Here is a 57,671-nt window from a genome sequence, read left to right on the forward strand (position 1 = left end):
ATCCAATAAAAATAAAATCTAGAGTATTTAAAGAAATTATAAATTTAGAGTTTGATGGTATTGAAGCTATATATTTTAAAAATACTAAAGAGGAAACAGAGAGTTTTAAAAATTTAGCTAAAGAAAGAAATATAATATATACAGCAGGATCAGATTTTCATACTAATAATAAAATAGACAGAAGGCATGGAAATATAGGTGATGTTTTTTTAAATAAAAATGAAATAGAAATATTTTTAAATAAGATAAATAGCAAATAATAAATAAAAAATCTAGCTAAAAAGTAGATAAAAAATCTATTTTTAAGTTAGATTTTTTTTGTAAATTAAGAGGTATAAAAAATAAGTAAAAATTAAGAAAAATTTTAAAAAATCTATTTATTAAACAAGATTAAAGTAGTATTATATTATAAGTAGTTATATGAATTATAATTCAAAATGAAAAGGGGATGAGTAAATGGCAAAAGGAACTACAAATTTAGGAAAAGATTCAGTAGGGAAATTATTATTTAAATTAGCTTTGCCAGCTATTATAGCTCAACTTGTTAATGTATTATACAACATAGTTGATAGAATATTTATAGGAAGAATACCAAATGGGGATTTAGCTATGGCTGGTGTTGGAGTAGCATTCCCAATAATAATGATAATATCAGCAGTTAGTGCACTTGTAGGAATGGGAGGAGCTCCTTTAGCAGCCATAAAAATGGGTGAAGATGATAATGATGGAGCAGAAAAAATAATTAGTAATAGTTTTACTATGTTAATAGTTCTTGGAGCTTTATTAACAGTAGGATTTTTGATATTCAAAGAGCCTATACTTTGGGCTTTTGGAGCAAGTGAAGCAACTATTGGTTTTTCTAATAATTATTTAACGTTATATTTAATAGGAACAGTATTTGTTCAAATAGCATTAGGGATGAATCCATTTATTAATACACAAGGTTTTGCAAAAACAGGTATGATAACTGTAATGATAGGTGCAGTTATAAATATAATATTAGATCCTATTCTTATATTTGGTTTTGATATGGGGGTTAAAGGTGCAGCTTTAGCAACAATATTAGCTCAAATAATTTCTGCAATATGGGTGTTATTCTTCCTATTTGGTAAGAAGAGTACAATTAAGATAAGAAAGAAATATTTAATACCAGATGTAAAAATAGTAGGTTCAATTGTAGCTTTAGGTATTTCACCATTTATAATGCAAGCTACTGAAAGTTTGGTGTTAATAACATTAAATAATAAGTTATTTATGTATGGAAGTGATTTAGCAGTTGGAGCTATGACTATAATGAGTAGTATTATGCAAATAGTAATTCTCCCATTAATGGGATTATCTCAGGGAGCACAACCTATTATAAGTTATAATTATGGTGCAAAGAATCATGATAGAGTAAAAAAGATATTTAAAATGTTACTTATTAGTTGTTTAATATACACAGGTGTAATGTGGGCTTTATTAATGATATTCCCACAAGTATTTGTAGGAATATTTAATAATAAACCAGAACTTGTAGAAATTACTTCATGGAGTATAAGAATTTACTTTGCAGGTATCTTTATGTTTGGGGCTCAAATAGCTTGTCAACAAACTTTCCTTGCACTAGGGCAAGCAAAAATATCTTTAATGTTAGCATTACTTAGAAAGGTAATACTTTTAATTCCATTTATCTTTATATTACCAGTATTCTTTAGTAATAAATTAATGGGAGTATTAATGGCAGAACCATTTGCTGATGTAATAGCAGCATTAGTAACTATAACATGCTTTATAATATTTTATAGAAATACTTTTAAAGAAGGAAAAATAGGGTTAAATGAGTAGTTAGTAACATAAAATTAAGCGATAAATAAGAATTTATAGTGATGATTATATGAAGAAATAGATGATTATGAATTTGAAGTGTATGATGTAGAGGAAGCGATAACAAAATTCAAGGAACTATGTCAGCCAGATGTGGATTGTTATGATAGTGAAAAGAAATGTTGGTTTTATCTTGTAACGTATTATTTATATAAAATGGGATATGAGATAAAAGAATTTCCTAAAGTGTTAGCGAGACCCTCTGTACAGCCTAATGACTTTGCTTACGGAGAAATAAGAAATAGAATTATTGCTCAGGGAGGTGATGATAATGGAACCGTTCGATATGCAGTTAGAAGAGAATTTGTTGCAAGTTTTACCTTCGAGTTGAAATCTAGTCATATTGATATAGATAACTTGATAAATCAAAAATTTGTTGAGATATCAAATAGACAAGCATCTTTCAATAATATGAGCACAGATGAAGCAATAGCAGAAAGAAATTCCTATTCGCAAGATCAAAAGAATTTCTTTGTTAATTATGGATTGACCATTATTAACGTGATACATTCGTTAGTTAAATAAAAATAGTTTGGGTGAGAGGTATAGCAATAGAAGCTATAAACGAAATCATTCAGTATTCATTTAATGATGAACATATTAGCTCTATTGTTTATTCTCACTTTATTAACAATATACAATCTAAAAAAGTAATTGAGAAAAGTGGGTTCAAGGATAAACTAACCACTGATAATAAAATTTACTATTATTTAAATAATGGAGGTAATTATAAAAAATAGAAATTGAAAAATATGGATTAAGAAATTTTTATGTTTATTTTTTATAAAAGTTTGATATAATATAAATAAGAAAAGCTTAGTGCGTCAACACTAAGCAATCCTTAGAACGTTTTTAGTTTTAGGGCTATTGGATTTAATTAAATAATTTTAATTATGAAAAAGCACAACTATTCTTGGTCGGATGGAGTGCTTTTTTCATTTGTTTTAAAACTTAATTTAAAACATTTAATACCTATGTTAAGTTCAAATTCTAAAAGTTTAGTTTTTGAACTTAAAGCCTTTAGTATAACTATTAATAAAAATATTATAAGAATTAACAAAGTAAGTATCATATCCAATACCACCCCCTTAAGCTAAGATGAAAATCATCAATAGCCCAAGGTGGGAATACGTACAACCACCGTAGCCATCCTCTACGGTATTTCAAATATTACTTTTAAATTATACCATAATTGGTTATGGAATATACATAATAAATAAATGGTAATAGCTCTTGATCACTAATGGATTGAGTACTCTTAACTTACAGTTTGTAAATAAATCAGATCTTGTACTCCCCGATAAATTCCGAAGTTTCCATTAGACATTTATTAATAGTGAAAAATTAAGGCAATAATGTTAAAAGTATTATTAGATTATGTTATAATGAAATATAGAAATAATATCTAAATTATAAGATATTATAACAAAAAGAGGAATAATTTCTGTAGAGGTTGTTTATTACATTAAAAGGGAAATAGGTTTAATTCCTATGCGGTCCCGCCGCCGTAAGAGAGGAGCTAGTCTTAAAAGTCACTGAATATTTATTTTGGGAAGACTAAGACAAAAGGTTATGATTCTCAAGCCGGAATACCTGCCTGTACTTTAAACACTATTAACTTCACGGTGTATGAAGGGTGTATTGTATAATAAAATATTTTATTAAGTTTATACAAGCATCTTACAAATAGTAAGGTGTTTTTTTATTTATAATTATAAAATGGGTGTGATGTAATGAATAGTAGAAATAAATTAATGAATTTTATAAATGAAATAGAACCTTTAGATGAAAAAATCATGAAAGAAGCTAGAGTAAGAGTGGATTCTTTAGCTAAACCATTAGGAAGTCTTGGAAAGCTAGAAGATATAGCAATAAAACTTTCTGGTATTACTGGTAAGTTAAAAAATAGTATAAATAAAAAATGTATTATTGTATTATCGTCTGATAATGGCGTAGTAGAAGAAGGGGTAGCTTCAGCACCTCAATATGTTACGTTAGCACAAACTATTAATTTTACTAAGGGATTAACTGGAGTGGCTGTTCTTGCAAAGGAAAATAATACTGATTTAATTGTAGTAGATGTAGGTGTTAATACAGACGAAAAAATTTATGGTGCAATAAATAGAAAAATAAGAAAAGGCACAAACAATATAGCTAAAGAAGCTGCTATGAGTTATGAAGAGTGTATTAATGCAATAAATGTGGGTATCGAGATGGTGGAAAAAGCATATGCTAAAGGCTATGATATTTTAGGTGTAGGAGAAATGGGAATAGGAAACACCACAACAAGTAGTGCTGTATTAATTGCGTTAACAGGCTGTGAAGTTAAGGAAGCTGTAGGAAAAGGAGCTGGAGTAACTAAGGAAGCTTTTGAGAAAAAAAAGCGTGTAGTAAAAAAAGCTTTAGATATAAATAAACCTAATAAAGATAATCCAATAGATGTATTATCAAAGGTTGGAGGTTTTGATATAGCTGCAATGACAGGTGTGTTTATAGGAGCAGCACATTACAAAATACCAGTTGTTATAGATGGATTTATATCTTCTGTTGCAGCTTTATCAGCGGTAAGGTTAAATCCTTTAATAAGAGAATATTTGATTCCGTCTCATTTATCTAAGGAAATTGGATATAATATTGCTATGAAGGAGTTAAATTTAGATTCAATGATTAATTTGGATATGAGATTAGGCGAAGGAAGTGGTTGTCCTATAGCATTTTCAATAGTTCAGTATTCATGTGCAATGATGAATAATATGGCAACTTTTGAAGAGGCAAAAATAAACCCAAGTTATCTAGAAACGGTAAGAAGTAAAGATAGTTATATAGTAGAAATTAAGGAGGATTAAAATGGAATTAGGACTTATTCATATATATTGTGGAAATGGAAAAGGAAAAACAACAGCAGCAATGGGATTAGGAGTTAGAGCTTGTGGTAGAGGGTATAAGGTGCTTTTAACTCAGTTTTTAAAAGATAATGATACAGGTGAACTAAATTCAATAGCTAAGTTAGATAACTTTGATGTATTATTTGGTGTACCTATGAAAAGATTTTTTAACTATTTAAGTGAAGAAGATAAGAGAGAAGTTATTAAAGAACATAGAAAAAGATTTGAGATGGTTACTAAAAAGGCTATAGAAGAAAAATATGATTTATTAATTATGGATGAAATCATGGCTGCTTTAAATTATGAAATTTTAGAAATAGATAGAGTTATAGAATTTTTAGAAAATAAACCTGAAAATTTAGAAGTAGTATTAACAGGAAGGAATCCAGATAAGAGGTTAGTTGATTTAGCTCATTATGTTTCTGAGATTAATCCAATTAAACATCCCTTTGAGCAACATAAAATATCTGCAAGAGTAGGGATAGAAAAATGATTTTCTTAATAATTGGGGGAGCTAAGAGTGGTAAATCTATGTATGGTCAAAATTTAGCTAAAGCTCTAGAAAGTAATAAAGGAAGATTATATTATATTGCTACAATGAATCCATATGATTTAGAAGATTTAAAAAGGATAGAAAATCATTTGAAAGACAGAGAGAGATATGGTTTTGAAACTATAGAAAAGCAAAGAAATATAGAAGAAATTTCAACAAATATAAATAAAGAAGATACTTTATTTATAGATAGCATAACTTCTCTTGTAACAAATGAAATGTTTATTAAAGATAAATTTATAGAACTTGTATCTAATAAAATAGTAAAAGGATTAAAAGACACAGTATCTAAAAGTAAAAATACAATAATAGTTTCAGATTATGTTTTTAGTGATAGTATAATTTATGATTCTTATACAGAGGCCTTCAGAAAAGAGTTAGGATATACAAATAAAGAAATAGCACAACTAAGTGATGTTGTAGTAGAGTGCTCTTATGGAAATATAATAGTTCATAAAGGAAAAGATATATTAAAGGAGATCGTATGAAAAAATATTTTAAGGGATTTTTAATGGCTGTTAGTATGTTTACAGTTATTCCATTACCTTATTATGAATGGGATGATGAGGGGGCAAGGAACATACTAAAGTTTTATCCTATAGTAGGGTTAATAGTAGGACTAATATGGTATTTAATATATATAGGAATGATATTTTTAGGAGCATCTACAATATTAATTACAGCTATAACAATGGTAGCTCCATTTATAATTACAGGAATGTTACATTTAGATGGATACATGGATGTTTGTGATGCACTTTTTTCCAGAAGAGAAATGAAGGAAAAGGTTAGAATATTAAAAGATCCCAATACAGGTGCTTTTGCAGTAATTTCTTTAGCTATATTGTTTATAGTTCAGTTTTCAGCTGTTTATACAATTGTAGATAAACAAATAGGTATAATATCATTAGTATTTATTCCTATAGTATCAAGAAGTACTATGTCACTACTATTATTAACAAAAGAGTCTATGAAAGAAAGTTCATTAGGTTCATATTTTAAAAAGGGAACTGGGAAATTTGATAGGGTATTACAAATAATAATTTTAATAATAATGATTTTAGTGTTTTATAGATGCTTAAATATAAAAGGAGTAATAATTCCTATTTCAATGGTTATTTTAGGAATTACTGTAGTAAACAATAGTTCAAAGCAATTAGGTGGAATGTCTGGAGATAGTGCTGGGTTTGGTCTTGTAATTTCAGAGTTAGTTGGAATATTATTATTAGCATTTATATAGGAGGAGTTAAAAATGATATTAGTTTTTGGAGGAGCCTATAGTGGAAAGATGAGTTGGGTTAAAAAAGAATTTAATATAAATAATGAAGATATATGTAACTGTAGTGATACTAATATAGATTTTTCAAAGAAGGTTATATATAACTTACATAAGTTTACATATTATGCAACTATAAATTCTATAAATCCAATTAATATTTTAGAAGACAATAAAGAGCTTTTAAAAGATAAAATAATTATATGTGATGAAATTTCCTCAGGAATAGTTCCTTTAAAAAAAGAAGAAAGGGAATGGCGAGAAAATACAGGTAAATGTCTTCAATATTTAAGTGAAAATTCATCTAAGGTATATAGAATATTTTGTGGAATAGAAACGGTGATTAAAGATGTATAAATTAGAGCTCTATCTTATAAGACATGGAAAAACTATTTGTAATGAAAATAGATTATATTGTGGGACAAGTAATCCATCATTAAGTTATGGAGGGAAAGATGAATTAATAGGTCTAAAAAAAGATATAAAATATCCTATTTGTAATAAATATTTTACAAGTGGAGCTAAACGAGCCAATGAAACCTTTGAAATTTTATATCCTAATATAAAATATGAAATTTTAACAGGATTTTCAGAATATAATTTTGGTGATTTTGAAATGAAGTCCTACGAAGTTTTAAAAGAGAAAAAAGAGTATATAAATTGGATAACAGATGAAATAGGTGAAGTTAGTTGTCCCAATGGAGAATCTAAAAGAGAATATAGAAATAGAGTTAAAAATGAATTTATAGATTTTATAAAAAGGTGTGAAATAGAAAATATAGAATCATCATTAATAGTATCACATGGAGGGACTATAGGAACTATATTAGAATTATTTTACAATAAAAATAAGAACTTTTATGAATGGCAGCCTAAATGTGGCAATGGATATAAATTGATTATTACGATAGATGAGAAAATAAATATAGATAAAGTAGAAGAAGTAAAGTAGGTAGATATAAATGATAGATTTAACTATAGGGTTTATATTAGATTTAATAATAGGAGATCCTGAAAATCCAATACATCCAGTTAGAATTATGGGAAGTCTTTGCAAAGTGTTAGAAAATTTTTTCAGAAATGTTATGAAGAAGTCCTTAAAATTAGGAGGATTTATAACGTGGATTATTGTGGTTTTGGTGGTATATTTTGTTAGTCATGACATATTAAAAGTAGCTATGGAAATTAATAATATATTATCAATAATTTTAAGTAGTATATTGATTTATTTTTGTATTTCAACTAAAGGATTGAAGATAGAAGGATTAAAGGTAGCAAGTTATTTAATAAAAGATGATATAGAAGGTGCGAGAAAACAATTATCATATATAGTAGGAAGAGATACAAAAAGCTTAGATAAAGAAGGCATAACAAGAGCAGTGGTAGAAACTATAGCCGAAAATATGTCTGATGGAGTAATAGCGCCATTATTTTATGTAGGAATAGGAGGGGCACCTCTAGCTATGGCATATAAGGCAGTAAATACCATGGATTCTATGTTTGGATACAAAAATGAAAAATATAAGGATTTTGGATTCTTTCCAGCTAAGCTAGATGATGTATTTAATTATATACCAGCAAGACTTACAGGGATATTTACTATAATAATAGCATTTATTTTAAAATTAAATTGGAGAAATAGTTTTAAGATTTATAATAGAGATAAAAATAATCATACAAGTCCAAATAGTGCTCATCCAGAAGCAGCTGTAGCAGGTGCATTGGGGGTAAGACTTGGAGGAGCAAACTATTATTTTGGTAAATTAGTAGAAAAACCTACCATTGGGGATAATTTAAAAGAAGTAGTTTTAGAAGATATATATATAACAAATAAAATTCTTTATGGAGTAGCTATTTTAGGATATATTTTAGCTATTTTAATAATGTTAATTTGGAGGCTTTTATAATGACTAAATCTATTCATGGAGGAAATACAGCAGAAATTTCAAGAAAGTATGGAATAAATGAAAGTAATTTAGTTGATTTTTCAGCTAATATTAATCCTCTTGGTTTAAGTAAAGAAGTAAAAAAGGCAATGATTAATGCAATTGATAAAGTAGAAAAATATCCTGATATAACTTACTACAATTTAATAAATTCCATAAGCTGCTATGAAGGAATAGATAGAAAAAAACTATTTTTAGGTAATGGAGCAGCTGAAGTAATCTTTAATGTAGTAAGAGGATTAAAACCTAAAAAGGTATTGATTCCAGCGCCTACCTTTGGAGAATATGAAGAAGCTACTTTAAGTATTAATGGAAAAGTAGAATATTATCATTTAAATGAAATAAATAACTTTGAATTAGATGAAGAGTTATTAAATAAATTAGAAGGAATAGATATGCTTTTTATATGTAATCCTAATAATCCTACAGGAGTTTTAACAAGTTGTGAATATATAGAGAAAATAGCAAAGAAAGCTTTAAAGACCAATACAGTTGTAGTTGTAGATGAATCATTTTTAGACTTTTTAGAAGATGATAGTAATTATAGTTGTATTAATATTTTGGATAAGTATGAAAATCTAATTATAATAAAATCTTTAACTAAATTTTTTTCTATGCCGGGAATAAGAATAGGTTACGGGATATCTAGTAATAGAAGTATAAGAGAGAAAATAAATAAGGTTACAATAGCTTGGAGTGTAAATATAGTTGCAGCAGAAAGTATTATAGTGGCTTTAAAAGAAAATGGATATATAGAAGAAAGCAAAGATTTTATTAAAGAAGAACAAGAATATCTGTATAATAGTTTAAAATTATTTAAAGACTTAAAGGTTTTTAAACCTTCTGTTAATTTTATAATGTTTAAGGTTTTAATAGATATTGATCTTAAAGATATTTTGATACAAGAAGGGATTCTAATAAGAAGTTGTGATAATTATGAAGGATTAGATAATTCGTATTATAGAGTAGCAGTTAGAACAAGAAAAGAAAATGATATATTAATAGATAAGTTGAAGGCAGTATTTTGATACTGTCTTTAATTTTATTTTAAAAACAAATAGGATAAGGAACTTATAAAGAAAGAATTTAACTTAATAATAAATACGAATAAAAAATGTTAACAATATAAAAATATTCGGATTTTCTCTTGAATAAAGAAAATCTAAATATTATAATTTGGATGAAAATAGATTATTAAGGAATCATAGGGGGTAGTCATGCAAAATTTAAGCAGCAAAAAGAGAGTGGTATCATTTTTACTTATTTTAACAATGATGGTTTCATTTATATTACCAAGTATAGATGTTAATGCAGTAACAGAAGAGTATGTAAATAATGATGAGGTTATAATTAATATTTTAGGAACGTCCGATTTACATGGAAGATTTATGAATTATGAATATTCAAGAGATGTTAAAGTAAATGGAGGTTTAAATCAAATAGCAACTATTGTAAAAAATCAGAGAGCAGAAAATAATAATACAATAGTTATGGATAATGGAGATACTATTCAAGGAAACTACAACCATTTATTTGTAAATGGTAAAAACCCAATGATAGCAGGAATGAATGCTATAGGGTATGACGTATTTTCTTTAGGTAACCATGAATTTAATTATGGAATGGGTAATTTAGAAAATGTAGTATCACAAGCAAATGAAAATCTAAGTGTTCTTTGTGCAAATCTTTATAAAGATGGAAATAGAGTTTTTAATCGATACATAATAAAAGAATTATCAGGAATTAAAGTAGCTATAATAGGAGTTGTTACTCCTCATATTATGAAATGGGATTCTCAACATTTAGTAGGATATAATGCTGAAAATCCAGCTATTGAGGTTTCAAAAGTAATTAAAGAAATAAAAAATAGTGGTGGGGCAGATGTGTTTGTAGTTTCAGCTCATATGGGTGTTGATGGAGAATTTGGAAAGGGAGATAGCTTAAAAGATATTGCAACAGAAAACCCAGAAGTTTCTGCAATATTAGGAGGTCATAGTCATCAATCAGTACCAAGTCAAATGATAGGTGACACTATAGTCTCATTACCAAAAAGTAATGGTGAATTTGTTTCAAAGATAGAATTAAAAGTTAAGAAAACAAATAATACAGTTGAAGTTATTGATAAAAATGCATCATTAATATCAGCTAAGGGTGTTGAAGAAGATGAAGAATTAAATAGAGAGTTAGCTGAATATCATGAAGTTGCTTTGAATGATGCTAGAAAAGTAATTGGACAAATGGTAGGAGGAGACTTAGCAAGTCCAAACGAAGTTAAAGGCATTACCCAAGCAATTATACAAGATGATGGAGTAACTGATCTTGTAAATGAAGTTCAACTATATAATAGTAAAAAGCAGTTAGAAAACATAGGTGTAGATACAAATAATATATATCAAGTATCAGCAGCAGCACTTTTTAGCTCAAATTCCAATATAAAAGAAGGTGCTATAACTAAAGCAGGAGTATCTAATATTTATAAGTATGATAATAAGCTTTATACAATAAAGACTACTGGAAAACAGTTAAAGATTTATTTAGAAAAGAATGCAGAGTTTTTCAATACTTATAAAGATGGGGATTTGACAATTTCATTTAATACAGATATCCCAATGTTCTTATATGATATGTTTGATGGAATTAACTATAATATGGATATATCAAAAGAGGTTGGAAGTAGAATTACAGAATTAACTTTTGAAAAAGATGGAAAACAAGTGGTGGATGAAGATGAGATTTACTTAACAGTAAATGATTATAGATATAATTCAGTATTAATACCTTTACTAGAAAAAGGACAACATATTAAAGTATATGATTCGAATAACGATCCAATTTCAGATGTTAGAGATTTGATAATAGACTATATAGAAAATGAAAAAGGTGGAATTTTAGAAAAATCAGTAGATAACAATTGGAAGATTGTTGGAAATGACTGGAATGAGAGCCAAAGAGAATTATTAGTTAAAGCTGTTAATGAAGGAAAAATACAAGTTCCTAATTCAAATAGCAAAGCTTTAACCTGGGGAGAACTACAACAAGCATTATCTACAAAGATTCAATTATTAAGCTTTAATGATTTTCATGGTAATGTTATTGAGTCAGGAAAAAATGTTGGATCAGCTAAGTTTGTTGGAGAAGTAAAAAGATTAAAAGAAGAAAATCCAAATACATTTGTATTATCAGCAGGAGATTCTTTCCAAGGTACAGCTATATCAAATCTTCTTCATGGGGAACCAGTAGCTGTTATGATGAGAGAAATGGGAGTAACTTATTCTGCAGTTGGAAATCATGAATTTGATTGGGATAGAAGTAATATAGAAGAATGGGCAAAAATTGGTGAGTTTGAATTTTTAGCTTCAAATATTTATGATAAAGCAACAGAAAAACCAGTTGAATGGGCAAAACCTTATGGTAAGATTGAAGCTGGTGGAAAGACAATAGGACTTATAGGATTAGCAACACCAGAAACTGCGTATAAAACAAAACCTGACAATGTTAAGGATTTAGAGTTTAGAGATATGGTAGAAAGCACTAAGTATTGGGCAGAATATTTAAGAAATACAGAAAAAGTTGATGCAGTAGTTGTTCTTGGACACATAGGTAGTGAGCAAAATAGTAAAACTAAGGAAATTAAAGGAGAAGCTGCTGATTTAGCAAAAGAAGTATCTGGTATAGATGCAATAATATCATCACATACTCATAAGTTTGTAAATGGAAAAGTTAATGATACGGCAATTGTACAAGCAGGATATAATGGTAGAGGTATTGGGAAATTACAATTTATATTTGATTATAATGGTAATTTAACTGTAGAAAATGAAGTAGATCAAATTTATAAGAGAGTATCAGAACTACAAGAAGATGAAGGTATGAAAACTATTATTGATAATTATAATAGTGAGTTAGAGCCAATATTAAATGAAGTGGTTGTGAATATAGATACAGATCTTACTCATGATAGATATGAAGGTCTTTCAAAGTTAGGGCAATTTATGAGCAAATATATGGCTGAAGCAGTAGGTACTGAAATTGCTATAACAAATGGTGGTGGACTTAGAAAACCTCTTCCAGCAGGAGATATAACAGTAGGAGATATGTGGGAAGTAATGCCTTTTGATAATACATTAGTAACAATGAGCCTTAAAGGATCAGATATAAAGAAAGTTATTGAACATGGTATTATGAATGAGTCAATAGGTTGGGTTCAATTCTACGGATTAAAAGTATATTATGATAAAGATGCTAATGAAGGAAATAGAATAACATCTATGAGGTTATTAGATGGAACTAAGATTGACATGAATAAATATTATACTGTAGTAACAAATGATTTTATGGCAACAGGTGGAGATAATTATGACTTCTCATCATCTAAAGATATGGTAGATACAGGACAACCTATTAGAGATGCTATAATTAATATATTAAAGCCTCTTGGAAAGGTAAGCTTTAATTTTGATGGAAATACTTTAGTTTCAGGAAAAGATACTCAAGTAGATGAAGATAACTCAGGTAATTCAGGAAGTACAGATAATTCAGGAAATCAAAATAATGGAGAAAAACCAGAAGTAGGTGGAGTAAATAATGATAAATTACCAACTACAGGATCTCCAATATCACCTAACTTTATAGTATTTTTAGGGTCATTATCAATAATTGGTGGAATGGTAATTAGAAAAAAGAAAAATATAGGATAATTATTTACGTTGACATATTATAACAACAATAATATAATCATTATGAAAATTAAAGCATATAAGGTGTTATAAACTTAATAGGGAATCAGGTTTAATTCCTGAGCTACCCCAGTAACCGTATAATGGACGAAATCTTAAAAAGTCACTGCTAAATAAGCGGGAAGGCAAGAGAGTAGGATGAAGTAAAGCCGGGAGACCTGCCATATATGTTAGATTATTATCTTCTGAGGGTGAGATAATAAGATACAAGTTGTAGTCTATTTTAATTTTTATGTTATTATAGCGTAATCAATTATGTATTTAAGGGTATACTTTCATTTGTATACCCTTTATTTATAAAACTTTTTAGTTTTATAATAGACCCTAATATTAATTAAATAAAATTAGGAGGAAAACATCAATGAAAAGAAGAAACAAGATTCTTTTAGTGGCTTTTACAATGTTATTTGCAATTATGCTTTTAGCAGGTTGTGGAAAGACAGAAAAAGTAATGAAAGACAGGGAAGGTACAGAGTTTACATTACCAAAGGAAGTTAATACAATAGTTTCAACAGCACCATCTAATACGGAGGTATTAGTGGAATTAGGATTAGCGGATAAACTAGTTGCTATAGATAAGTATTCAGCAGATGTAGAAGGTGTAAATAAAGATTTACCTAAGATAGATTTTAGAAATCCAGATGCAGAAACTATTATAGCTTTAAAACCAGATTTAATAATAGCATCAGGTCATAATAAATCAGGGGAAAATGATCCTTTTGCCTTAATAAAGGAAGCTGGAATTCCAGTAGTATATATTCCAAGTAGCTATAGTATAGACGGAATATACGGTGATATAGATTTTATGGCAGAAATTACAGGGACTGAAAAAAAGGGTAAAGAAATCGTAGAAAATATGAAAAAAGAAGTTGATTCTATAAAAGCTATCGGTGATAAGATAACAGACAAAAAGAAGGTTTATTTTGAAATAGGATCAGGATCAAAATTAAGTAGTTTTGGTAAAGATACTTTCTTAAATGAAATGATTGAAATAATAGGAGCGGAAAATATATTTGCTAATGAAAAATCATGGATATCACCAAGTCCAGAATCAATAGTTGCTGCAAATCCAGATGTTATATTAACAAATATGCCAGTGGTAAATGGGATAAAAGCAACAGAAGATATAAAAAATCGTGAAGGTTGGGAAAACATAACAGCTATAAAAGAAGGCGCTGTTTATGGAATAGATAAAAATGCATCAGCAAGACCATCTCAAAATGTTGTAAAAGCATTAAAAGAAATGGCAAAGGCTGTTTATCCAAATGAATATAAATAAAAAGAATAATATATTAATGATACTATCAATACCTGTAGTATTTTTAATAATCTGTATTGGAACTTCCATTGGGAGTTCCAATATTAGCATTATAGATATTATTTCTATAATAGGAAGTAAGATTTTTAATACATCACTTTCAGCAGGTATAGATCCTAAAGATGTATCTATAATATGGAGCCTTAGATTACCTAGGGTTCTATTAGCATTTCTAGTAGGTGGAGCTTTAGCGGCAAGTGGAGCAGTAGTACAATCAGTCCTTAAAAACCCTCTTGCATCACCCTACACTTTAGGTGTATCGTCAGGGGCATCTCTTGGGGTTGGACTTATAATAGTTTTTGGAGTTTCTATTCCCATCCTTGGAAACTTTACATTACCCCTAATAGGTTTTATATGTAGTTTAATTACCATGATTATAGTATTGACTTTTGCTACGAGAGTAGATAAAGGTTTATCAAATAATACTATTATATTATCAGGTATGGTTTTTTCACTTTTTTTCAATGCTGTTTTAACTACTTTAACGGCTTTATTTAGTAATAAAATAGAAGCTATAACAATGTGGCAAATGGGTTCATTTTCTATGAGAGGATGGAGCTATGTAAAATGTGGACTTCCATTCTTTATAGTTGGAATAATAGGTGTTATGATGTATTGTAAGGAAATGGATGTGTTAACCTTTGGAGAAGAACAAGCAAAATCTATAGGCGTAGAGGCAGAAAAGGTTAAAAAAAGATTATTTTTCTTTACAGCAGTTTTAACAGGGGCAGCAGTTGCAATAAGTGGAACTATAGGTTTTGTAGATTTAATTGCACCACATATAGTGAGAAAAATATTTGGATCAAAACATTCTAATGTTATACCAATGTCGGTAGTTTTTGGAGGGTGTTTGATGGTGGTTACAGATTTAATATCAAGAACTATAGTAGTACCATCAGAACTACCAGTTGGAGCTATAACAGCCATTATAGGTGCCCCATTTTTTGCATACCTATATTTTAAAAAATCAAAGTAGGTGATTTAATTTGTTAGAAGTAAATAATGTTAGTTGTGGTTATAATGGTATAGATGTAGTTAAAAATGTTAGTTTTAATGTAAATAGAGGGGAAAATATATGTATAGTAGGTCCAAATGGATGTGGGAAAAGTACTCTTTTAAAAGCTATATCAAATTTAATTCCAAGCACAGGAAATATATCTTTAGATAATAAAAAAATTATCAAGTTAAATAGAAAAGAATTAGCAATTAAAATTGCTCTTATGACTCAAACTGCAAATATTCAATTTCCTTATAGTGTATATGAAACGGTTTCATTAGGAAGATATGCTCATTTAAAAGGTGTCTTTTCAAATCTTAGTAATGAAGATAAAGATATAGTACTCAAATGTATAGGTAGTGTTGGATTGTTAGATATAAAAGATAAACTTATTACTGAACTTTCAGGAGGACAAATGCAAAGAGTATTTTTGGCAAGAGCCTTTGCACAAGATCCAGAAGTTATTTTATTAGATGAACCAACAAATCATTTAGATTTAAGGTGTCAAATAGAAATACTAGAATATTTAAGTAGATGGACAAAGGAAAATAATAAAATAGTAGTTGCAGTATTACATGATTTAAATTTAGTTCAAATGTTTGGAGATAAAGTAGTAATTATGAAATCTGGGGAAGTTAAACGTGAAGGAATACCGAAAGATGTATTTCAAGAGGATTTATTACAAGAGGTATATGGTATAGATATAAAAAGTTTTATGATAGAAACATTAAAAAGATGGCAGATAGTGTAAAGTTTCGTATGAAAAAATAGCTTATGGCTAATTTGGAATAATAGTTAAAAATATCTTTATAATATCTAAGAAAATTTTAAAATTGAATATGCTAAAAAGACCTTCGGTAACGGAGGCAAAAACTTAATCAATATTTGATTTTATGATTTATCAAGAAGTTTGTGATTCTTGCATATGTAATATGGTTTGTTGACCGAGACTGATAAGAATTTGCCACTTTGCAGACATATTGTCAATACCATCTAGTTGCTTTAATTCGTTTAAAGGACGCCAGTAATTGTAAGGATGCGGGCGTAAGAAGTTGTAATAAGCAACCCAAAGGGAGAAGCCATAAAGAGCACCTTCATCACTTCCATAACCACAGGTACCCCTGTAGGAAGATTTAAAGGTACGGTTTAAACGCTCTACAACTTGCTTAACCCAACGAAATTCTTCAGATACTGGATCATCGTTAGTAAGTCCGATAACTTGAGTTAGATTAAATTCTTTATTTTTTTCTAATTCAAATTGTTGCTTCGCTAACGGATATGAACTGTAACCATCGGCAACGAAGTTTAAAGCTTTTCCAGGGAAGTCTTTAAACTTATCAAAAGCCATACGCATTGCTAGTATACAAGGGCCAGTATCTCTTGTATCAGATACTTGATAACCTAGAATAGACCTTTTACAAGCATCCATTACAATCCAGACATAATGCTTAATGCCTTTTACTTTTATATAAGTTTCATCGGCAGAAAGTATTTTAGAGGGTTTGTAATCAAAGGTATCAACAAACGGCTTAATAACAGCAGCTGCTGTTAGAGCATAATTAGCAACAGTTCTATGTGAAATTTTTATTCCATGAACTTCTTTTAAAACATGAGCTGTTTGTCTTGTAGACATTTTACAATTAACGTGATAAGTCAAGCATAGTCCCATTATATGCGGGCTAAACTTCTTAAAACTAAATCCGGTAGCATGTTTTGATATTGGATATAGATCCATTTTAAAGAAGTTAATATTAAATTCACGATATATGTAATGAAGCTTATACTTGTATTTATCACAAGGATCAATATTCTTTGGAAGATTCTTAAGATTTCTTTGATAGTATAAGCATTTAGAATTATTGCATTTATGTATTTTAAAGTGCTTGCGTTGCTTTTGTTCCGTAAGCGTAGCACCGCAATAAGGACATATAAATACTATTGGTTTAGTTGTGTGATTAGTTTCTTTAAATGTAAGACCACAAACTTTACATTGAAACTGTCCTTTACTGCCATTGTTATCGTATATATATTCATGTGGTGCACCACACTTAGGACATTTAGTTTTTTTAGGGATAGACTTCCCGTTCCGTCTTTGGACGGGTTTTACGGTCTTGTTATATTTATGTTTGTAATAAGCTAAAAGTAATATATAGTCTACCTTTTCAAATCTAATAATTGTGGGTAGCTTATCTACTTTGAATTTTTGGTATTCTGGACTATTAGAATCATCAAATATCATCTGGTTAAGTGGAATATGTTTTGAGATGAATAAAAGTAATTGACCGATAATGGCAATTAAATATTGATTATAAGTAATTAAATAAGTTATAATTGAATCCATAATAACGACATCCTTTCATGTGTGATTTTGTTTGGTTAGAGATTCAATTTTAACATGAAATTAGGGGGTCGTTATTTTTTTATACAAAAAAACTGGCGAAACCTTGATATATAAAGATTTAAAAAGAAAAGTAGTGTAAAAAACTTTACACTAACAGATGGCAATAGGAGGTTTTAATATGAAAAGAAAATTTATAATGTCTTATAGCTGTGGAAAAGATAGCACTTTAGCTTTACATAGAATGATAAAAGATGGTCATACTCCAATAGCTTTATTAGTTACAGTAGATAAAAAAAATTCAAGATCATGGTTTCATGGAGTACCTGAAAAGTTATTAAAAGAAGTATCCAAATCACTTAATATACCACTTTTACTAGTAGAATGTGAAGGGGTAGAATATGAAGATGCTTTTAGGACAGTATTAGAAGAAGCAAAAAATAATTTAGGGGTAGATTCTTGTGTATTTGGTGATATAGATTTAGAAGCACATAGATCTTGGTGTGAAGATAGATGCAAAGAATGTGAAGTAGATGCTATTTTCCCACTTTGGAATGAAGGAAGAGAAGCTTTAACCTATGAATTTATAGAATCTGGATATAAGGCTGTAATTAAAAATGTTAAATTAGAATTTCTATCAACATATTTCCTAGGAAAAGTATTGAATAAAGAAATTGTAAGTAAAATCAAAGCTACTGGGGCTGATGTATGCGGAGAAAATGGAGAATATCATACATTTGTATATGATGGACCCTTGTTTGATTATGACATTAAATTTGAAACTAAGGGTATTTTAACTAATAAAACTAATGGTTTTTTAGATATAGGAGAATATTAAAATGAATAAAATAATGTTTCTTGGAACAGCATCCTCAGTAGGGAAAAGTACAGTGGCAACAGCTTTTTGTAGATATTTTAAAAATGAAGGATTAAAGGTAGCTCCATTTAAAGCTTTAAATATATCATTAAATTCTTATGTTACAAAGGATGGTTTAGAAATGGGAAGAGCACAAGTAGTTCAAGCTGAAGCTTGTGAATTAGAACCATCAGCTTTTATGAACCCAATACTTTTAAAACCAAGTGGAAATATGAAAACACAAGTTATAGTAAATGGTAAGGTTTATTGTAATATGGATTCATATAAATATAAAGAATTAAATAAAAAGTTAAAAGGATTTGTTAAGGAGACTTTTTATAATTTTTCTAAAGATTATGATTTGATGGTGTTAGAGGGGTCAGGAAGTTGTGCAGAGATTAATTTAAAAGAAAGTGATATAGCTAATATGACTATGGCTAAGGTAGCAGATTCAAATGTTATATTAGTAGCAGATATTGATAGAGGTGGTGTTTTTGCATCAGTAGTAGGAACAATAATGCTTTTAGATGAAGAAGACCGTAAAAGAATCAAAGGTATTATTATAAACAAATTTAGAGGTAAGGTAGAATATTTTAAGCCTGCTATGAAACAATTAGAAGATATAATAAAAATACCTGTACTAGGAACACTACCTTATTTTGAATTGGATATAGAAGATGAAGATAGTGTAACGGAGAGAATAAAAAATAAAGATTCTATGGATGTAGATATAGCAGTTATAAGATTACCTTATATGTCTAACTTTACTGATTTTAATTCTTTAGAAAGATTAGAAGGGGTTTCAGTAAGGTATGTTAAAGAAGTAAGGGATGTTAAAACACCAGATATTTTAATCATTCCAGGAAGTAAAAATACTATATCAGACTTAAGATTTATAAAAGAAATGGGTTTTTTTGATAAAATTAATGATTTAAAAGAAAATGGTATAATTATTTTAGGTATATGTGGAGGATATCAGATGTTAGGAAATAGTATAAATGATATCTATGGAGTAGAAGGAGAGGTTACTTTAGAAAAGGGTTTTGGTTATTTAGATATAGACACTATCTTTAATAAAGATAAGATAACAAGACGAGTTAATGGAAAGGTCTGTTTAGATTTTATAGAAGATTCTAAAGAAAACTTTGTTTCAGGATATGAAATACATAATGGTGTAAGTATTATAAATAATAATGCAATTCCTTTTATAAAGGATGAGAAGGAATGTATACTAGGTGTATGTAATAAAGAAAGAAATGTATTTGGAACTTATCTGCATGGAGTTTTTGATGAAGGGAAACTTGCTGAGAATTTAATCAATAAGATAAGAAAAGAAAAGGGTATTAGTTATTTAACTAATGATATGGAGTACAGTAAATATAAACTAAATGAGTATGATAAATTAGCAGCGCTTTTGGAAGAAAACATAGATATGGAACTAGCCAAAGAAATTATTTTTAGAAGTTAAAGGAGTGATGATAGATGTCACTCTTTTTTGACGTAATTTATAAAAAATAAGGTTAATATTCCTTAAAATATTGAACGAATTTATGAAAAGTAAAATATCATAATAGTAGGAAAATAATAAAAAATAATATATATTTACTGAAAGATAAGTCTAAAAGTAAAAAGACAATTATATAATTAAGTGAATATATATTTAAGAGGTGTTTATATGGATAAGGACCAAATTAAGACTCTATTAAAATGCGCAATGTTTGGAATTATATGGATTGCAATTACAGCTACAATAGCAATACTAATGATGAACTTAACTAGGTATAATTTCAAAGACGTAATGTTTATTGAAGGTATAGTTTTAGTTATATTAGGTTTATTTGCTTCAGTTAGCGGAAATCCTATGGGACTTTGTATTCAAGCACTTGGTAATTCAAATTCACAGTATGTAGCTAATGCAAATATGCAAATTACTAAATTAGACACAGAAAAAGCTCACAGAAATGCTAAAACCACAATTCGTATGGGAATAAGTACAGTAGCTTTAATTATAGGCGGAATACTTTCTATGGTAATAAGTTTTATAATTTAATTATGAGTTTTCAATACCAATATCTTAATTAATTTAAGGTATTGGTATTAATTATTTTATTCACGAAAAATAAGCTTAAAAATTAAAGAAATATTAGTATAGTACGATAATTCATAAATGGGGGAATAAATTATTAGGAGGAATTGTATGAAAAAACATTCGCAGCAAAAAAATACAGAAAGCATAAAGTTTAAGTTAATATCTTCATTATTAGCTTTTATAGTACCAATATTTATAATATTGATTGTAACTATAGCTTGGAACAGTAGCAAGATACTATTAAATGTTCAAAGTGAAAATTTAAAGGAAATAGCAAGACAAGCCACTATAGCCTTTGATAATAATATGCATGGGCAAATAGATATAGCTAAATCAATTGCAGCTGGAGAAGAATTAACTAATACAAAAATAGATGCTGATAAGAAACTTAAATATATGAAGAGTTATTTAGGGGTTAGAGATAGTATTACTAGTTTTGGGTTCGCAGATGCAAACGGTAACCTTATAACTACAGATGGAGGTAAGGCTAATATTGGAAATAGACCATATTTCCAAAGAGCAAAAGAAGGAAAAAATACAGTAAGTTCACCATTTGTTCCAAATACAAAGGTTAATATACCTTCAGGAATAGGAATGATAGTAACTACGTCAGTTCCAGTTAATGATAGTAATAATAATTTTGTAGGTTGTTTTATAATGACAGAGGATGCTGATAATTTATCAAAATCAATAGAAGCAATTAAAGTAGGACAATCAGGAATTGCATACATAATAGATAAAGATGGAACTGTAATTGCAGATAGAGATAGAGAAGTTGTTAAAAATAAGTTCAATACAATAAAAGAATCAGAGGTAAATTCTTCATTAAAGGATATTGCAGGTATTCATAAAGAAATGACTTCAGGAAATGAAGGTGTAAATAGCTATAAGGCTAAAGATGGAGAAAATAAAATGATAGCATACTCTCCTATAGATATTGAAGGATGGTCATTAGCTATCGATATAGATAAAAGTGAAGTGTTAGCACAAAAAAATGGATTAATTATTACAGCAGCAATATTAATAATAATTTCATTATTAATAATTTGTGCAGTATTGTACTTTATAATTACAAAAGTTATAGATAGACTTATGAAACTTAAAAATGTTATGGAAACTTTAGCAGAAGGTGACTTTACAGAAGATTTAGACAAAGAAGAACTTAAATCTAATGATGAAATAGGTATAATATATAATGCCTTAGATATTACTAAAGAATCAATAAAGAAAATAATAGAATCAGTAAAAGATAGTTCAAAGATAATTAATGAAAATACAGAGTTATTACAAGAACAATCTAATACAATGTATTTAAATTCTAATAATATTTCTATAGCTATTACAGAATCAGCTAATGGTAACTCAGATCAAACAGCAAAATTAAGTGCTATAAATATATTTATAGATACATTAGGTGAAAGCATCAATTACATGACTACTGAAATTCAACATATAAATGAATCTGCAAATGAAATAGGTGTTAATGCTAATGATAGCAATAAAGAAATGGAAGTTTTAGCAGTTTCAATTAATGAATTAAATAATAGCTTTAAAATATTTGTAAATGTTATTGGTGATATGAATAATAAATTAAGCTCAATAAAAGGATTTACAAATATTATAAATTCAATATCAGAACAAACTAATTTACTTGCATTAAATGCTGCAATAGAGGCTGCAAGAGCTGGAGAAGCTGGAAGAGGTTTTACGGTAGTTGCTGAAGAAATTAGAAAACTTGCAGAAGAAAGTAAAAAATCTTCAACAGAAATTACTAACGTAATAGAAGTTATATTAAATCAAAGTGAAGATTTAACAAATCAAACTAATATAATGGATGATAAGTTAAAGAAACAATATGAAGTAGTTTTAAATACATTAGATACTTTTACAGAGATATCAAAATCAATAGTAGAAATGACCCCAAAAATAAATAATGTATATGAAGTTTCTGATAAAGTAAATAATGAGAAAAATGTTGTAATAGGTGATATAGAAAATGTATTAGCAATTGCAGAAGAAATATCAGCTACAACAGAAGAAATAGCTTCATCAACAGAAGAGTTTAATAGCGGAGTTAAGATGATATCAGAGTCTTCTATAGAACTTGCAGATTTAACTAAGAATTTAAATGAAGAACTTTCAGTATTTAAGATAGAAGAAAATAATTAAATTATATGGTATAGAGCATAAAGCACTAAGTACAAAATTATTTAGTGCTTTAGTTTGTTTCTGATTTTAAAGATTATTAGAAGAGTAGGAGTGAATAAATGGAAGGTACGAAAGTCAAAGCTAAGGAGTTTTTAAATAGAATTCTTAATGGATTAAGTATAGGTATAGTTATAGCTTTAATACCTAATGCTTTATTAGGAGAATTATTAAAATTAATAATACCGTATATACCACAGGCTAAATTAATACTTAATATTACTATTTTCATAATGAGAATGATGCCACTTATTATAGGAGTTTGTATTGCTATGCAATTTAAATGCAATGTAGTTCAAATAGTATCTATTGGAATTTCAACATTAATTTCAAGTGGAGTAGTAAGTATAAGTGAAACTGGAGTTTTTAGTTTAATTGGAACAGGTGATGTTATAAATGTAGCTTTAACAGCTTCTATAGCAATTTTTCTAGTATTATTGATAGGAGAAAAGTTAAAAGCATATACAGTTTTATTAGTTCCTTCTATTGTAACGATAATAGCTGGTGGAATAGGAATTATTGCATTGCCTTATGTTAAAGAAGTTACTTTATTAGTAGGAAGTGTAATAAACGAATTTTCTAATTTACAACCAATTTTAATGGGAATATTAATTTCAGCTTGTTTTGCAGTATTAGTAGTATCACCATTATCAACAGTAGCAGTTGCAACAGCTATAGGATTATCAGGAGTAGGATCTGGAGCAGCTAATTTAGGTGTTGTTTCAGCAGCCTTTGGATTAGCTATATGTGGTTGGAAAGTAAATTCTTTTGGTACTTCAATAGCACATATCCTTGGATCTCCTAAAATGCAAATGGCCAACTTTGTAAATAAACCTAAAATAATGTTACCGGTATTATGTACAGCTATAATACAAGGAGCTTTAGCTGGAATATTAGGTATTCAAGGAACTGCTATGAGTGCAGGATTTGGTATTTCAGGATTAATAGGACCTATAAATGCAATAAATTTAATGCCTGGAGGTTGTACAATTAAAAACTTATTATTAATAGCCTTTATTTTTATAGTATTACCTATAATTTTAGGTATAACTTTTAATTATATATTTACAAGTAGTATTAAATTAAATCACAAAGATGACTACAAACTAGAATTTTAATAACTTAAGAAAAGAGGGAAGAGAAAATGAAAATACTTGCATACTGTGTTAGACCTGATGAAATGAGTAGTTTTGAAAAATTCTCAAAAGAATTTAATCATGAGGTAAAGGTTTTAAAAGAATCTTTTTCAAAGGAAACAGCAGATTTAGCAAAAGGATATGATGCTGTTTCAATATTAGGAAATGATGATGCAAATAAAGAAGCTATAGAAAAAATAGCAAGTTTAGGAGTTAAATACTTAGCAACTCGTTCAGCGGGAGTAAATAATATAGATTTAGAGGCAGCAAAGGAGAATAATATTAGAGTATCTAATGTACCAGCATACTCTCCTAATTCAGTTGCTGAATTTACTGTAGGGGTTACTCTTTGTTTAGCAAGAAATCTTAATAAAGCTTTTAAAAGAGTAGAAGCTCAAAACTTTTCATTAAATGGGTTAATAGGTTTTGAGTTAAGAAATAAAACTATTGGTATTATTGGAACAGGAAGAATAGGCCAAACTGTTATAAAAGCATTTTCAGGTTTTGGAGCTAAGCTTATAGGATATGATTTATATGAAAATGAAAATGCTGCTAAGTATATAGAGTATAAATCTTTAGATGAAGTTTTTAAAGAAGCAGATATAATAACTTTACATTGTCCATTAACTGAAGATAATTATCATCTAATTAATAAAGAAAATATAAATAAGATGAAGGATGGAGTTGTATTAATAAATACTTCTCGTGGACAATTAATGAATACAGAAGATATTATTGATGCAATAAAAAGTGGAAAGATAGCAGGTCTTGCTACAGATGTTTATGAAAATGAATATGGAATTTTCCATAATGATCATCAAAATAATATTATAAAAGATGAAACTCTATTAACATTAAAATCCTTTCCAAATGTAATAGTAACACCACATTATGGCTTCTATACAGATGAAGCAGTATCTAATATGGTGGAATATTCATTAGAAAATTTATATGATTTTGAAACAAAGAACCAATGTAAAAATGAAATAGGGGTGTAGAGAAAAATGGAATTAACAAAAATAAAACTAGATTCTAATGAAAATCAATTAGAACATTACTTAGATGTTTTAAACTGTATTAAGGAAATAGATCCCAAAAAGTATCCAGATGTTACTATAAGTGAACTTAGAAGAAAGATAGCAATTCATTATAGAGTAAATCAAAATGAAATATTTTGTTCTAATGGATCAGATATATTAATAAAGGTTCTTACATTAGGATTGCTTAAAACAAGTGATGAAGTTATTATGCCAGAAATTGCTTTTCCAACTTATGAAATTGCAGCAAAAATAAAGGAATGTAAATATAAAAAAATTCCACTTAAAGAGCATGGTATAGATTTAGAAAAAACTTTTGAAGCAATAACAGAAGACACTAAGCTTATATGGATTTCTAATCCTCATAATCCTACAGGAACAATATTAAACCCAGAAGAAATTGAAGCATTTTTAAATAAAGTTCCTGAAAATATATATGTTGTTTTAGATGAAGCATATATAGAATTTTTAACAGAAAGAATTCCAGATACAATAAGAATATATAATGAGCATAAAAATGTTATAGTTCTTAGAACTTTTTCAAAAGCGTATGGTCTAGCTGGTGCAAGAGTTGGATATGGATTTGCAAGACAAGAAATTATAAATAAGTTTAAACATGTCATAGGACCTTTTGATTTAAATTCTTATGCACAAGCTTTAGCTATTAAAGTAATAGATGAAGAAGAATATGTTAAAAAGGTTAGAGAAGAAAATAGAAAAGCTATGGATTTTTATGAAAATTTATTTGAAGAGTTAAATTTAAAATACATAAAATCTTATGCTTCTTTTGTTATGGTATATACAGGAGATAAAACAGATTTTATTTGTGAAAAATTACTTGAAGAAAACATAGTAATAAAAAATGGAAATCACATAGAAATGGAAAATTGGATAAGAATATCCATGGGAAATGAAGAACAAAATTTAAAAGTTGCTAAAATATTAAAAAGTATTTTAGGATAATTATAAATCTAGGTAGTATTTAATTAATATTACCTAGATTTTTTTATAAGTATTGAAAATAAGCATATAATAAATAAAGATAGGAGGTGTAATATGGATATATTTACTATTGGACATTCAAATTATACTTTAGAAAAATTAATAGATATGTTAAGGTATCATAATATAAATTGTGTTGTAGATATTAGAGGAACACCCTATTCTAAATATAATATCCAATTTGATAAAGAGAAATTAAGATATTCTTTAAGAAAAGAAGGCTTTATATATATTTATATGGGTAAAGAGTTAGCAGCTAAAAGAGATAATAAAGAATCTTATAATAATGAAGGATATGCAGATTTTGAAAAAGTAGTACTAGAAACGGAGTTTTTGAAAGCAGTTGAAAGGTTAAAGATTGGGTGTAATAAAGGATATAAAATAGCACTTCTTGGTGCTATGCAAGATCCAATAAGATGTCATAGAAGTATATTAGTAGGAAAAGCTTTAAAAAATTTAGGGTTTAACGTTAAACATATAATAGATGATTATTCTATTATATTTCAAGAAGGTATAGAGGAAAATATTTTAGATAAATATTTTAAAGGTAGAGAACAACTGACTATTGATATATTACTTGGAAATGAAATGAGTAGAAAAGAAATGATAGAAGAAGGCTATAGGCTAGCTAATAAAGAAATTGGATATAGAATAGAGCATATTATAAAGTAAAAGAGTAGATTTTAAATTTACAAAAAGTACATATTTGGTTTTTGTGTATTATGATATAATTATACAATATTATTATATTTTAACAAGAAAATTAATACAGAATATAAGTGAGGGTACATTATGAAAATGAAGAAATTATCATTACTAGTGGCAACAGTAGCATTAACAGTAGGATTAGCAGGTTGTATGCCAGGAGGTAATGCAAAGCTACCAGAAGGAGACGTAAAGGTTGCTAAACAAGAAATTCAAGGAGTAGTGGATCTTTTATTAGAATCAACAGATTATGGTAATGGTAAAAGTACTGTAGATTCAGTATTATTACCACAGGATTCGCAATATGATATAAATATAGCTATAGAAAAGTATCAAGATGGTAATCTTGTTGATACAAAAGAAATAATTAATTATACAACTGAAAAAATAGAAAAAAATTCTATAGTTCATGTAATAATGAATGTTGGAAAAGCAAATGATGGAGAAAATACTAAATCAATATATTCAATAGCAGAAGTAGATAAAGAACATACAAAGGATGAAAAAAATCCAGAATATAAGTTAACAAAGATAAATGATTTAGCTTTAGATTATGATTTAAAGAGTGAAGCAACTCAACTTGGAAAAAATTTAAATGAAGAAATAGCTTTAACAGGATATGTTAAATTTAAAGAGGATGATACTGAAAAAACAGCAAAAGATGAAGTAGCTAAATATAAAGAAGTAAACATAATAAAAATGAAAGTAACAAAGAAATAATATATAAAATAGAGGTTTGATTTTTTAAATCTCTATTTTTTATATAATAAATTAATATAAAATTTGATAGAATAGAAATAAATCTGTATAATAAGTATGAAACATAATAAATGGAGTGAATAAACATGAGATTAAGAAAAAAACCATGGGCTAGACCAGAATTAGAAAATTGTTCTTTTTTTGTAGTGAATCCAAAGGAGAATAAAGGAAAATGGAAAGAAAGCTTCGGTAATGATAAACCTATATATTTAGAGTTAGGCTGCGGAAAAGGTACATTTGTTGCTGTACACGGATCAGAAAATAAAGATAAAAACTATATGGCTATAGATATAAAAGATGAAGTATTAGTATTAGCTAAAAGAAATATAGAAAAAGCTTATAAAGAAAAAGATAAAGAATTAGATAATATAAAACTAATGGCTCAGGAAATTAGACTAATTAATGAAATTTTAGGAGAAGGAGATACAGTAGATAGAATATATATAAATTTCTGTAATCCTTGGCCAAAAGAAAGACATAAGAAAAGAAGATTAACACATACAAGACAATTAGAAAATTATAAAGAGTTTTTAAAGAAGGATGGAGAAATCTACTTTAAAACTGATGATGATGAATTATTCGAAGAATCACTAGAATACTTTAAAGAATCTGGATTTAATCTAGAATACATAACATATGATTTACATAATAGTGACTTTGAAGGTAATGTAGAAACAGAACATGAAAAGATGTTTACAAAGATGGGTATAAATACTAAATTTTTAATTGCAAGAAGAGTAAAATAAATAACAGGATATTAAGGTAAAACTTAATATCCTGTTTTTATTGTTAAGAATAAATATATTTTAATGAAGTAGTATATGACTTAAAGGAATAATACATATTCCAATAAAAATAGAAAGAATATATAGATTATCATAGCCATATTTTCTAGCTTCAGGGATTAATTCTTCAAAAGATATATAAAGCATTATACCAGCAACAATTGCAAAAATAATAGAAAGTATTATTTCATTTATAAAAGGTTTTAAAACCAATAATGCTATAAGTGCCCCTATTGGTTCTGCAAGACCTGAAAGGAAAGTATATTTAAAAGCTTTAGATTTACTACCAGTTGAATAATATATTGGCATAGCTACAGAAATTCCTTCAGGAATATTGTGTAAAGCGATAGCAAGAGTAATTGATAATCCAAGTGTAGTATTTTCATATCCAGATACAAAGGTTGCAATGCCTTCGGGGAAATTATGTATCATAAGAGCAACCATTGAAACAAAACCAACTCTATATAATTTATTTTCTCGTTGACTTGGAATTAATCTAGGCTCTTCAGGAATAAATTTATCAATAAGCATAGCCATAAAAGCTCCAATAAGTAAAAATAAAAGTGTATAAATAATACCATGGACATTACCAAAATATTTTGTTAAAGTTTCTTCAGCAGAAGAAAATAAATCAGTAAAAGAAACAGAAATCATAACTCCAGCAGAAAAGGCTAGAGAAAAACTTATAAGTTTTTTATTTTTAGATTTAGAAAAAAATACAATAAAAGCACCTATAATAGTAGACATACCTGCAATAGAAGATAAAATTAAGGGTACTAAACATTTATTATCAAACATAAATAAAAACCTCCATATACAAGTAATTATCTATAAAAATTACTCTTTAATAAATATATTAGAAGTTTTTATAAGCTATGCAAAACTTTAAGAATTTAATGTAATTATAATAGCTTTAAAATAAAAATTAGTATATAATAAAATGATTATTTTATTATATTTAAGTATAGTAGGTAAATATAATGTATATCATAAGATTAAGTAATTTTTAATGAGGAGAATAGGGAATGGGGAAATATAGAATAGAAGAAAATTTAACTATGATTCCATTAATGTGGAGAATTACAAAAGCTAATTTATTTTGTGATAAAGATATAAAATATAGAGATGTAAAATATGGTGAACATAAAAGACAATATTATAGAATTTTTGAAGGTAAAGATTCTAAAAAACCACTTATATATTTTATTCATGGGGGTGGATGGTGGCATGGTAGCCCTAAAATGTGTACATGTATAGGAAAATACTTTAATAAATTAGGGTACACAGTAGTATTGCCAGCTTATAGATTAGTACCTTTATATAAATATCCAACACAGATAGAAGATGTTTTTAAAGGATTTTCAGATTACATAAATAAAAATAATTCCATTAAAAATGGAGTAATAGTTATGGGGTTTTCAGCAGGTGGAGAACTTACAGCTAATTTAGTATTTAATAAAAAAATGCAGAAAAAATATAATATAGATAGTTCATTATTTAAAAAGATGGTTTCAATATCAGGGGTTTTAGATTTTAATAAGTGTACATCAAAGCATTCTAAAACATTAATTGAAAATTATTTAGGTTTAAATAGTAACTTTAATGATAAAAACCCTGTGGATTTAATTAAAAATACGACAAATACTAAAGTATTATGTATTCATGGAGATAGAGATCCTTTAATAGATAAAGAAAATGCATATAGCTTTGTAGATAAAATAAACGAGTTTAATGGAGAGGGTAAAGTAATTTTACTAAAGGGTAAGCATCATTCGGATATGACGGGATTATTAATTGGAGAGGGGGAAAAAAATTCTGAAAAAATATTAGAATTTATAAATGTTGATGAGTAAAATACTAATTAAGAGAAATTATTTATTAGATAATCTAAAAGTATTACTAATATTTTGTGTGGTTTTTGGTCATGTTATTGAATATTACATAAATCAAAGTCAAATTTTAAAAGGAATTTATATTTTTATATATATATTCCATATGCCACTTTTTGTATTTATATCAGGATATTTTTCTAAGAACATAGAAAAAATAAGTAAGTCAGCAATAAAAGGATTACTTTTGCCTTACATAATCTTTAATATGATATGGTATACGGCTGTATATATTGGAACGAGAGAATTTATGTTTTCAGTACTTTATCCTGGCTGGACATTATGGTATCTTTTGAGTTTATTTTTTTGGAGAATAAGCTTAAAGCATTTAATTAATATAAAATATATACTGCCAATAAGTTTCATATTTGGACTTTTAATAGGATTATTGCCAGGAGGAAGTTCAGTTTTATCAATTTCAAGAACCATAACTTTTTTACCATTTTTCTTATTAGGATATTATACTAGAGAAAATCACTTAGATAAAATTAAAGAAAAGAATAAATTAATATCAACTATAATAATAATAATATTTATATGTATAACTTTTTATGTAGTAAAAATAATATTATAGATTATAAGTTTTTCTATAATTCAAAATCATATTATGAATCAGGATTAACAGTTTTTCAAGGTATATTTTTTAGAATTTTACTTTATATAGGGTCAATAGTATTTAGTATTTGTATAATAAATATAACTCCTAAAATAAAAGTTATATATTCATATATAGGAAAAGCTACGATGAATATATATGTATTTCATATATATTTAATACTATTAGTATATTTCTTCATTCCTAAATGGAATTTAAGTTATATTAAAAATATATTATTACTTTTAAGTCCATTTTTAATAATATATATATTAGCAAGAAAACCCGTAGATAAAGTTTATAATGGTATATTTTATCCTGTAAATAAGGGTATATATCATGGAAAGAAATCACTAAAAAATATAAAGGTAGATAAGAATAAACATCAAAATATTTAAAAATTCTTTTTAATATTTTGATGTTTTTATATTTACAATTGGTAAATAGTAATATATACTAGTGTATATACACTAAGGGGGCTTAAAAATATGAGAAACATAATAAAAGTTAAAGAAATGATTATTGCAGCGCTTTTAATAGCTTTAGCAGTAATAATACCAATACAATTTGGATTTTTAAAGATTATAGTAGGTCCATTTACAGCAACTATTGCATCTCATGTACCTATGTTTATAGCAATGCTAATTTCACCAATGGTGGCTATAGCTGTTGGTGTGGGGTCAGGAATTGGGTTTTTACTTTCAGGTATGCCCATGCATGTTGTATTTAGAGCTTTTACACATATTATAGTTGGATTTATTGGGGCAAAAATAATAAAAAAGAGAAAAAATTTAAAAGAAGCTATAATAGTAACAGCACCTATTCATGGAGTATTAGAAGGTCTAGCTATAATACCATTTGGGTTTAGTATGTACCAGGTTATAGTAGTAACAATTATAGGAACAATTATACATCATACAATAGATGGGATAATTTCTTTTATATTAGCAAATTCATTAGCAAAGGCAAAAAATAAAGATATGTACACAGTTTTTAATGATAACGCAACAATATAATATTAAAAATAATGAAAAGCATTAAAGTAATTTTATTTTAATGCTTTTTATTAATTAAAAGATTCAATTAATTGACATTGATTTATAAAGATGCCATAATTATATTGAGCATAAAAAGGGTTACAAGAGGTATAAATATGAATATTAGAGATTTATTAGAAGAAAATCCGGTTATAGCGGCAGTTAAAAATTATGAGGATTTAGAGTTAGCTTTAGATTCAGAGTTAGAGGTTATATTTGTATTATTTGGGGACCTACTTAATGTAAAGGATATAAGTAAAAAAATAAGTGATAAAAACAAAATAGGTATAGTTCATGTAGATTTACTTGAAGGTATAACGAATAAAGAAGTGGCTATTAAATTCTTAAAAAAAGAGACAAGCTTTAAAGGGATTATAAGTACAAAATCTCAAGTGGTTAAAGCGGCTAAAAGTAATGGTTTTATATCTATTCAAAGAATATTTGTATTTGATACGCTATCATTAAATAATGCAAAAAAACATTTAATGGATGAGTGTGATGCAATAGAAGTATTGCCTGGTATAATTCCAAAAGTTATTAAGGAATTGGCTAAGAAATCTTCAAAGCCAATTGTATCAGGAGGATTAATAGATGCAAAAGAAGAGATTATTATGGCTTTAAATTCTGGAGCTACTTGTGTGTCTACAACTAAAAAGGAAATATGGAACATGTAAGCTAATGAAGAATATATAAATTTATTTATATAGATTAACTTATTTTGGAGGAAGATAAAAATGAACATTGCTATTATCGCACATGACGAAAAAAAGAGTGAAATGATTGAATTTGTAAAAAAGTATAAAGATGTCTTTGAAAATCATAATATTTTTGCAACAGGAACAACTGGAGGAATTATAGAAAGAGAAACAGGTTTTAGTGTATGCAAATATCTATCAGGACCTTTAGGTGGAGACCAACAAATAGGAGCTAAAATTGCAGTAGGAGAAATAGATATAGTTATATTCTTTAGAGATCCGTTAACAGCACAGCCACATGAACCAGATGTAACAGCATTAATAAGATTATGTGATGTACATAACACTCCTGTAGCAACTAATTTTGGAGCAGCTGAAGTGTTTTTAAAAGCAATAATAAGTAGATAAAATTATAAAAGAGCTAGAATATTCAGGTAATATGTAGACAATTTAGTTTATAAATGTTAAAATATTACTGTAACATATTTAGTGTGCTAAGTAAAATAAAGTCAAGTAAAATTAATTATAGTTTTGCTTGACTTTTTATTTTTAAAATTTAAGCCTAATATATTATTGAGAATATAAGTTAGGTATCATATCCTATTAAATTTGAATAATATAAAGGGGAAAATTATTTTTATAAGGAATAAAAATGAATTTTAATGAATTCAATAATTTTGAAGAATTTGCAAAAAAATTTGGATACACAAGTGATTCAGGGTGTAATGATATAAAGGGTGGTTTTCAAGATTTAAATCCTGAAATTTTTATAGTTATTGGGGAACTATTAGGAAATGTAATGGCAGGTAATTTACCTTTTAATGTACAAAATGCAGTAGGAAACTGGTTGCAATTAGTAGGGCAAGCTATATTAACATATAATGCCCAACAGCAATACTTTGAAGGTGGACCAGGAAACTACTATAATACTACAAATAAAAATGTAAATAATTCTAATTGCACACAAAATAATAATACAGAAAATAGTAGCAATTCGAGTAACAAAAAACATAATAATATAAAGAATAATAGTACGGATGTAGACAAATTAAAGGAAAATATAGATACATTAACAAAAGAAGTACAGGAACTAAAAAAAGATATGGAAAGAATAAGAAAAGGATATACCCCTTAATGTTAAATTAAAGTATATTCTTTTTTATTTATGTTTATTTACAAGAATAGAAAATAAGAATTTATCAAAAATAAACAATAGAAGTTATATTAAGAATAATTTGACAAATTTACACAATAAGTATAAAATTAGACTAATTTATTAAGTTAATCAGGGCAATAACCTAAAATACATTAGGGGAGTCCTTTTTTTATATTAAAAGGAGTGAGTTTTGATGAAGGCAATTTTAACAGTTATAGGTAAAGACAGAGTAGGAATAATTGCAGGAGTTAGCAATGAATTATTAAAACAAAATATAAATATTTTAGATGTAACCCAAACAATAATGGAAGATTACTTTACAATGATAATGATGCTTGATTTACAAAAGGCTAATGGAACTTTTGATGATGCAAAGAAAGCTTTACTTTCAAAAGGCGAAGAATTAGGTGTAGATGTTAAAATTCAAAGAGCTGAGATCTTTAATTCAATGCATACACTATAACTTGGAGGTAGAGATATGAATGTAAATAACATATTAGAAACTATCAAAATGATAGAAGAAGAAAAACTTGATATAAGAACTATTACAATGGGGATTTCTTTATTAGATTGTATTGACTCTGATGGAGATAAAGCAAGAGAAAAAATATATAATAAAATTGTGACTTCAGCAAAGGATTTAGTTAAAGTTGCAAATGAAATAGAGAATGAATTTGGAGTTCCAATTGTTAATAAGAGGGTTTCAGTAACGCCAATTTCTATAATAGCAGGAGCTACAAATGAAGATAATTATGTGAAATTTGCAGAGACATTAGATAAAGCGGCACATACATTAGGAATAGATTTTATTGGAGGGTTTTCAGCCCTTGTTCAAAAAGGATATACTAAAGGTGATAAAATATTAATTAAGTCTATTCCAGAGGCTCTAGCTAAAACTACTAAGGTTTGTTCATCAGTAAATGTTGGTTCAACAAGATGTGGAATAAATATGGATGCTGTAAAAGAAATGGGTGAAATTATTAAAAAAACTGCAGAATTAACAAAGGATACTAAGGGATTTGGATGTGCAAAGCTTGTTGTATTCTGTAATGCAGTTGAAGATAATCCATTTATGGCAGGAGCATTTCATGGAGTTGGAGAAGCAGATAGAATTATAAATGTGGGAGTTAGTGGTCCAGGAGTAGTGCAAAGAGCTTTAGAAAAGGTTAAGGGTGAATCTTTTGATGTAGTTTCAGAAACTATTAAAAAGACAGCCTTTAAAATTACTAGAATGGGTCAATTAGTGGCTAAAGAAGCATCAAGTAGATTAGGTGTCCCTTTTGGAATAGTAGACTTATCATTAGCACCAACACCTGCAATTGGGGATTCGGTTGCTCATATATTAGAAGAAATGGGACTAGAAGTTGTAGGTACTCATGGAACAACAGCCGCTTTAGCACTTTTAAATGATGCTGTTAAAAAAGGTGGAGTTATGGCATGTAGTCATGTTGGAGGGTTAAGCGGAGCATTTATTCCAGTATCAGAGGATGCAGGGATGATAGATGCTGTACTTAATGGTTCTCTTAATTTAGAAAAACTTGAAGCTATGACAGCAATATGCTCAGTAGGATTAGATATGATAGCAGTTCCAGGAGATACACCATCTGAGACTATATCAGCAATGATAGCAGATGAGTCAGCTATAGGAATGATAAATAATAAAACAACAGCAGTAAGAGTAATTCCTGCACCAGGATGTAATATAGGAGATATGGTTGAATTTGGAGGACTTTTAGGTACAGCTCCAGTAATGCCAGTAAATAAATATTCCTCTTCTTTATTTATAAAAAGGGGTGGGAGAATACCAGCACCAATACATTCATTTAAGAATTAACAAAAAAATCTCTAGAGTAAATCTAGAGATTTTTTATTTAGTAGATGCAGAGATGTAGTTTTTAACATTTTCTAATACTTCATCTTCACCTACGTAAACTAAAATATCATTATTTTGAATTTTAAAATAAGGTCCTGGAGATAAAAAATGATCACCATCTCTTTTAATAGCAATTATAGTAGCTTTTGTATTATGCCAAAAGTTAAGTTCACCAATACTTTTATTAACAGCTATACTACCTTCTTCTACAATACTTTCAAATGGAATTATAGAGCCAACATTACGAAGTTGAGTTGCAAATTCTATTATAGAGTTAAGATTTTTTATAAGTTTTGAATCAAGTTCTTTTCTTTGTTTAATAAGGTCAAAGGTTTCATTATTAATTGCTGTAAAATCTGATTTAGTTTTAAATTTATTTAAAAATTCTTTAGCATGAATTTTGTTATTTATTATTATTCCACTTTTTTCATTTACAGTAACTACATCCATATCTTTTAAAAGAGCTAAAGATCTTCTTATAGTTTCTGGAGATACATTATATAAACTAACAAGTGTCGTTCGACCTGTTATTTTACTTCCTTCAATAAAATCATTATTAACGATTCTATGAGCTATATCTACAGCGATTTTTATATAATTTGGGGTCTTGGTTTGTTTTGACATTTAAATACACTCCTTTATATAAGAAAGTTTATCATCTTAGACAATAAAAGTAAAATTTTTTATTTTTAATAAAACTTGCACAACTGACAACTTGTATGATATTATAAGTATAACAGTTCCTGTAAAATACAGGAGTTAATTTTTAAGTCAACTGACAACTTTTTAAAAGTTAAAAGTGTGCTAAGGAGGAATTATGAAAAAGATAGAAAAAGGATTATTAAACAAAAATAATATTATTTTTGGAAGCTTTATTATTTTTTCAACAATAATATTTATTTGGGGAACAGTTTTTAAGGAAAACTTTGAAGGGAGTATGAAGTCGATTTATTCTATATGTATAGAAAAGTTTTCATGGGCATATTGTGCTATGATGCTCATATTCTTTTTAGTATGTATATGGGCGGCTTTAAGTAAATTTAATAATATAAAATTAGGAGATGATGATTCAAAACCAGAATTTTCAAATATAAGTTGGTTTGCAATGTTATTTAGTGCTGGTATTGGAATTGGATTAGTCTTTTGGGGAGTTGCAGAACCTCTAACTCATTATATTAATCCATTAAATATGGAAGGCATTACAGAGGAGGCAAGAAAGTTTGCATTTTCAAAAGCTTTTCTTCATATAGGGGTATCGGCTTGGGCGTGTTATGCTGTGTTAGCACTAGCATTAGCATATATTCATTATAGAAGGAAAAAACCTTTATTAATAAGTAGTCTATTAATACCGTTAGTTGGAAAGGAAAAAGCAGAAGGGTTTTTAGGAAAAATTGTTGATATTTTTACTGTATTTGCTACTATGGCAGGAATAATTACTTCATTAGGAATGGGGACACTACAAGTTACAAGTGGGTTAAATTATTTATTTAATATACCTGAAACAAATACTGTAAAAATATTAATAATATCTATAATAACGGTATTATTTTTAATTTCAGCCTGTACAGGGGTAAAGAAAGGAATAAAATTATTATCTAATGCTAATATAGCACTAGCATTTTTATTATTTGCTATGGCTATAATTATAGGACCAAAGAATGAACTATTAAGAAACGTGTTTTTAGGGTTACAAGGATATGGAGTTGATTTATTAACTACAAATAATAATATTTTTATAAAAGGACAATGGTATGAAAAATGGACTATATTTTATTGGGGATGGTGGATTGCTTGGGCACCTTCTGTAGCAATATTTATAGCTAGAGTCTCAAAAGGAAGAACAATAAAAGAGTTTATACTTGGAGTTTTATTTATACCAGCAGGTTTTTGCGTAGCTTGGATGGGTGTATTTGGAAACTTAGGAGTAAGTGCACCTATTGAAGTTGGAAAAATTGCAATACAAAAAGTAGAAACATCGATGTTTATGATTTTTGAGCAATATCCATTTGGAAATTTAATGTCTGTTATTGCAATAATATTATTAATAACTTTTTTTGTTACAAGTGCAGATTCAGCAACTTATGTTTTAGGAATGATAACATGCAATGGAGAGACTAAAGTGAAAAATAGTAGAAAAATAATTTTAGGGGTAGCGTTATCTTTATTAACTATCGTACTTTTGTTTGCCGGTGGATTAACAACAATACAAAATGCATCAATAATAGCTGCTCTCCCTTTTGGTATAGTTATGATAATTGCAATAAGTGGATTTATAAAAGAACTATATGTGTATGAAACAAAGATCGAGTATAAAGAAAGAAAACAGAAAAGTTTTAATCTAAAAACTATAGAACGTTGAATTTAATTTTTCATTAGCCTATAATTAAAACATTAATCTAGTTTTATGAGGTAGTAATAATGAATAGAAATTTAGAGATAGAAAAGAAGATACTTCAAGAGAAAAGAAAAAAAATTGATGGAGAGTTAGAAGAGAAAAGAAAAAATCAAGATAATATAGGAGCTAAACTTAGGGATTTAACTAAAGAGGCGAGAGGATCTTATAGTGAAGAGAAAGAAACTACAGAAAAAATATATTCTGTATTAAAAAAGGATATAGAAAGCTATGAAGAAGCGTTAAAGTCTCCTTATTTTGGGCGTGTTGATTTTAGGGAGCTTAGAGGTGAAGAGGAAAGTATTTATATAGGTAAGCAGGGGATAAGTTCAACAGTTGATGGTGAAGAAGTTATTGTTGATTGGAGAGCTCCTGTTTCAGATCTTTATTATAGTGGGACAGGGGGATATGCATACTATAAGGCTCCTTCAGGAATAATAGAGGGAAATCTATCTTTAAAGAGGAAATTTCTTTTTAAAGAAGATGAATTGTCTGAAATTTTCGATGAGGGAATAAATGAAATTATTATAAATCAAGCAGAAGGAACAGATTTAGTTGATGAATTTCTTAAAATAAACCTTGAAGAAAGTAGAGGTAAAAAGTTAAAGGAAGTAGTTGCAACTATACAAAAAGAACAAAATGACATTATAAGATGGCCCAAAAATCTTCCAATAATAGTTCAAGGATCAGCAGGGTCAGGAAAGACTACAATAGCTCTGCATAGACTTGCTTATTTATTATATAGATATGCTGATACTATAGAAGGAAAAGATATATTAGTATTAGCACCTAATAAACTATTTTTAGATTATATATCAGAAATATTACCTAATCTTGGTGTAGATCAAGTAAAGCAAACCACATTTCAAGACTTAGTTTGTAAGAGATTGAAATTAAAGGGGAAAATAAAAAACAAAGACGAAAAAATTAAAGAGATAATAGAGCTTAAAGATGATAAAAATAGAAATCTAATTACTAAATCATCAGAAATAAAAGGTACTTTAGAATTTAAAGAAGCTATAGATAGATATATTGCATTATTAGAAAGTGATTTTGTTGATATTAAAGATATAGTAGTAAAAGGATATGTAGTTTTTACAAGAAAAGAAATAGTTAGATTATATTTAAAAGATTTAAAGACCTTCCCTATTAATAAAAGAAAAGATGAGATAAAAAGATATTTAGGATTGAAATTAAAAGAAAAAATAGAAAGTCTTTGTCTTCAAGTTGACGCTGAATGGGAAGTTAAAATAAAGCAAATAAAACAAGAAATGCCTGATGGTGGAGAGAGAAGAGAAAAATTAATAGAAGTATATGGTGCTAGAGATGAAATTAAAAACTATATAAAGTCTAATACTAAAAAAGATATGAATGAGTATTTTAAAAATTGGAGAGGGATAACTTCAAAGGATATTTATTTAAATTTATTTAGAGATAAAGAACTTTTTGAAATAGCAACTTTAGGTAGAGTTTCATATGAAGAATTTGAATTTATGAAGGATGAGGTTTTAAAGAATGGAGAACTTGGAATCATAGATGAAGATGATTTAGCACCACTTCTTTATATAAACTTACTATTAGAAGGTGTATTAGAGAAAGAAAAATTTAAACATATAGTAGTAGATGAAGCACAAGACTATAATCCATTCCAAATATATTTAATAAATAGATTATCAAAGGGAAATTCTTTAACCTTAGTTGGAGATTTAGCACAAGGAATTTATTATTATAAGGGTGTAAAAACTTGGGAAGATGTTACTCAGGGTGTCTTTAATGGAAAGGCTACTTATATACAATTAACTCAAAGTTATAGATCTACAGTTGAAATAATTGATTTTGCAAATGGAGCACTAAAAGCGCAAAATCTTGGCTTAAAGTCAGCTAAGCCAGTTTTAAGACATGGTAAAGAACCTGAAGTTATAAAATGTAATGAAAAAAATGAAGTAGTAAATATTATAAATGATATAATTAAAAAGATTCAAGATCAGGGTAAGAGTAGTATTGCTATTATAACTAAGGGGATAGAAGAGGGTAAAGAAGTAGAAAAGTTACTTAAAAAGAGTAGTAAGAATAAAATCGCTTTAATAAAGGGAACAGAGAAAAAATCACCAGGAGATATAGCGATTATTCCTGCCTATTTAACAAAAGGATTAGAGTTCGATGCTACTATTATATACAATCCAAGTGAAGATAATTATGGAAATAATCTTTTAGATCAAAGATTATTATATGTAGCTTTAACAAGGGCATTACATAGCGAATATGTAATAGAAATTGAAAATAAAACAAGTATGATAAAATAATAACAATCTATGGATAATAATTATTATTTTGGAGGAAAATGAAGAAAATAAGCGATAGATACTCTAAATGGGAATTTATAATTTTGTTACAAATAAATTAATATGTTAAAATTTAATATGTTAAAATTTAATATGTTAAAATTATGAATTTAAATTAAGGTTATATATAAATTGCATTAGATTTATTTAGGAGGTATTTTAGATGGCAGCAGAATTGTTAAAAAACAATATATATTGGATAGGAGTAAAGGATCCAGATCTAAAGATATTCGATATAATAATGGAAACTAAAAAAGGTACTACATATAATTCATATGTTATAAATGATGAAAAGGTAGCAGTAGTAGACACAGTTAAAAATGGTTATTATGATGAATTCAAAAAGAATCTAATTGAAGTAATTGGTGAGAAAAAAGTAGATTATGTAATAGTACATCATACTGAATTAGATCATAGTGGTTCTTTAATTCAACTAATAAAGGATTATCCAGAAGTTAAGGTTGTAGCTTCAAAAGCTGCATTAAATTATCTTAAAAATATTTTAAATATAGAATTCAATGCAATAGAGGCAAAGGAAGATTTAGTATTAGGAAAAACTACTCTAAAGTTTATAATGGCACCAAATCTTCATTGGCCAGATACAATGTTTACTTATATAAAAGATGAAAAATTCATTTTCACATGTGATTTTACAGGATGTCATTATAGTCCTTTATGTAAAATGACAGATAGTTTTGGCGAAGAGTATTTTGTTGAAATGAAATACTATTTTGATTGTATAATGGGACCATTTAAGAAGTTTGTAAATATGGGACTAGATAAGATAAAAGATTTAGAGATAGAATATATTGCACCAAGTCACGGGCCAGTTCATACAAGCAATATAGATGGGATTTTAAAATTATATAGAGAATGGGCGGTAGAGACACCAGTAGATAATAAAAAGGTAGAAATATTCTACATATCAGCTTATGGAAATACAGAAGCAATGGCTAACTTTATGAAAGAAAAGTTAGAAGAAAAGGGATTTAAAGCAGATGTAACAGAAATAACATCAATTCCTTTAGAAGAATGTGCAGCTAAAATAGAAAAAGCAAAAGGATTTATGGTAGGATCACCAACTATAAATCAAGATGCAGTTAAACCTTCTTGGGATTTATTATCTGTAGTGAGTCCAGTAGTAAATAGAGGTAAAGCTGCTTTAGCCTTTGGCTCATATGGATGGAGTGGAGAAGGCGTAAAAATGCTTACTTCAAGGCTGAAAGATTTAAAGCTTAAAACAGTAGAACCTGGATTATCATTCTGTTTTGTACCTTCAGAAGAAGAATATAAAAAAGCAGAAGAAGCAGTAAATAAATTTATAGAACTTATGTAAAAAAACAAGGCTAATTGCAATTTTATTTAAAAAATAAAGTTGCATATAGCCTTTTTATTATGAATTAAAATATATACATTGGATAAAATAAAATTATGTATTTTTAAAAAAAAATGATATAATTTTATTTTGTATATTAAAGTAAATAATAATAGAAATATAAGGGAGAAAAAAATGAATTACATTATATTATTAGTTGGATTTTTCTTATTAATTAAGGGTGCAGATATATTTGTTGATGGTGCTGCTAAGATAGCTAAAAAATTAGGAATACCTGCAGTAATAGTAGGCTTAACTATAGTATCTCTAGGAACTAGCGCTCCAGAACTTGCAATTAGTTTAATCTCTTCATTACAAGGGAATAATGGTATAACTATTGGAAATGTTTTGGGATCTAATATTTTTAATACTCTAATGGTTTTAGGAGTAACAGCCATAATAATGCCTATAGTAATAAAAAAATCAACTATAATGAAGGATTACATAATAAATGTTTTAGTTGCAATATTATTAATAATTTTAACTTTTGGATCAAGTGTATTTGGTGGTGAAGCTATAATAACTAGGCTTAATGGAATTATATTTTTAATAGTATGTATAGCTTATGTTATTTATCTTATTATTTCAGCTAAAAATAATAATGAAACATTAGCAAATGAAAGTCTGCAAGATATAAAAGTTATTTCATGCTTAATAAAAGTTATTATTGGAGTAACTGGAGTTATAATCGGAGGTAAATTAGTAGTAGATTCTGCTACGAACATAGCCTATTCTTTTGGAATGAGTGAGAAGTTAGTAGGTTTAACAATAGTTGCTGTAGGTACATCGCTTCCTGAATTAGTAACATCAATGGTAGCAGCAATTAAAGGTGAAAATGATATTGCTATAGGAAATGTATTAGGATCTAATATATTTAATATACTTTTAATATTAGGTACATCAGCTGTGATTAATCCTATTCCAGTAGCAATAAATTTAAGTATAGATATGATTTTCTTAATTATTGTAAGTATATTATTAGGTTTCTTTATGTTTACTGGAAAAAATAAAGAAACTAAATTAAGTAAGATAGAAGGTATAGCTTTAGTTATTTTATATATTGGTTATGTAGTTTATATAGTTATGAGAAACTAATTTGGAATTATCTATCAAGATATCAATTCTTTATATAGGATTATTATTATAAAAATGCAGATAATAATAGTATCAACTATTAAGGAGTGATATAAATGAGTAAAGAATGTTGTTGTGAACATAATCATGATAATATAAAAAATCATAGTCATGATGAAAAACATAAATGTGGAGATCATTGTTGTGGCAAAGAAAAGAAAACTGCAACTAACAATCAATGGGGAAAATAATTTAGATAAAAGAAGTTTTTAAGATTACTTAGAAACTTCTTTTTCTTTTAAATTTAACGGGTTTATTAAGAAAAAAGTTATGTTAACAATATATTCATTATTTTTATTAGATATTGATACGAAAATAAAAAGTTTATTAAAAATATTGAAAAAAATTATACATAATTTGACAAGAGCGTAAAAATATATTATTCTTATAAAGTAATATAATATGTCACGAATATTATAGCACTAGGGGGATATGTATCACTGCACACGATCTTCAGGATACCCCTAAATACTTCCAAACAAAAGTTATATTATTAAATATAACTTTTTTTATTTTAACTAAAATCTAATATAACTATTTCATAGATAAAAACATATCATATATTAGAATACCTTTTAAAAGGAAGAATGGTAATATGAAATTAATGCAGGTGTTATTGATAATAGCTGTAGGAGTAATTATGGCTTTAATTGATGTGACTCCATATTTAGAAGCATATAATAAAATAAATAAACCAAAGAAAAAGAAGAAAGAAGATAATAAATGAATATTTCAATGGAAAGCTTAACTTATAAGAAATAAGTACAATTAAAGTAGATATTACAAATATTAATTGTACTTATTTTTATTTTATTACTTATTAACAAAAATATAAAAAAGTTTTTATGGCATACATGGTATAATTCATTATATAATATAAATTTATAATATTTGGAGGAATGAAATGGATAATATTCATGAAATTAAGCCTAAAAAAAGTTCTATTTTAAAATTTTTAGGATGGTTACTTTTAGCCTATATTATAGGAGGGGTTATACTATTATTTAATAGTAGATTAATTTTTGATATCAGCTTAAGTATATTTTACATAACAGCAGTATTTGTTTTAGTAAGTGTGGTTTATTCTTTTATTACATTCAATAAAAGCTATATAAAGATTGCTATAATAGTAGCTATATTGTATTTTATAGCAATGATTTTCTTTAGCCCATTAATAAGCTATAAAAATCATAGGAATTTAATTGGAGAAGTAAAGGAAGTTGAATTTACAAGCCAAATAGAACACATAGATTTGAAACAATTACCTACAATAGATAAAGAGCTTGCTTATAAGTTAGCAGACAAAAAGTTAGGAGAAATACCTAGCTTAGGTAGTCAAGTTACTATTGGAAATTTAGATTTACAAAGTATTCATGGTCAATTATATTATGTAGCACCATTAGAACATTCATCATTATTTAAGTGGTTTACTAATAAGGAAGGTACATCAGGATATATAAAGGTTAGTGCTACTAATCAAAGTGATGTTCAATTAGTTACAGAACATAAAGGACAACCTTTAAAAATAAAATATTTAGAATCATCGTATTTACTTACTGATTTAAATAGAGCAGCATATCTTAGAGATATGAAGTCAGGACATACAGATTTTACTTTTGAATTAGATGATGAAGAAAAGCCATATTGGGTTGTAACTAGATATGATAATGCAATAGGTTTTACAGAAGCTAAAGCAATTGGTACTTTAATAATAGATGCTCAAACAGGAGAATCACAGGTTTATGATATAGAAAATACACCAACTTGGGTAGATAGAATCCAACCAGATAGATATATTAAAAATTATATAGATAAGTGGGGAGAACTAGTTCATGGTGTATTAAATTTTAGTGATAAAGATAAACTAAAGAGTACAGAGGGAATGAACTTAATATTTAATAATGATACTTGCTATTATTATACAGGAATAACCTCAGTTGGTAATGATGAAGGATTAGTAGGATTTACATTAACTAATACAAGAACTGGTGAGACTACTATGTATAAAACCTCGGGTGCTACTGAAGTTGCAAGTATGAAGTCTGCAGAAGGAAAGGTTCAACAATTTGGATATACAGCAACATTCCCATATTTAATAAATATTCAAAATGAACCTACTTATTTTACAACTCTTAAAGATTCTAACGGTTTAGTTAAGCAATATGCTATGGTAAATGTTAAAAATTACAATATAGTAGGAGTTGGTGATTCGCTTCAAGCTACTTTAAATAAATACTTAGAAGGATTAACAAATACCAACATATCATTAGAGGGTAGTAGTAGTGAAGAAACTTTAGAGGGTGAAATAGAAAGAATAGGTTTAGTTGTAAAAGATGGTACAAGTGTTTACGATATAAAACTAAAGGGTAATGATCATATTTTCTCTGTTTCAACAGAAACTTCAAGAGAAGTAGCTTTAAGCTCGGTAGGAGATAAAGTTATAGTTAAGTTTATAAAGGTTGGAGAAAGTAGATTTGTTTTAACTAATTCTTTTGAAAATTTAAATATAAAAGCTGAAGTAAATCAGTAGTTTTAATATAAAGAGGAAAATGATGTATTCATTTTCCTCTTTAGTTTAAGAAATATATACAGCTGTATTTCTAGGGATATTATCATAAATCCATTTGGCATTTTCCTTAGCTAACCTAATACAACCGTCAGATATTGTAACACCTAGACGCCCATCCTTTACAGTTTCATCTAAGTTATAAATTATTGAATGAAAAAGGTAGTTTCCTTTAAACTGACTATAATACCAACACTTATATCCGTGATTAGCACCAAAATATAAGCCTTTAAGTCCTATTATAAAATTGCCTTTAATAGTGGGGGTAGAAGGTTTTCCTATACTACATAAATAGCTTTTTATAAGTTTCCAATTATTTTTTGAACCTTCAAATATGTTAGTTTTAAAGTTTTTAGTATCTACCCAAATAAAATAATAAGTACTACTACTAAAGTTATTGTTATTTATAAAGGTTGTAGCAGTTTCTATATAATTAGGATCTTCTTTTAAACTTTTAATTATAGAATTAGTTTTATATGAAATGTTTTTATAAGCCTGTCTAAAGGGAACCTTTAATTTGTAATTCATAAATAACTCCTGAAAATAATTTATATAATATATATAGTATTTCAGGAGTTTTAAAATGATTATAATTTATAAATAACAGTAGCTAATATTAAATAAGTAAGTCATTAGATGGTGAAGAACAATTATTGTCTTCACATAAATAATAGGTGGTTTTATTATTTTTTAAATTATAGTTTTTAGAGTAAGGAATTAACTTTTGAAGGCTATCTTTATTATCTATAGTCTTTACAATAATATTTAAATTAGGAATAAATTTATTAGATAAGGTACTTTTTAAAGCTTTAATATCTTCAACATTTTCAGTTACGCAAATTAATTCCTTAGAAGGATACAACTCAAGAAGTAGTGCCATTAAATAAAATGTATAAGCCATAGGCATGTTTTTTACAGTACTATAAAAAGTTGTAAGTTGTTTATTAGTTATTTCTATTAGCTTTGAATCGCCAGTTAGTTTAGATAGTTTAACTAAAACATATGAAGCCACAGAATTTCCTGAAGGAAGAGCACCATCATATATTTCTTTAGGGTTTACAATTAGAGTTTCAGAATCATTTCCGTAAAGATAGAATCCAAAATCTTTGGTATCCCAAAATAGTTTTATCATATCATCTTTAAAATTAAGAGCATCTTCTAAGTATTTTATATCAAAAGTAGCTTCATATAATTCAAGTAAAGCAAATATAAGATAAGCATAATCATCTAAATAAGCTTTATATTTAGCTTCACCATCTCTATATCTAGCTAGAAGTCTACCATTTTTATCTATTAACTTAGCTTTTATAAAAGATAAGTTTTTATTTGCAATATCTAAATATTTTTCATCATTTAATATTTTATAGCCTCTAGCAAAAGCGGCTATAGTTAAAGCATTCCAAGATGTTAAAACTTTATCATCCTTATTAAGAACAAATCTTTTATTTCTATAATCGAAAACTTTTTTTCTAAGAGAATTTATTCTTTCATCTTCTTTATTATAATTATAATTTCCTAGAAGGTTTAAGATATTTTTCCCTTCAAAATTACCTTCTTCTGTAACGTTAAAATATTCATTAAAGTAATTACCATCATCTTCACCTAATAGCTTTAATAATTCTTTATAAGTAAAGGTATAGAATTTTCCTTCTTCACCATCGCTATCAGCATCTAAAGCAGAGTAAAAGGAATAATCCTCACTAGTCATATCACGTATTATAAAGTCAAAGGTATTTATAACAATTCTTTTATATAAAGGATTTTTAGTTACTTGATAAATATCTAGATAAGCTAAAATTAATAATGCATTATCATAAAGCATTTTTTCAAAATGAGGAACTAACCATTTATCATCAGTTGAATACCTAGAAAATCCAAAGCCAACATGGTCATATAAACCACCTTTAAACATTGAAATTAATGTTTTTTCTACCATTTCAGTAGGATTAATCATATCTTCTATAATTCCGAAGTTTAGAAGAAACATTAACTTATGAGGTGCTGGAAATTTAGGTGCAGAACCAAAACCACCATATTTAGGCTCAAATAATTGACTAGATAATAAAAATCCATCTTTTACAGCTTTTTTAGATAGTTCTTCAGTAGAAGTTGTAGGTTTAAAATCATTTTCTAATGAAATTAAAATTTTATTACTAGTAGATATTATTTTCTCTTTTTCTGTAGACCATTTATTAGCTATGTTATCTAAAAGAGATATAAGACCTATAGTTCCATATCTGTTTTCTTTAGGAAAATAAGTTCCTGCAAAAAATGGCTTTTGATCAGGAGTCATAAATATTGTTAACGGCCAACCACCTCGTCCGGTTGTCTTTTGACAAAAGGTCATATAAATACTATCTATATCAGGTCTTTCTTCTCTATCTACTTTTATAGAAATAAAATGTTCATTAAGAAGAGAAGCGATTTCTTTATCTTCAAAGCTTTCATGAGCCATTACATGACACCAATGACAAGTACTATAACCTATACTTAAAAAAATAGGCTTATTTTCTCTTTTTGCTTTATCAAAAGCTTCATTACACCAACTATACCAATTAACTGGATTATAGGCATGTTGAAGCAGGTAAGGGGATTTTTCATTTATAAGATAATTATGTTTTTTATCGCTAATCAAATCATTACCTCCAAATAAATTAATATATAATTAGTTTGTATTATATAATAACTATTATACTTAATTCAATAAATTAAAATTATAATATATTAATATGTTATAATTTACTTTATTAGATTAGTTAAAGGATGAAATTTTTATGGCTAGAGGAAAAAAGCAGATATTATATGAGGATATAGATAAAAGAGAGGTAGGTTATTACGCAACCCCTAAGTTTGTAGCTAAATATCTTCAAGATAGACTTATAGAGATTAACCCTAAGGGAGTAAATGTGTTAGATCCTTGTTGTGGAAAAGAGGAACTTTTAAAAGTTTTTAATAAAAATAATAAAATTATAGATGGATTTGATATCATACAATACAAAGAAGAGTATGTTTGTAATTTTATAAATAAAGATTTTATTGAGTTTTATTCTATGGAAAAAGAAAACTTACCATTAAAATATGATTATTATATAGCAAATCCACCTTATAATTGTCATGAAGTTGATTTTATAAAAGATAATAAGAAGAAATTAAATAAGCTTTTTAATGAAGTAGGAACTTATAATATGTATAGCATATTTATAGCTTCATTAATTGATTGTGCAAAGGATGGAGCTATAATTGGGTTAGTAACACATGATTCTTTTTTTACTGCTAAATATCATAAAGGTCTTAGGGAAAAAATATTAAATACATGTACAATCCATGAGATAACAATGTGTCCTAGAAATCTTTTTTTATCGCAAGGAGCAGATGTTGGAACAAGTATAGTTATTTTACAAAAGGGTAAGGAAAATCAAAAAAAAGTTATTGTAAGTGATAGAGTAGCAACTATAGAAGAGTTTAAAGCAAGATTAGAATATAATAAAAAAAGTGAAGTTAAAAGAGAAAATCTAGTTTTAAATGGTGAGAAAGATAATAATGAGTTTGTAATAGATGCTTTAGATGATGTATTGAATATTTTTAAAAACAAAAGAGTAGGAGAAGTATTTAAATGCATAACTGGAATATCCACAGGAAATGATAAGTTATATTTATCAAAAGAAAAAAAGGATCCTTATTTAATACCATTTTATAAAAATCCAGGTAGAAGTAGATTTTATAGTAATAATTATATTTACTTGCATAAAGATTTTATTAAATTAAATGCTAAAATAAAAAACTTTAATGTTAGAAATAAAAATTTTTTATATAAATCGGGAGTAACTTGTTCATCTATAGGTGTAGAGTTTACAGCTTCAAGATTACCAGAAAATTTTACTTATGGTGTAAATGCCAATATAATTTGCAATGATTATGATGCATGGTGGCTTATGGGATATTTAAACTCTGATTTGGTTACATATATGGTAAGAGGAATTTTAATTAGAAGCAATATTATAACTTCAGGATATGTTTCTAGAATTCCACTATTAGAATTTACACAGGAGGAAAAAGAAAATCTAAATAAATTATCTAAAGAGGCTTATAATTTAGCTAAAGATAAAAAATCAATAGATAATATTTTAATTGAGATAAATGATATAGTTAATAAAGCTTCTAAAATATCAAAAAAATCTATAGAAATCATTTATGATTTCAAAAATAATATAAAAAAAAGGACCTAGTTAAAGCTCGAAGTTTTCGAGCTTTAATTAAGTTCTTTTTTATATAACCCTCATTAAAGCAAGTAGAATTAATAATGCACCAGATAACCAAGATAAATTAAGATCTACTTTTTCTATAAATTTTCTTCCAATATAAACACCAGTTAAAATAGCAGTCATACCTAGAATAAGACTAAGCAAAATTGCTTCTATATAACTTACTGTAATTAAGCTGCTACCAAAGCCTACAGCTAAGCTATCAAGAGATAATGCAAAAGCTAAGTAAAAGGCTTCTTTTGAAGTAAGTATTTTTGATTTATCAAAGTCAGCTTTAGTTTCATCAGCATAAACTTGAAGAACAAAATTAAAATCAAATATTTTAAAGGTTAAAGGAGTTATAGAATTTGATTTGCTTTTAATATAGGTTTTAAATATAGATTCAAATAATCTATATACTCCAAGACCAAATAATATTACGAAACTAATGCCTATAGCTAGATTTCTTGGAATATAGTCCTTTATAAGAGAACCTAATAAAAGAGAAATACCAAGCATTGAAGAACAAATAATATCGATAATTAAAGCAGATAAAAAAGGTATTTTAATTTTATCTGTTCCATATGCAATACTAGCTACGAAAGAATCTATAGATACTGATAGTACTAACAATAGCGTTTCTAACATAAATTCATCCTCTGAAAATTATTATAGTAATAATATTATATGAGAATTTATATGCTTTAGTTACAAATTGTGACTTAAAGTGATTTTTTAGTTAACAATCAGAAGTTAGAATAAATGGGTTAATATGAACCATACAATGTTTAATTTTTTTATTTTCTTCTATTAAATTATGGACTTTCATTGCTATGTCATGCCCTTCTTCAACAGTAAGAGAAGCATCTACAGAAATTTCAACATCTACATATATTCTAGTAGAGTGGAGTCTAGTTCTAATACTATCTATTTTTTTTATATCATCAATAGAATTAATTTTTGATGTTATTTCACAAATGATATCATCTTTAGCAGACTCATCAATTAATTGAGACATACTTTGTTTTGCAATATCATAAGAAACTTTTATTATCATTATGCAGATTAATAAAGAGGCTAAAGGATCTAATAAAGGAAATCCCATTCTAGCGCCAATTATACCTAAAAGGGCTCCTATTGAAGAAAGAGAGTCAGAGCGATGGTGCCATGCATCAGCTTTTAGTGAAGCGCTATCAATCATGTTAGCATATTTAATAGTATAAAAATACATCCATTCCTTAGTTATAATAGAGAAAAGTGCAGCGAATATAGCTAGTGAACCTGGAATAACAAAACTTTTATTTAATATATCTTTAATACCAGATATTCCGATGCCTAGAGCTATAATAAATAACATTATAGATAAAAGTAATGAAGATAAACTTTCTATACGTTCATGTCCATAAGGATGTTCTTTATCTGCAGGTTTACTAGATAATTTCAAACCTATTATAACGCCAATTGTACTAATTACATCAGAAAAAGAGTGAATACCATCTGCTATCATAGCGTTACTATTTGAGAAAACACCTACTACAACTTTAACGATAGATAAAATTATATTACCAATTATTGTAGTTTTACTAACTTTGATTCCTATATCAAGTCTATTATCCATAGATAAGTACCCCCAATTATTATCAATTGATTTTAATATTATCAATTAGTATGTTGATAATTATATTATTATAATAGTATAATTATCAGGGATTTGTGATGAAGTTTTATTTAAAAGTTATTTGGGATTTATTATCAATTGATAATAAAAACTATATTCATATTGTAATGTTTTACAAAAAATAATAATTTATGCTATAATACTTAAAGTTATAAAAGAATTAATCAAGTTTAAAGAATATAGGGTGAAATAATGAGAAATTTTAAGAAAACTTTAAAGTGGATTCTTGCTATAGTTGGAATAATACTTTTAGGATCTTTAGGTGTATATGGATATAATATGGGTAGGTTAATGTATACTGATTTAGAAGTATTAGAAACTCCTTATTTAAAACAATATTATGTTGTTTTAAAGGAAAATGAAGAAATAGAAGAAACTTTTAAAAAGTATATGGTAGAAAAAAACTGGATATTTATAGATAAGGTTGATAATATAATGATTTTTAAAAAAGGGAATATCCAAAAAGAAGTTCCTATAGATAGTTTAAAAATTATAAAAAAGTATAAATAATAAAAACAAATTAAATAAATTTACATATAAATATATTATCTAAATCATGATAGTATATTTTTTAATTTATAAAACCCTTGAAAATGTAAAATAATAAAGTATAATTACATTATTCAATGAAAGAGGAGAGTACATATGGAAAAGAATAGTATAAGTATAAATGAAGATGAAAGAGAAATAATGGCTTTTTTAGATGAAGCAGGTAATAAGGTTGAGTTTGAAGGAGTTGCAAGAATATATATAGAAGAAAAGGAATATTTATTACTAGCACCTTTAGAAGAAAAAAACTCAGAAGATGTATATGTATTTAGAGTGGATGAAAAAGATGGAAAACAAGAGCTTAATCTTGTAGAAGATGACAAAGAATTTTTAGCAGTAAAGAAAGAATATAAAAAGTTATTATATTAAAAGGGGATGTAAAAATGAATAATACAGAAATATTAAATATATTAGATGAAAATGCTTTATCTGAAATTGAAGAATTAAGAAATGAAGAAGATCTATTATTAGTAAGATTTTATTTTGATTTTGATGAAGATGTTTTAAATGCAGCAAGGGCATATTCAAATGAAGAAAGTGATTATGAAGCTGAAAGTTTAGAATGGATTAAGGAATACTTTATTCCATATCTTTATGATTATGCAAATGATGAAGTATTATCAATTGTAGAAGAAATAGTAGATGAATTAGATGTATCTGGAGAAATGATGGCTTTCCAAATGGATACTAAAAATGTTAATTACGTTCAATTTATGGCATTGTTTACAAATGGATTAGATGATATTTCAATAGAAGATGTAGTAAAGGATTTCATTTAGTAAATATAAGGATATTATAGAAAAAAATTATATTGCACTATTAAAAAAATGTGTTATAATAAAATCATACTAAATCCTGAGATGTGCGTTATGCTTATAATATTCAACCTACATTATATATACGGGATTTGCGAAATCTTATGAAGATGTCGGACTTCAGAAATTCACTTTTATGTGGCAGAAGATAACAGATTCTGAGTGAGCGAAACCCACCTGCGAGCTGCAGGTATGAATATTTAAGTGGACGGCATGTTGGGAATAGCATATGCATTCAACACCTCATATTTTGGGGTGTTTTTTGTTGTATACAGTTAATTTATAAAAATTAATATGGAATATAGGGATTAAAACCTATAGAGTTTAAATACTCTTTTTAGGCTACCTTTTTAAAGGTTTGTCTAAAAAGAGTATTTTTTATATAATCCACATAAATTTTTTTCTGACAATCTACTATTACCTTATCTAAATCTTGAGAAAGATAAATAATTATAGGATTCGTTGGGGATAAATATTTTAGAAGAAAGTTTAACAAACGCTTTCTATATATTATTTTGTTGTTATATGAAATTTTTAACATGGCTCCTCCTCTATTAATTTACATTTTTTACATTTTTATATCAATATTATACCAAATATGATAAATTTGTAAATGGAAATCGCCAAACAAAATATTACAAAAAAGTAATAAATACCTAATACAATTACAGTAAAATATGTAGAATAAAGTAAATAAAGTTTTCAAATTGAAGATAATAATATAAAAGACGATATATATATTAATTATATTGTGTCGAAATATTATAGAGTTGATATTAACTTAATTTGAAGGTAAAATATAATAAAGATACAATTACATACAAAAGGAAAGGAAGTAAATGATATGGATTACAAAGACATGAAAATAGATGAAGTAATAAAAAAGATAAATGAACTTTACAAAAAAAGTAAAGAAGAAGGCTTAAATGAACAAGAAAAAGAAGAGCAACAAAAATTAAGAAGAATATATATTGATAGAGTAAAAAGTAATTTTAAAGTTCAATTAGAAGGAATTGAACCAAAAAATCCAACTAATAGAAAAAGTTAAAGGGTGATGAATAGTGGCGGTTTCAGTTGAGAAGTTAATAAATGATTTTGATTTAGAGGTTTTAGTAGAAGGTCAAAAAGATACCATGATATCAGTAAGTGATATTAATAGACCAGGCTTACAATTAGCTGGATTTTATAATTATTTTGCATCAGAAAGAATTCAAGTAATAGGTAAGGCTGAGTGGAGTTTTTTAGATGATATGGGCGTAGAGCTTAGAAGAAAAAGGGTTGATAAATATTTTAGTTTTAATATAAAATGTTTAATAATTACAAGGGATTTAGAGCCGCATAAAGAAGTTCTTAGAGCTGCTAAAAAAAATAAAATATGGTTACTTAGAAGTAATTTAGTGACAACTAAGTTTATGAGTAAACTTACTATATATTTAGCAGATAAATTAGCTCCAGAAACTAGATTACATGGAGTTTTAGTAGATGTATATGGAATAGGTATTTTAATTACAGGTGAAAGTGGGATTGGCAAAAGTGAAACAGCCTTAGAGCTTATAAAAAGAGGTCACAGATTAGTAACCGATGATGCTGTTGATATAAAAGAAATTGATGGTGAATTAATAGGAACATCTCCAAGAATAACTATAGGAATGTTAGAAGTAAGAGGAATAGGGATTATAGATATTTCAGCATTATATGGAGTAAGCTCTGTTCTTCAACAAAAAGATATAAAATTAGTTATGCATTTTGAACATTGGAAAGATGATGGCGATTATGACAGACTAGGATTAAATAACGAGTATCATGATATACTAGGAGTTAAAGTTAGAAGACTTAGAATACCTGTTAGACCAGGTAGAAATATAGCTGTTATTATAGAAGCAGCAGCAGTAAATTATAGATATTATCTTATGTCAGATGTTACACCTGTAGATATTATAGAAAGTAGAATGGATAAAGTTTTAGAATAGATAGGAGGAGTTAACAGTGAGTGAAAAATTAAAAAGTAAAAATGCTTGGCTAAAATATAATAGTGAGGAAAAAAAGCAAATTTTTGAATTCTGTACAGGATATATAGATTATATGTCTGTTTGTAAAACAGAAAGAGAATGTGTTCTTACTGCTATAGATATGGTTGAAGCTATGGGCTATAGAGATTTAGAAGAAGTCATAGCAAAGGGAGAAGCATTAAAGGCTGGAGATAAAGTCTTTATGAATAATAAAGATAAATCATTAGCAATATTTCTTATAGGTAAAGAACCAATAGAAAAAGGAATGAGAATATTAGGTTCACATGTAGATTCTCCAAGATTAGACCTAAAACAAAATCCTTTATATGAAGATAGTGAACTTGCTATGTTAGATACTCACTATTATGGTGGGGTTAAAAAGTATCAATGGGTTACACTTCCATTAGCTATACATGGTGTTGTAGTGAAAAAAGATGGATCAAAGATTGATATTGTAATAGGGGAAGATGATAAAGATCCAGTAATAGGAGTTTCAGATCTTCTTATACACCTTGCAGGAGATCAATTACAAAAGAAAGGTTCTAACGTAATTGAAGGGGAAGATTTAAATATATTAGTTGGAAATATGCCATTAGAAGGTGAAAATAAGGATGCTGTTAAAGCAAATATTTTAAAACTTATTAAAGAAAAATATGATTTTGAAGAAGAAGACTTTTTATCAGCTGAATTGGAAGTTGTACCAGCAGGTAGAGCTAGAGAGTTTGGCTTAGATAGAAGTATGGTTATGGCATATGGTCAAGATGATAGAATATGTGCATATACTTCATTAATGGCTTTATTGGAAGTTGAAGAAGCAGATTATACATCAGTAGTATTATTAGTAGATAAAGAAGAAGTTGGAAGTAATGGAGCTACTGGTATGCATTCAAAATTCTTTGAAAATGTTGTAGCTGAAATTATGGATAGAACAGGAGAATATTCAGAACTTAAACTTAGAAGAGCTCTTGCAAACTCAAAAATGCTTTCAGCAGATGTAACTGCTGCATATGATCCAAACTATCCTTCAGTTTTAGAAAAGAAAAATTCATCTTATTTTGGAAGAGGACTAGTATTTAGTAAATATACTGGAGCTAGAGGTAAAAGTGGATGTAATGATGCTAATGCAGAATTTATGGCTTGGCTTAGAAAAGTTATGGATAATAATAATGTATCTTTCCAAACAGCTGAACTTGGTAAAGTAGATCAAGGCGGTGGAGGTACTATAGCTTATATATTAGCTCAATATAACATGGAAGTTATAGACTGTGGTGTTGCATTACAAAATATGCATGCACCTTGGGAAGTATCAAGTAAAGTAGATATATATGAAACTAAAAATGGATATAAGGCTTTTTTAGAAGCAAAATAAAATAAATACCCCTCCTTACTTTTCACAGATACTATGCAATTAGAATAATATAATTGTATAAGGGATCAGAAAAGAGGAGGGATTTTTTTATTATGAAAAAATTCGATTGGTCTAGATTTAAAAACTATGGTCTTTGGGTATCAATTTTATCTTTAATACCATTAATATTAAGTGCATTTGGATATAAGGTTATAGCACCAGAATATCAAACAGTAACAGCAACAATTTTATCAATTTTAGCTGCATTAGGAGTTTTAAATAACCCAACAACTGATAACAAATGGTATAAGGATGATATAGTTAAAATAGAACCAGAAAAAGTTATAGAAGAGAATAAGTCTGAAGAAAATAAATAGGTTAATATAAAAAATGAGGAGTTTATCCTCATTTTTTATATTAACCATTTTAAGTATTTATTAACATTAATATTTTCAGGTAAAGGAATATCGCCAACAGTTCCATGGCTAGAATCATTTGGTATACCATGACAATCAGAACCACAAGAAACTAATAAATTTAAGTTTTCTGCAAGTTTTAAAAAGTGTTTAGTATTTTTAGATTTATTTCTAAAATAGATAGCTTCTAAACCATCAAACCCCAGCTCTAAAAGTTCTTCTACAGGAGTGTGTTTTACAAGGACAGGATGAGCTAAAAAAACTAAAGAATTAAATTTTTTTAAAAGTTGAATTCCTTCTTCTGTAGTAATTTTAGCTGAAGGTACATAAGCTGGACAGTTATCTCCAATAATATTTTTAAATATATATTCATGGTCATAAGGGTAGCCTGCTTCTATTATTGCTTTTGCAATATGAGGCCTAGCTATAGTATCTTTTCCACCTTCTAAAACTTTATTTATGTCTATTTCTATATGATTATATTTCTTTAATCGTTCAACTATTTCATAGGCTCTTTTTATTCTCTTTTCTTTTAAAGATTCTAAAAAAATTTGAAGCTCAGGATTTTTATAATCATCATTTTTAAAAAATCCAAGTACATGAATAGATTCGTTATTAAATTCGGTAGATAATTCTATTCCAGGAATAAAATTAATATTAAGTTTTTTAGCTTCTAAAGCTGCTTCTTCAATACCAGAGAGAGTATCATGGTCAGTTAGTGCCAAATATTCAACTCCGTTATCTTTGGCCATTCTAACAACATCAGTAGGTGAATATCTTCCATCTGAAGATGTTGAATGGGTATGCAAGTCATATTTTATCATTAGAAAATCTCCCTTCAACATTATATTTATTTAGTAAATTTTATATATAAACTTTAAATTTTAAACTTTAATATGTTGTGATATAATTTATTTTAACATAATATTAGATTATTTAAAATTATTATAAGTGGAGGCTATGTAATGTTACTAATGATTGATAACTACGACTCCTTTGTATTTAACCTTGTAAGATACATAGAGGAATTAGGAGAAGAAATTTTAATATATAGAAATGATAAAATAACTAT

60 protein-coding genes, 1 other RNA gene and 2 riboswitches (2 of these 63 running past the window's edge) are annotated in these 57,671 nt (G+C 27.3%); of the genes, 52 read left to right on the forward strand and 9 right to left on the reverse strand.

What is annotated here, in order from left to right; all coding sequences use genetic code 11:
- The 4 genes from BTM21_RS03140 to BTM21_RS14200 all read left to right on the forward strand — a co-directional run.
- Positions 1-260 carry the final stretch of a PHP domain-containing protein gene (locus BTM21_RS03140; RefSeq protein ID WP_021876175.1) on the forward strand. 433 nt of this gene lie to the left of the window's left edge, so the window shows 260 of its 693 coding nt (coding positions 434-693); its start codon lies off the left edge, out of view; its stop codon occupies positions 258-260.
- A 196-nt stretch (positions 261-456) separates the two neighbouring features.
- The gene (locus BTM21_RS03145) at positions 457-1,827 is read left to right on the forward strand and encodes an MATE family efflux transporter (protein WP_021876174.1); all 1,371 of its coding nucleotides are present in this window, start codon (positions 457-459) and stop codon (positions 1,825-1,827) included.
- Between the two features lie 78 nt (positions 1,828-1,905).
- Complete coding sequence (locus tag BTM21_RS03150) at positions 1,906-2,391, forward strand: hypothetical protein (protein WP_021876173.1); 486 nt, start codon at positions 1,906-1,908, stop codon at positions 2,389-2,391.
- Between the two features lie 11 nt (positions 2,392-2,402).
- A complete protein-coding gene (locus BTM21_RS14200) occupies positions 2,403-2,606 on the forward strand; it encodes a GNAT family N-acetyltransferase (protein WP_161493104.1) in 204 nt (67 codons plus the stop codon).
- A gap of 167 nt (positions 2,607-2,773) precedes the next feature.
- Here the strand turns inward: BTM21_RS14200 and BTM21_RS13635 are convergent, their stop codons facing one another.
- Positions 2,774-2,944 carry a hypothetical protein gene (locus tag BTM21_RS13635; RefSeq protein WP_161493103.1) on the reverse strand — a complete coding sequence of 57 codons (171 nt, stop codon included), beginning with the start codon at positions 2,942-2,944 and terminating at the stop codon, positions 2,774-2,776.
- 355 nt (positions 2,945-3,299) lie between these two features.
- Positions 3,300-3,481: riboswitch (cobalamin riboswitch) on the forward strand.
- 118 nt (positions 3,482-3,599) lie between these two features.
- On the opposite strand from BTM21_RS13635, the gene cobT reads away from it, so the two are divergent.
- From cobT to BTM21_RS03215, 12 genes are all read left to right on the forward strand, one after another.
- Entirely contained in the window at positions 3,600-4,712 is a 1,113-nt protein-coding gene (gene cobT / locus BTM21_RS03160) for a nicotinate-nucleotide--dimethylbenzimidazole phosphoribosyltransferase (protein ID WP_021876171.1), read from the forward strand.
- A 1-nt stretch (position 4,713) separates the two neighbouring features.
- Positions 4,714-5,244 (forward strand): cob(I)yrinic acid a,c-diamide adenosyltransferase, encoded by a 531-nt coding sequence (locus BTM21_RS03165; protein ID WP_096145336.1) that lies wholly within the window; start codon positions 4,714-4,716, stop codon positions 5,242-5,244.
- Entirely contained in the window at positions 5,241-5,792 is a 552-nt protein-coding gene (locus BTM21_RS03170) for a bifunctional adenosylcobinamide kinase/adenosylcobinamide-phosphate guanylyltransferase (protein ID WP_079481501.1), read from the forward strand. Before BTM21_RS03165 ends, BTM21_RS03170 begins: the two co-directional genes overlap by 4 nt.
- Positions 5,789-6,544 (forward strand): adenosylcobinamide-GDP ribazoletransferase, encoded by a 756-nt coding sequence (locus BTM21_RS03175; protein WP_079481500.1) that lies wholly within the window; start codon positions 5,789-5,791, stop codon positions 6,542-6,544. Before BTM21_RS03170 ends, BTM21_RS03175 begins: the two co-directional genes overlap by 4 nt.
- Before the next feature lie 12 nt (positions 6,545-6,556).
- Positions 6,557-6,937: a bifunctional adenosylcobinamide kinase/adenosylcobinamide-phosphate guanylyltransferase gene (locus tag BTM21_RS03180; RefSeq protein ID WP_021876167.1), complete on the forward strand. Its 381-nt coding sequence runs from the start codon at positions 6,557-6,559 to the stop codon at positions 6,935-6,937.
- Positions 6,930-7,532, forward strand: coding sequence for a histidine phosphatase family protein (locus BTM21_RS03185; RefSeq protein WP_079481499.1), 603 nt, complete (start codon positions 6,930-6,932; stop codon positions 7,530-7,532). The genes BTM21_RS03180 and BTM21_RS03185 overlap by 8 nt, the downstream gene beginning before the upstream one ends.
- 10 nt (positions 7,533-7,542) lie before the next feature.
- Positions 7,543-8,487 (forward strand): adenosylcobinamide-phosphate synthase CbiB, encoded by a 945-nt coding sequence (cbiB, locus tag BTM21_RS03190; protein ID WP_021876165.1) that lies wholly within the window; start codon positions 7,543-7,545, stop codon positions 8,485-8,487.
- On the forward strand, positions 8,487-9,554 hold the full coding sequence (gene cobD / locus BTM21_RS03195; RefSeq protein ID WP_021876164.1) for a threonine-phosphate decarboxylase CobD: 1,068 nt from the start codon (positions 8,487-8,489) through the stop codon (positions 9,552-9,554). The genes cbiB and cobD overlap by 1 nt, the downstream gene beginning before the upstream one ends.
- Before the next feature lie 189 nt (positions 9,555-9,743).
- Entirely contained in the window at positions 9,744-13,223 is a 3,480-nt protein-coding gene (locus BTM21_RS03200) for a 5'-nucleotidase C-terminal domain-containing protein (RefSeq protein ID WP_021876163.1), read from the forward strand.
- A gap of 44 nt (positions 13,224-13,267) precedes the next feature.
- Positions 13,268-13,442, forward strand: a riboswitch (cobalamin riboswitch).
- A 181-nt stretch (positions 13,443-13,623) separates the two neighbouring features.
- Positions 13,624-14,541, forward strand: coding sequence for an ABC transporter substrate-binding protein (locus BTM21_RS03205; RefSeq protein ID WP_021876162.1), 918 nt, complete (start codon positions 13,624-13,626; stop codon positions 14,539-14,541).
- Complete coding sequence (locus tag BTM21_RS03210) at positions 14,528-15,556, forward strand: FecCD family ABC transporter permease (RefSeq protein WP_079481498.1); 1,029 nt, start codon at positions 14,528-14,530, stop codon at positions 15,554-15,556. Before BTM21_RS03205 ends, BTM21_RS03210 begins: the two co-directional genes overlap by 14 nt.
- A 10-nt stretch (positions 15,557-15,566) precedes the next feature.
- Complete coding sequence (locus tag BTM21_RS03215) at positions 15,567-16,328, forward strand: ABC transporter ATP-binding protein (protein ID WP_079481497.1); 762 nt, start codon at positions 15,567-15,569, stop codon at positions 16,326-16,328.
- A gap of 150 nt (positions 16,329-16,478) precedes the next feature.
- On the opposite strand, the gene BTM21_RS03220 is transcribed toward BTM21_RS03215, so the two are convergent.
- Positions 16,479-17,918: a DDE-type integrase/transposase/recombinase gene (locus BTM21_RS03220; protein ID WP_079481036.1), complete on the reverse strand. Its 1,440-nt coding sequence runs from the start codon at positions 17,916-17,918 to the stop codon at positions 16,479-16,481.
- A gap of 178 nt (positions 17,919-18,096) precedes the next feature.
- Between BTM21_RS03220 and BTM21_RS03225 the strand changes: the two genes are divergently transcribed.
- From BTM21_RS03225 to trmB, 10 genes are all read left to right on the forward strand, one after another.
- Positions 18,097-18,753, forward strand: coding sequence for a Dph6-related ATP pyrophosphatase (locus BTM21_RS03225; protein ID WP_079481496.1), 657 nt, complete (start codon positions 18,097-18,099; stop codon positions 18,751-18,753).
- Position 18,754: 1 nt separating this feature from the next.
- Positions 18,755-20,239, forward strand: coding sequence for a cobyric acid synthase (locus BTM21_RS03230; RefSeq protein WP_021876159.1), 1,485 nt, complete (start codon positions 18,755-18,757; stop codon positions 20,237-20,239).
- A 207-nt stretch (positions 20,240-20,446) separates the two neighbouring features.
- Positions 20,447-20,821, forward strand: coding sequence for a hypothetical protein (locus BTM21_RS03235; RefSeq protein ID WP_079481494.1), 375 nt, complete (start codon positions 20,447-20,449; stop codon positions 20,819-20,821).
- A 147-nt stretch (positions 20,822-20,968) separates the two neighbouring features.
- Positions 20,969-23,029, forward strand: a complete 2,061-nt coding sequence (locus BTM21_RS03240) for a methyl-accepting chemotaxis protein (RefSeq protein WP_021876157.1) — start codon at positions 20,969-20,971, stop codon at positions 23,027-23,029.
- A 98-nt stretch (positions 23,030-23,127) separates the two neighbouring features.
- Positions 23,128-24,183 (forward strand): PTS sugar transporter subunit IIC, encoded by a 1,056-nt coding sequence (locus BTM21_RS03245; protein WP_021876156.1) that lies wholly within the window; start codon positions 23,128-23,130, stop codon positions 24,181-24,183.
- A 26-nt stretch (positions 24,184-24,209) separates the two neighbouring features.
- Positions 24,210-25,199, forward strand: a complete 990-nt coding sequence (locus tag BTM21_RS03250) for a D-isomer specific 2-hydroxyacid dehydrogenase family protein (RefSeq protein WP_021876155.1) — start codon at positions 24,210-24,212, stop codon at positions 25,197-25,199.
- Between the two features lie 6 nt (positions 25,200-25,205).
- Positions 25,206-26,201 carry a histidinol-phosphate transaminase gene (hisC, locus tag BTM21_RS03255; RefSeq protein WP_021876154.1) on the forward strand — a complete coding sequence of 332 codons (996 nt, stop codon included), beginning with the start codon at positions 25,206-25,208 and terminating at the stop codon, positions 26,199-26,201.
- 93 nt (positions 26,202-26,294) lie between these two features.
- Positions 26,295-26,912, forward strand: a complete 618-nt coding sequence (locus BTM21_RS03260) for a DUF488 domain-containing protein (RefSeq protein ID WP_021876153.1) — start codon at positions 26,295-26,297, stop codon at positions 26,910-26,912.
- Positions 26,913-27,032: 120 nt separating this feature from the next.
- A complete protein-coding gene (locus BTM21_RS03265) occupies positions 27,033-27,665 on the forward strand; it encodes a hypothetical protein (RefSeq protein ID WP_021876152.1) in 633 nt (210 codons plus the stop codon).
- 125 nt (positions 27,666-27,790) lie between these two features.
- Positions 27,791-28,450, forward strand: coding sequence for a tRNA (guanosine(46)-N7)-methyltransferase TrmB (trmB, locus tag BTM21_RS03270; protein ID WP_021876151.1), 660 nt, complete (start codon positions 27,791-27,793; stop codon positions 28,448-28,450).
- A 60-nt stretch (positions 28,451-28,510) separates the two neighbouring features.
- Here the strand turns inward: trmB and zupT are convergent, their stop codons facing one another.
- Positions 28,511-29,287 (reverse strand): zinc transporter ZupT, encoded by a 777-nt coding sequence (gene zupT / locus BTM21_RS03275; protein WP_021876150.1) that lies wholly within the window; start codon positions 29,285-29,287, stop codon positions 28,511-28,513.
- Positions 29,288-29,514: 227 nt separating this feature from the next.
- Between zupT and BTM21_RS03280 the strand changes: the two genes are divergently transcribed.
- The 9 genes from BTM21_RS03280 (at position 29,515) to BTM21_RS03320 (ending at position 35,695) form a co-directional block, all read left to right on the forward strand.
- A complete protein-coding gene (locus tag BTM21_RS03280) occupies positions 29,515-30,342 on the forward strand; it encodes an alpha/beta hydrolase (RefSeq protein ID WP_021876149.1) in 828 nt (275 codons plus the stop codon).
- Positions 30,329-30,952, forward strand: a complete 624-nt coding sequence (locus BTM21_RS03285; protein WP_096145337.1) for an acyltransferase family protein — start codon at positions 30,329-30,331, stop codon at positions 30,950-30,952. The genes BTM21_RS03280 and BTM21_RS03285 overlap by 14 nt, the downstream gene beginning before the upstream one ends.
- A complete protein-coding gene (locus tag BTM21_RS03290) occupies positions 30,916-31,371 on the forward strand; it encodes a hypothetical protein (protein ID WP_096145338.1) in 456 nt (151 codons plus the stop codon). Before BTM21_RS03285 ends, BTM21_RS03290 begins: the two co-directional genes overlap by 37 nt.
- Positions 31,372-31,461: 90 nt before the next feature.
- Positions 31,462-31,989: a membrane protein gene (locus BTM21_RS03295; RefSeq protein ID WP_021876147.1), complete on the forward strand. Its 528-nt coding sequence runs from the start codon at positions 31,462-31,464 to the stop codon at positions 31,987-31,989.
- Positions 31,990-32,126: 137 nt separating this feature from the next.
- Positions 32,127-32,684, forward strand: a complete 558-nt coding sequence (locus BTM21_RS03300; RefSeq protein ID WP_079481492.1) for a glycerol-3-phosphate responsive antiterminator — start codon at positions 32,127-32,129, stop codon at positions 32,682-32,684.
- Between the two features lie 60 nt (positions 32,685-32,744).
- Positions 32,745-33,113, forward strand: a complete 369-nt coding sequence (gene mgsA / locus BTM21_RS03305) for a methylglyoxal synthase (protein WP_079481491.1) — start codon at positions 32,745-32,747, stop codon at positions 33,111-33,113.
- Between the two features lie 244 nt (positions 33,114-33,357).
- On the forward strand, positions 33,358-33,840 hold the full coding sequence (locus BTM21_RS03310) for a hypothetical protein (RefSeq protein ID WP_021876144.1): 483 nt from the start codon (positions 33,358-33,360) through the stop codon (positions 33,838-33,840).
- Positions 33,841-34,054: 214 nt separating this feature from the next.
- Positions 34,055-34,324 carry an ACT domain-containing protein gene (locus BTM21_RS03315; RefSeq protein WP_021876143.1) on the forward strand — a complete coding sequence of 90 codons (270 nt, stop codon included), beginning with the start codon at positions 34,055-34,057 and terminating at the stop codon, positions 34,322-34,324.
- A gap of 15 nt (positions 34,325-34,339) precedes the next feature.
- Complete coding sequence (locus tag BTM21_RS03320) at positions 34,340-35,695, forward strand: PFL family protein (protein WP_021876142.1); 1,356 nt, start codon at positions 34,340-34,342, stop codon at positions 35,693-35,695.
- A gap of 33 nt (positions 35,696-35,728) precedes the next feature.
- On the opposite strand, the gene BTM21_RS03325 is transcribed toward BTM21_RS03320, so the two are convergent.
- The gene (locus tag BTM21_RS03325) at positions 35,729-36,358 is read right to left on the reverse strand and encodes a GntR family transcriptional regulator (protein WP_079481490.1); all 630 of its coding nucleotides are present in this window, start codon (positions 36,356-36,358) and stop codon (positions 35,729-35,731) included.
- A 193-nt stretch (positions 36,359-36,551) separates the two neighbouring features.
- Here BTM21_RS03325 and BTM21_RS03330 point away from each other — a divergent pair, with 193 nt between their 5' ends.
- The 7 genes from BTM21_RS03330 to BTM21_RS03350 all read left to right on the forward strand — a co-directional run bounded on the left by BTM21_RS03330 (position 36,552) and on the right by BTM21_RS03350 (position 45,507).
- Positions 36,552-38,093, forward strand: coding sequence for a BCCT family transporter (locus BTM21_RS03330; protein ID WP_021876140.1), 1,542 nt, complete (start codon positions 36,552-36,554; stop codon positions 38,091-38,093).
- Positions 38,094-38,152: 59 nt separating this feature from the next.
- Positions 38,153-40,429 (forward strand): RNA polymerase recycling motor HelD, encoded by a 2,277-nt coding sequence (gene helD / locus BTM21_RS03335; protein ID WP_021876139.1) that lies wholly within the window; start codon positions 38,153-38,155, stop codon positions 40,427-40,429.
- Positions 40,430-40,631: 202 nt separating this feature from the next.
- Positions 40,632-41,804, forward strand: coding sequence for an FprA family A-type flavoprotein (locus BTM21_RS03340; protein WP_021876138.1), 1,173 nt, complete (start codon positions 40,632-40,634; stop codon positions 41,802-41,804).
- A gap of 174 nt (positions 41,805-41,978) precedes the next feature.
- Entirely contained in the window at positions 41,979-42,938 is a 960-nt protein-coding gene (locus BTM21_RS03345) for a calcium/sodium antiporter (RefSeq protein WP_079481489.1), read from the forward strand.
- A 95-nt stretch (positions 42,939-43,033) separates the two neighbouring features.
- Positions 43,034-43,168 (forward strand): hypothetical protein, encoded by a 135-nt coding sequence (locus BTM21_RS14060; protein WP_021876136.1) that lies wholly within the window; start codon positions 43,034-43,036, stop codon positions 43,166-43,168.
- Positions 43,169-43,572: 404 nt separating this feature from the next.
- Positions 43,573-43,704: a hypothetical protein gene (locus BTM21_RS14065; protein ID WP_259678957.1), complete on the forward strand. Its 132-nt coding sequence runs from the start codon at positions 43,573-43,575 to the stop codon at positions 43,702-43,704.
- A gap of 177 nt (positions 43,705-43,881) precedes the next feature.
- On the forward strand, positions 43,882-45,507 hold the full coding sequence (locus BTM21_RS03350) for a YIP1 family protein (protein ID WP_021876134.1): 1,626 nt from the start codon (positions 43,882-43,884) through the stop codon (positions 45,505-45,507).
- Between the two features lie 45 nt (positions 45,508-45,552).
- Here the strand turns inward: BTM21_RS03350 and BTM21_RS03355 are convergent, their stop codons facing one another.
- Both BTM21_RS03355 and BTM21_RS03360 read right to left on the reverse strand, forming a co-directional pair.
- The gene (locus tag BTM21_RS03355; RefSeq protein WP_021876133.1) at positions 45,553-46,071 is read right to left on the reverse strand and encodes a L,D-transpeptidase; all 519 of its coding nucleotides are present in this window, start codon (positions 46,069-46,071) and stop codon (positions 45,553-45,555) included.
- 88 nt (positions 46,072-46,159) lie between these two features.
- Positions 46,160-48,178: a thioredoxin domain-containing protein gene (locus BTM21_RS03360; RefSeq protein WP_021876132.1), complete on the reverse strand. Its 2,019-nt coding sequence runs from the start codon at positions 48,176-48,178 to the stop codon at positions 46,160-46,162.
- Between the two features lie 139 nt (positions 48,179-48,317).
- Here BTM21_RS03360 and BTM21_RS03365 point away from each other — a divergent pair, with 139 nt between their 5' ends.
- Positions 48,318-49,769 (forward strand): N-6 DNA methylase, encoded by a 1,452-nt coding sequence (locus BTM21_RS03365; RefSeq protein WP_021876131.1) that lies wholly within the window; start codon positions 48,318-48,320, stop codon positions 49,767-49,769.
- A 39-nt stretch (positions 49,770-49,808) separates the two neighbouring features.
- Here BTM21_RS03365 and ytaF read toward each other — a convergent pair whose 3' ends face one another.
- Both ytaF and BTM21_RS03375 read right to left on the reverse strand, forming a co-directional pair.
- Positions 49,809-50,432: a sporulation membrane protein YtaF gene (ytaF, locus tag BTM21_RS03370; RefSeq protein WP_079481488.1), complete on the reverse strand. Its 624-nt coding sequence runs from the start codon at positions 50,430-50,432 to the stop codon at positions 49,809-49,811.
- Positions 50,433-50,523: 91 nt separating this feature from the next.
- Positions 50,524-51,402, reverse strand: a complete 879-nt coding sequence (locus tag BTM21_RS03375; RefSeq protein WP_021876129.1) for a cation diffusion facilitator family transporter — start codon at positions 51,400-51,402, stop codon at positions 50,524-50,526.
- 252 nt (positions 51,403-51,654) lie between these two features.
- Here BTM21_RS03375 and BTM21_RS03380 point away from each other — a divergent pair, with 252 nt between their 5' ends.
- From BTM21_RS03380 to BTM21_RS03420, 8 genes are all read left to right on the forward strand, one after another.
- On the forward strand, positions 51,655-51,972 hold the full coding sequence (locus BTM21_RS03380; RefSeq protein ID WP_021876128.1) for a hypothetical protein: 318 nt from the start codon (positions 51,655-51,657) through the stop codon (positions 51,970-51,972).
- Between the two features lie 135 nt (positions 51,973-52,107).
- Positions 52,108-52,380, forward strand: coding sequence for a DUF1292 domain-containing protein (locus tag BTM21_RS03385; protein ID WP_021876127.1), 273 nt, complete (start codon positions 52,108-52,110; stop codon positions 52,378-52,380).
- A gap of 14 nt (positions 52,381-52,394) precedes the next feature.
- Positions 52,395-52,790 carry a hypothetical protein gene (locus BTM21_RS03390; protein WP_021876126.1) on the forward strand — a complete coding sequence of 132 codons (396 nt, stop codon included), beginning with the start codon at positions 52,395-52,397 and terminating at the stop codon, positions 52,788-52,790.
- 70 nt (positions 52,791-52,860) lie between these two features.
- Positions 52,861-53,053, forward strand: a non-coding RNA gene (gene ssrS / locus BTM21_RS03395) — 6S RNA.
- Positions 53,054-53,670: 617 nt separating this feature from the next.
- Complete coding sequence (locus BTM21_RS03405; RefSeq protein WP_021876125.1) at positions 53,671-53,874, forward strand: DUF896 domain-containing protein; 204 nt, start codon at positions 53,671-53,673, stop codon at positions 53,872-53,874.
- A gap of 13 nt (positions 53,875-53,887) precedes the next feature.
- A complete protein-coding gene (hprK, locus tag BTM21_RS03410; protein ID WP_021876124.1) occupies positions 53,888-54,796 on the forward strand; it encodes an HPr(Ser) kinase/phosphatase in 909 nt (302 codons plus the stop codon).
- Between the two features lie 16 nt (positions 54,797-54,812).
- Positions 54,813-56,204, forward strand: coding sequence for an aminopeptidase (locus BTM21_RS03415; protein ID WP_021876123.1), 1,392 nt, complete (start codon positions 54,813-54,815; stop codon positions 56,202-56,204).
- A 92-nt stretch (positions 56,205-56,296) separates the two neighbouring features.
- Positions 56,297-56,560, forward strand: coding sequence for a phage holin (locus BTM21_RS03420; protein WP_021876122.1), 264 nt, complete (start codon positions 56,297-56,299; stop codon positions 56,558-56,560).
- Between the two features lie 35 nt (positions 56,561-56,595).
- Here the strand turns inward: BTM21_RS03420 and BTM21_RS03425 are convergent, their stop codons facing one another.
- On the reverse strand, positions 56,596-57,423 hold the full coding sequence (locus tag BTM21_RS03425; RefSeq protein ID WP_079481486.1) for a PHP domain-containing protein: 828 nt from the start codon (positions 57,421-57,423) through the stop codon (positions 56,596-56,598).
- A 141-nt stretch (positions 57,424-57,564) separates the two neighbouring features.
- On the opposite strand from BTM21_RS03425, the gene BTM21_RS03430 reads away from it, so the two are divergent.
- Positions 57,565-57,671: the 5' portion of an anthranilate synthase component II gene (locus BTM21_RS03430; protein ID WP_096145339.1), read on the forward strand. Its footprint extends 484 nt past the window's final position; the window shows 107 of its 591 coding nt (coding positions 1-107); it begins with the start codon at positions 57,565-57,567; its stop codon lies beyond the right edge, outside the window.

This window comes from Clostridium chauvoei, assembly GCF_002327185.1.
GTDB classification, from domain to species: domain Bacteria; phylum Bacillota; class Clostridia; order Clostridiales; family Clostridiaceae; genus Clostridium; species Clostridium chauvoei.

Bases quoted from the DNA above. Each gene is read 5' to 3' on its own strand.
- BTM21_RS03145 (WP_021876174.1), top strand. From the start codon at position 457: ATGGCAAAAGGAACTACAAATTTAGGAAAAGATTCAGTAGGGAAATTA.
- cobT (WP_021876171.1), top strand. From the start codon at position 3,600: ATGAATAGTAGAAATAAATTAATGAATTTTATAAATGAAATAGAACCT.
- BTM21_RS03165 (WP_096145336.1), top strand. From the start codon at position 4,714: ATGGAATTAGGACTTATTCATATATATTGTGGAAATGGAAAAGGAAAA.
- BTM21_RS03170 (WP_079481501.1), top strand. From the start codon at position 5,241: ATGATTTTCTTAATAATTGGGGGAGCTAAGAGTGGTAAATCTATGTAT.
- BTM21_RS03175 (WP_079481500.1), top strand. From the start codon at position 5,789: ATGAAAAAATATTTTAAGGGATTTTTAATGGCTGTTAGTATGTTTACA.
- BTM21_RS03180 (WP_021876167.1), top strand. From the start codon at position 6,557: ATGATATTAGTTTTTGGAGGAGCCTATAGTGGAAAGATGAGTTGGGTT.
- BTM21_RS03185 (WP_079481499.1), top strand. From the start codon at position 6,930: ATGTATAAATTAGAGCTCTATCTTATAAGACATGGAAAAACTATTTGT.
- cbiB (WP_021876165.1), top strand. From the start codon at position 7,543: ATGATAGATTTAACTATAGGGTTTATATTAGATTTAATAATAGGAGAT.
- cobD (WP_021876164.1), top strand. From the start codon at position 8,487: ATGACTAAATCTATTCATGGAGGAAATACAGCAGAAATTTCAAGAAAG.
- BTM21_RS03200 (WP_021876163.1), top strand. From the start codon at position 9,744: ATGCAAAATTTAAGCAGCAAAAAGAGAGTGGTATCATTTTTACTTATT.
- BTM21_RS03205 (WP_021876162.1), top strand. From the start codon at position 13,624: ATGAAAAGAAGAAACAAGATTCTTTTAGTGGCTTTTACAATGTTATTT.
- BTM21_RS03210 (WP_079481498.1), top strand. From the start codon at position 14,528: ATGAATATAAATAAAAAGAATAATATATTAATGATACTATCAATACCT.
- BTM21_RS03220 (WP_079481036.1), bottom strand. From the start codon at position 17,918: ATGGATTCAATTATAACTTATTTAATTACTTATAATCAATATTTAATT.
- BTM21_RS03225 (WP_079481496.1), top strand. From the start codon at position 18,097: ATGAAAAGAAAATTTATAATGTCTTATAGCTGTGGAAAAGATAGCACT.
- BTM21_RS03230 (WP_021876159.1), top strand. From the start codon at position 18,755: ATGAATAAAATAATGTTTCTTGGAACAGCATCCTCAGTAGGGAAAAGT.
- BTM21_RS03235 (WP_079481494.1), top strand. From the start codon at position 20,447: ATGGATAAGGACCAAATTAAGACTCTATTAAAATGCGCAATGTTTGGA.
- BTM21_RS03240 (WP_021876157.1), top strand. From the start codon at position 20,969: ATGAAAAAACATTCGCAGCAAAAAAATACAGAAAGCATAAAGTTTAAG.
- BTM21_RS03245 (WP_021876156.1), top strand. From the start codon at position 23,128: ATGGAAGGTACGAAAGTCAAAGCTAAGGAGTTTTTAAATAGAATTCTT.
- BTM21_RS03250 (WP_021876155.1), top strand. From the start codon at position 24,210: ATGAAAATACTTGCATACTGTGTTAGACCTGATGAAATGAGTAGTTTT.
- hisC (WP_021876154.1), top strand. From the start codon at position 25,206: ATGGAATTAACAAAAATAAAACTAGATTCTAATGAAAATCAATTAGAA.
- BTM21_RS03260 (WP_021876153.1), top strand. From the start codon at position 26,295: ATGGATATATTTACTATTGGACATTCAAATTATACTTTAGAAAAATTA.
- BTM21_RS03265 (WP_021876152.1), top strand. From the start codon at position 27,033: ATGAAAATGAAGAAATTATCATTACTAGTGGCAACAGTAGCATTAACA.
- trmB (WP_021876151.1), top strand. From the start codon at position 27,791: ATGAGATTAAGAAAAAAACCATGGGCTAGACCAGAATTAGAAAATTGT.
- zupT (WP_021876150.1), bottom strand. From the start codon at position 29,287: ATGTTTGATAATAAATGTTTAGTACCCTTAATTTTATCTTCTATTGCA.
- BTM21_RS03280 (WP_021876149.1), top strand. From the start codon at position 29,515: ATGGGGAAATATAGAATAGAAGAAAATTTAACTATGATTCCATTAATG.
- BTM21_RS03285 (WP_096145337.1), top strand. From the start codon at position 30,329: ATGTTGATGAGTAAAATACTAATTAAGAGAAATTATTTATTAGATAAT.
- BTM21_RS03290 (WP_096145338.1), top strand. From the start codon at position 30,916: ATGTATAACTTTTTATGTAGTAAAAATAATATTATAGATTATAAGTTT.
- BTM21_RS03295 (WP_021876147.1), top strand. From the start codon at position 31,462: ATGAGAAACATAATAAAAGTTAAAGAAATGATTATTGCAGCGCTTTTA.
- BTM21_RS03300 (WP_079481492.1), top strand. From the start codon at position 32,127: ATGAATATTAGAGATTTATTAGAAGAAAATCCGGTTATAGCGGCAGTT.
- mgsA (WP_079481491.1), top strand. From the start codon at position 32,745: ATGAACATTGCTATTATCGCACATGACGAAAAAAAGAGTGAAATGATT.
- BTM21_RS03310 (WP_021876144.1), top strand. From the start codon at position 33,358: ATGAATTTTAATGAATTCAATAATTTTGAAGAATTTGCAAAAAAATTT.
- BTM21_RS03315 (WP_021876143.1), top strand. From the start codon at position 34,055: ATGAAGGCAATTTTAACAGTTATAGGTAAAGACAGAGTAGGAATAATT.
- BTM21_RS03320 (WP_021876142.1), top strand. From the start codon at position 34,340: ATGAATGTAAATAACATATTAGAAACTATCAAAATGATAGAAGAAGAA.
- BTM21_RS03325 (WP_079481490.1), bottom strand. From the start codon at position 36,358: ATGTCAAAACAAACCAAGACCCCAAATTATATAAAAATCGCTGTAGAT.
- BTM21_RS03330 (WP_021876140.1), top strand. From the start codon at position 36,552: ATGAAAAAGATAGAAAAAGGATTATTAAACAAAAATAATATTATTTTT.
- helD (WP_021876139.1), top strand. From the start codon at position 38,153: ATGAATAGAAATTTAGAGATAGAAAAGAAGATACTTCAAGAGAAAAGA.
- BTM21_RS03340 (WP_021876138.1), top strand. From the start codon at position 40,632: ATGGCAGCAGAATTGTTAAAAAACAATATATATTGGATAGGAGTAAAG.
- BTM21_RS03345 (WP_079481489.1), top strand. From the start codon at position 41,979: ATGAATTACATTATATTATTAGTTGGATTTTTCTTATTAATTAAGGGT.
- BTM21_RS14060 (WP_021876136.1), top strand. From the start codon at position 43,034: ATGAGTAAAGAATGTTGTTGTGAACATAATCATGATAATATAAAAAAT.
- BTM21_RS14065 (WP_259678957.1), top strand. From the start codon at position 43,573: ATGAAATTAATGCAGGTGTTATTGATAATAGCTGTAGGAGTAATTATG.
- BTM21_RS03350 (WP_021876134.1), top strand. From the start codon at position 43,882: ATGGATAATATTCATGAAATTAAGCCTAAAAAAAGTTCTATTTTAAAA.
- BTM21_RS03355 (WP_021876133.1), bottom strand. From the start codon at position 46,071: ATGAATTACAAATTAAAGGTTCCCTTTAGACAGGCTTATAAAAACATT.
- BTM21_RS03365 (WP_021876131.1), top strand. From the start codon at position 48,318: ATGGCTAGAGGAAAAAAGCAGATATTATATGAGGATATAGATAAAAGA.
- ytaF (WP_079481488.1), bottom strand. From the start codon at position 50,432: ATGTTAGAAACGCTATTGTTAGTACTATCAGTATCTATAGATTCTTTC.
- BTM21_RS03375 (WP_021876129.1), bottom strand. From the start codon at position 51,402: ATGGATAATAGACTTGATATAGGAATCAAAGTTAGTAAAACTACAATA.
- BTM21_RS03380 (WP_021876128.1), top strand. From the start codon at position 51,655: ATGAGAAATTTTAAGAAAACTTTAAAGTGGATTCTTGCTATAGTTGGA.
- BTM21_RS03385 (WP_021876127.1), top strand. From the start codon at position 52,108: ATGGAAAAGAATAGTATAAGTATAAATGAAGATGAAAGAGAAATAATG.
- BTM21_RS03390 (WP_021876126.1), top strand. From the start codon at position 52,395: ATGAATAATACAGAAATATTAAATATATTAGATGAAAATGCTTTATCT.
- BTM21_RS03405 (WP_021876125.1), top strand. From the start codon at position 53,671: ATGGATTACAAAGACATGAAAATAGATGAAGTAATAAAAAAGATAAAT.
- BTM21_RS03420 (WP_021876122.1), top strand. From the start codon at position 56,297: ATGAAAAAATTCGATTGGTCTAGATTTAAAAACTATGGTCTTTGGGTA.
- BTM21_RS03425 (WP_079481486.1), bottom strand. From the start codon at position 57,423: ATGATAAAATATGACTTGCATACCCATTCAACATCTTCAGATGGAAGA.